The sequence below is a fragment of the Niabella sp. CPT15-335-S11 genome (genome assembly GCF_058792415.1).
Genome location: NZ_JBYTEI010000001.1, coordinates 485,295 through 542,965 on the forward strand (window position 1 = coordinate 485,295; position 57,671 = coordinate 542,965).

Below are 57,671 nucleotides of genomic sequence, written 5' to 3' on the forward strand. Positions count from 1 at the left end.
GCGCCCCTCCCGATTTTCAATCGGGATGCTCTAACCAACTGAGCTAAGGAGGAATATGTCTTCAATTTGTTATCGCTGTCTGAACCAGCGCCCCTCCCGATTTTCAATCGGGATGCTCTAACCAACTGAGCTAAGGAGGAATATGTCTTCAATTTGTTATCGCTGTCTGAACCAGCGCCCCTCCCGATTTTCAATCGGGATGCTCTAACCCTGCCTGCCGTAGGCAGGCAACTGAGCTAAGGAGGAATATGTCTTCAATTTGTTATCGCTGTCTGAACCAGCGCCCCTCCCGATTTTTAATCGGGATGCTCTAACCCTACCTTCGGTAGGTAAACCTGCCTGCCGTAGGCAGGCAACTGAGCTAAGGAGGAATATATTTCCTTTAATCGACCATCCCGTTTCCTCCGGGATTTACCCGCAGGATGGCCTCTCAAAGGGCTGCAAAAATAAGGATAAAATCATTCTCAAACCTGCCACCTTCAAAAAATTTTAATCCTACCGGTGCTCCTGGTAATAATTCACAGGCAGACTTCCTGAAACGAACTCCAATAGCTCCTCATCAACCCTTTCAAGCCCCGCTAATGCCGTCTCCAATTGATCCATCGTGCGGAACCCCACAACCGCAGAACTCACCGCAGGATGAGCCAATACAAACTGAAGTGCTACCCGCCGCCTATCCACAGCCGCAAACCGCTGCGCCAATATCGATTTTATTCCTGCAACCTCCGCTTCGCTAAACCCCAAATATGCCCGCGGAGGCTTATCCACCAGCAAACCCTGGGCCAACGCACCTCTCACCAATACACCATCACCTGCCTCAGACAACAGATCAAGCACAGCTTCCTCAGGACGACGATCCAGCAAGCTGTACTGCAACATAACGGAACCAATCCCCGACCTCTTCAAATACGCACGGATCACATCCGGGCGAATACTGCTGATGCCATAATGCAGAATCTTTCCCTGCTGCTTCAGCATCTCAAATGCTTCAATCGTCTCGTCCAGCGGATCCTGAATAGTACCTCCGTGCAATTGATAAAGGTCGATATAATCAGTCCCCAACCGCTTCAGACTTCCTTCAACCGCCCGGATTATATATTCCTTTCGCGGATTCCAATCCCAACCGCTGCCATCTTCACGCCACTGGTTACCCACCTTGGTCGCCAGGATCACCTTCGCGCGCATTGGCCTTAGCACACGACCTACCAGCTCTTCATTCGCACCACGATCATATAAATCCGCCGTGTCAAAATAATTAATACCGGCACCCACCGCGCTCAGCAGAAGCTCCTTTGCTTCCACGTTAGTAATCCGCCCCAACTGCATGCAGCCAAAGCCGATTTCGGACACCCGCATATCGGTTTTTCCTAGGGTCCTGTAGGTCATGTTTCTTCCCGATCCCGTCATTTTGTACCGTTTTACTTTTATATTTTACTATCAAACAGCAATACCACTTTGCCACAGAAGCCTATCTTTGCGACTCATGCCCCATTTGAATCAACAAGACACCATCAACATGATCTCTAAACTCAGCATCCGCAGGGTTTGGAATGCACTAAAGGTATATACCAGTTTCTATATCAGCAAGTGGACCAAAAGACCCATTCAATGGGGTATGCCCATTTCGATCTCTTTTGAACCCACCACCTCTTGCAACCTCCGATGCCCTGAATGTCCCAGCGGACTGCGCGCTTTTACACGACCCACCGGCATGCTGAAAAAAGATTTTTTCCGTGACACTATCGACCAACTTTACAAAGACCTCTTTTACCTGGTATTCTATTTCCAGGGAGAACCCTTCCTGAATCCAGACTTTCTGGAAATGGTTAAATATGCATCAGACAAAAAACTTTATACCGCCACATCTACAAATGCGCACTACCTGACCGACGAAAAAGCCCGTCAGACAGTGGAAAGCGGGCTATCCAGACTTATCATTTCCATCGACGGCACTACCCAGGAAGTCTACCAGCAATATCGTGTGGGAGGCAACCTGGACAAAGTTCTCGCAGGGGCAAAAAACATCGTGAAATGGAAAAAGACACTAAAAAGCAAAACACCTTTTATTATCTTCCAATTCCTGGTGGTAAAACCAAATGAACATCAGATTGAAGACGTAAAAAGACTGGGAAAAGAAATCGGTGTGGACGATGTCTGGTTTAAGACCGCACAAGTGTACGATTACGCTAACGATCCCAATAAGCTGATCCCCACACTCGACCAGTTCAGCAGATACAAAAAAACAAAACAGGGCACTGAATTCAAAGGAAAGATCACTAACCAATGCTGGCGCCTCTGGCATGATCCTGTGATCACCTGGAATGGCCTGATAGCGCCCTGTTGCTTTGATAAAGACGCTAAATACAGGATGGGCGATCTGAATGAAAAATCATTCAAAGAAATCTGGAAGGACCATAACTACAGGCAGTTCAGAGCACGACTGCTAAAAGGTAGAAAAAACATTGATATTTGTGCCAATTGCAGCGAGGGAACCAAAATTTGGGGCTAACTTTGTATCATCATTCCGTAAATACACATCGTTGGCCATGACTATCGAAGAGGAAATTAAACAAGCCAAATTTAAGAGCGCCTACCATAAACTTGCCATCAACATTATGTACTCCAGCCATTGGCTGGAAACCTATCTGAAAAAAATTTTCAAAAAAGAAGATATCACGCTGCAACAATATAATATTCTGCGTATTCTCAGGGGTAGTCGACCAAATCCCTTGTCCACCCTTCAAATCCGCGAGCGTATGATGGACAGAATGAGCGATACAAGCCGTATTGTAGACCGGATGATCGTGAAAGGAATCGTCAGCAAGACTATCCGGGAGGAAGATAACAGATTGGTAGACGTTCGAATTACCGAGAAAGGACTCAAACTGCTCTCCAAGCTTGACGGAATTGAGGATAATCTTTCCAACTTCCTGGATTCCGTTTCGGAAAACGAAGCCATAAAACTCAGTGACCTGCTGGATAAACTACATTCAGACAAACAATAATTATCTCTAACCGGTACCTGGTTTTCAACGGAAGTATTCCGGAAATTAATCCTTCTATCCATAATTAAGAATTTTTTTAAGTGCTCCTTTTGGGGCAATGGCTATATTTGTCACTATGGTCATTTTACGTCTTGTTGCACCACTATTCAGCATTCTTATTTTGAGCCATTCAGTTTGGGCGCAATCGCCCAAAGAATTCCGTGGCGTATGGATTGCCACAGTAGCCAATATCGATTGGCCACCAGTGAAATCCGGTTCAGACCAGCAGAAAGCCGATTTTATCCGGCAACTGGATTTGCACAAGCGTAACGGAATGAACGCGATCGTGATGCAGATCCGTCCCAGCGGCGACGCTTTCTATCCTTCACCCTATGAACCCTGGAGCCAATGGCTAACAGGCGTACAGGGAAAAGCACCGGTCCCGTTTTACGACCCGCTGGCTTTCATGATCGAGGAAACCCATAAACGCGGCATGGAATTTCATGCGTGGTTAAATCCCTATCGCGCAGAATTCAAAATCGGACAGTCTTCCATTGCTTCAGATAATATGCTGAAAAAACGTCCCGACTGGTTTCTGACCTATGGTTCATCCCGTTATTTCGATCCATCAAATAAAGAAGCTCAGCAATTCGTCATTAATGTCGTGAGGGATATCGTTCGCAGATACGATGTAGACGCCATCCACATGGATGACTATTTTTATCCTTACCCCATTGGCAAATCACCCTTCCCTGATGATAATGCCTGGAGGAAATCGGGCAGCCACCTGCCAAAAGACGACTGGCGGCGTGCCAATGTTGACTCAATGATCAGGAACATCAACATCGCTATAAAACAACTTAAACCCTGGGTGAAGTTTGGAATCAGCCCGTTCTCAGTCTGGCGAAACCTCAAAGATGATACGCAGGGCAGTGACACAAAGGCCGGCATCACCAATTTTGATGACCTCTACGCCGATATCCTGCTTTGGCTGCGCAAGGGCTGGATCGATTACGTAACCCCGCAATTATATCGCGAAATAAATGATCCCCTGATTGCCTATGAAAAAATGGTAGATTGGTGGTCGGCACACAGTTTCGGCAGACATGTTTATATCGGTCATGGCATCTACAGGGCTGCTGAATCAAGTGCGAATTGGAAGAATCCAAGGCAGCTACCTGATCAGATCAAAATTCTCAGAAACACGCCCGGGATCCAGGGGAGCATCTATTTCAGCAGTAAAAGTTTTGACCGGAATCCAAATGGCTGGAACGACTCACTTCGAAATAATTACTATCGCATCCCCGCCCAGGTCCCGGATATGCCCTGGCTTCCCAAAAGACCCGCCTGGAAATAATAACCATGTTTGGCGTTCCTAAACTTATCCCTGCGCTATAATCTGATCCATCAGTGGCAACATCGTGGAGCTCCCCAGATCTTCAATGAATAACCTGTCGTCTTCCTCTAGCGTAAAGATCCCAGTGGTGTTCAGCCTGGCTTGCGCAACCGAACGGATTCCGGGAATGACCGTAGACACCTGCGAGTAACTGAGAATATAACTAAGCGCCAACTCGGCTTTCGTGCAATTGTATTTCCGGCATAACTCCCAAACCTCACGGGTAGCTTCCCTGGCAGCATCTATAATACCTGGCGTGAGCCTTCTCCGCCTGTGATCGCTCAAGGCAAAGGCCGCCCCGCCATCAAACTTACCGGTCAAAAGCCCAAACTGCAGCGGCATCCTGACAATCACGCCGTAACCCTTGTTACTTGCCAGTTCCAAAAGTGGCAAAGCCCTTTGGTTGATAATATTCAATACCAATTGAAAACCGTTCCCTTTTTGATTTTCCAGTAAAAAACGCGCTTCTGGTGCTGGCTCAAAAGTTTGCAGCGAAATACCCCAATACCTGATCTTTCCCTGCTTTTGAAGATCCGTCATGGCCCGGATACAATCGCCCTGCTTCAGATGCTCCAGCCTGGCTGAGTGCAACTGATAATAATCGATCCGATCGCGCCGAAGCCTTGTCAGCGAACGATCACATGCTTCCATCATGTAGGAGTACTCGTAATCAATCGTAAACTTATCATCCCTGGCTACATTCCCAACCTTGGTAGCAATAACAACTTCAGGATCGCTACCAACGGTTTTTCCTATGAGCTCCTCCGAATGACCCAGCCCGTAAATGTCAGCCGTATCAAAAAAATTGATTTCCGCATCCCTGGCGGCACGGATACTTTTCACAGACTCCTCATCATTGGCCGGCCCCCAGCCAATAGCCGTTTCGCCAACCATGGCATCTCCGCCAATCGCCCAGGCGCCAAATCCGATTTCGCTAACCAGGAGATCTGTATTACCAAACTTTCTGTATCTCATATAACGAAGCGTTTAATTTGCCCAATACATGGATGACCTTAAAGTTACTTCATTTTTGACATATTTCAATGCAGACCCGGAAGATTATGATAGCCGTCAATTACGCAGGGCGACGCGTAATACCGAGTCCCGAAAAAGCAGACAGTCACTCAGGTTTTCTGAAGAGCTGGGGTTTGATGGCCAGCGTCCAGACCTATTTCCCCGCAGGCTTGTCGCTCATATAAAATACAAGCTTCCCGCCCTGCACGATCTCCTTATGCGTAATATATAACCTGTCCAGCTTCCTGCCATTCAGCTCCACCTTGGAAACATACACATTCTTCGGGCTGTTACGGACCGCCTCCACGACAAAGGTTTTGCCGCCTTCCAATTTAAGTACCGCTTTCTTTACTGCAGGGCTACCCAACTGGTAATTTTCACTACCTGGTGAAAAAGGATAGAATCCCAACGAGCTAAAGATATACCAGGCGCTCATCTGACCGCAGTCATCATTACCACCCAGACCATCCACAGTAGCCTTATACTGCATTGGCAGGATCATCCGCACGCGTTCCTGGGTCTTCCAGGGCTGCTTTGTAAAATTGTACAGGTAAGGTACATGATGTGAAGGTTCATTACCGTGTACATAGCCGCCTATAATTCCTTCGCGCGTTATGTCTTCGGTTTCGGCAAAAAAAGCATCGGGCAGATGCATGGTAAAGAGCGAATCAAGATGTGCAACGAAGCGGTCACTGCCTCCCATCATCGCGACAAGTGCAGTCGGATTCTGCGGCACATATAAACTGAAATTCCAAGCATTGCCTTCGATAAAGCCCTGCCCGTGCGTGGAAAGCACATCAAAATCTTTCCGGAACTGACCATCGCTCAACCGTGGCCGCATATAACCAATCGAAGGATCAAAAACATGGCGCCAATTTTCAGAACGCTTTGAAAACTCTCTGTAAATATCGCTCCGGCCTATTTTTTTTGCCGCCTGCGCTATCGTCCAATCATCATAAGCATATTCCAGCGTTGTGGAGACCGAATTACCCCTCCTGTCATCCGGCACATAGCCAAGCCGGATATAGTCATCCAAACCATCGTAATACCGCACCCTCGCCGTCTGCACACAAGCATCCAAAGCGCGACCAGCATCAATTCCCCGGATATTACCTTTTACTATGGCATCAGCAATGACCGAAACACTGTGGTACCCGCTCATACACCAGTTTTCATTGGCATAATGACTCCAAACGGGCAGCATGTGGTGAACGCTCTGTTGCTGATGAGCCAGCATACTCCGGATCATGTCCCGGTTACGGGCCGGTTGAATGATGTTAAACCAGGGATGCAGGGCCCTGTGAGTATCCCACAACGAAAAAGTGGTGTAATTCGTAAACCCTTTTGCCTGATGTATATTTTGATCCAGACCTTTATAACTTCCATCCGGATCCATATACACGGTGGGGCTCAAAAAAGTGTGATAAACTGACGTGTAAAAACTAATCTGATCCTCTTTATTCAGCATATCAACCTCCACCTTGTTCAGCTCCTCATTCCATTTCTGCTGTCCCTGTTTTTTTATCTGATTAAAATCCCATCCGGGCGTTTCAGCCCGCAAATTCTCTAGTGCATTCCGGGTGCTCACAGGAGAGAGGGCAAACTTAATCCTGATCTTCTCACCGGCACGGGCATCAAAATCAAAAGCCGCCCGGATCTGTTCACCTGCTATTTCGGGGAAATGATGGAGCTGGTCAAACCGCCGCCAAAACCCTTTGTAAACGCTGGTTTTATTATTCTGAAAATGATAATCTTTAACCGGCTTGGAAAACACCATCGCAAAATAGACCGTCCGCGTCCTGGCCCAACCGTTGGTTTGCCGGTAGCCGGTCACCGTACTATCATTCTCCACTCGCAAAAACGTCCACACATTTTTCTCATCGTAATTGTAAATCCCGTGCATCAGGTCCAGCAGAATATGGGCTTCTTTCGTCTCAGGAAAAGTGTATTGGTGCACACCAACACGGGTGGTCGTTGTCAGTTCAGCGAGAATATCGTAATCCTCAAGTTTCACTTTGTAATAGTTCGGCTCAGCAATTTCTGTCTTGTGGTCAAAACGGCTCCGGTAGCCGCTCCTGGGTACATCGGCCGTTCCGGGATTGAACTGAAGCGGGCCCACCATGGGCATGATCAGGAAATCGCCCAGGTCGCTGTGCCCTGTTCCGCTGAAATGCGTGTGACTGAATCCAACAATGGTGTGGTCATCGTAATTATAACCGGCACAATATTTATACACGTCCGGGTTGTATTTCCCGTTCATGGCGTAGGGAATCGTGTCGGTATCCGGACTCAGTTGCACTGATCCGAAAGGCACAGTAGCCCCTGGAAAGGTATGTCCCATTTTTTGGGTGCCGATGAGGGGATTTACGAAAGGTATCAGGTTCTTTTGCGCATTTGTGACAGTTAGAGATGCTGCAAAAAGAAGCGTGGGACAGATTTGCTTCATGCAAGTTTTTTTGAAAGTTGTGTGTCGCGAAATTAATACAAAATTTCCGGAGACTTCGTTACCGTAACTCAATCTACGCAATCGCCACAAGTAGTGATTTGCTCGCAAACCGTGAAACATTTTTCGTGAAATCCTCCGATCATAACCAGTTTTACTTAAATTGCCGCAAATATGCCTCTCCTAAGTCCGGCCATATCATCTCTTGCAAGAATACGCCAGTGGCGTATTGAAGGTTGGCGTAGCCATCCGGTGGATTCCCAGCGGGAAGTATTCCAGAACCTGATCACTGCAGGACAATACACGGAATTTGGCCGCAAAAACAATTTTAATAATATCTTTTCGATAAGAGATTTCAAGAACAACGTTCCGATACAGCAGTACGAAGACCTGAAACCCTATATCGAGCGGATTATGCAGGGAGAGCAGAACATTCTCTGGAACACCCCCATTTTTTGGTTTGCCAAGAGTAGCGGTACCACAAGTGATAAAAGTAAATTTATTCCCATCAGTGAGGAAAGCCTGGAAGACTGTCATTATAAAGCAGCCAAAGATATACTCACGATGTATTACCAGTTCAACCCGGACAGCACCCTGCTCACAGGGAAAGGGCTGGTACTGGGTGGCAGTCACAATATCAACCCCATGAATAAGACGGCACAATATGGTGATCTTAGCGCCGTTCTGTTGCAAAACAGCCCGTTTTGGGGACATTGGCTGCGAACGCCGGGACTTAGCATTGCCTTGATGGATGAATGGCAATCCAAGATGGAAAAGATGGCACAGCAAACGATCACTGAAAATGTAACTTCAATCAGTGGGGTGCCTACCTGGACGCTCATACTATTCAAACGTATCCTGGAGATCACCGGGAAAAAAACCATTGGCGAGATTTGGCCCTCACTTGAACTTTATATGCATGGCGGCGTGTCTTTCACGCCTTACCGTGAGCAATTCAGTCAGATAATTGGAAAGCCGATTCATTACCTGGAGACTTACAACGCCAGTGAAGGCTTCTTCGCAGCGCAGGAAGTACCAGGGGATGATGGCATGTTGCTTTTCACGGATCATGGAATTTTTATGGAATTCATGCCGTTGAGTGAAAAAGATAAAGAGAATCCGGAAACACTGAGCCTGCAGGAAGTTGACCTGAATACCCAATATGCGCTCGTAATCAGCACCAACGGCGGGTTATGGCGGTATCTGCTGGGAGATACGATCCGATTTGTTTCGAAAGATCCCTATAAAGTAGTCGTTACAGGCAGGATCAAACATTTCATTAATGCTTTTGGAGAAGAGGTCATCGTAGATAACAGCGATCGGGCCATCAGCCTCGCGTGCAAAAAGACCGGCGCTATAGTGAACGATTATACTGCCGCACCTATCTATTTCTCCGGAGAGCTTAACGGCACTCACGAGTGGTTGATCGAGTTTGAAAAAGAACCCGGGAACCTCGACCAATTTACCCTGGAAATGGATAGGGCATTACAATCTGTCAATAGCGATTATGAAGCGAAGCGTCACAGGGACCTTGCCCTGCGTATGCCTGTCGTGCATGCAATGCCTAAAGGTACTTTTACCAACTGGCTGCAATATAACGGTAAACTGGGCGGCCAGAATAAAGTCCCGCGTTTAAGCAATGAAAGGACTTACGTGAATGCGATCCTTGAAATGTATCAGCAAAAAGCTGCCCTGTGAAATTTCTGCCACCCATACATACTAAATGAATTTGGACTAATATTGCAGCAGGGACAATAACCCGCCATTTTTCTAAAACTTAAACGAATGAAACTGTTGGAGAATAAGGTTGCCATTGTTACGGGAGCCGCAAGAGGTATCGGCGAGGCTATCGCTATTAAGTTCGCAGAGCATGGTGCTCACGTGGCCTTTACTTACGTAAGCGACAGCAGCGGGGAAAAAGCTAAGGCACTTGAAGAAAAACTGAGAGCGCTTGGCGTCAAAGCCAGGGCTTTTAAAAGCAATGCGGGAGATTATGCCCAAAGCGAAATTTTCGTAAACGAAGTATTAAAGGAATTTGGAACGATAGACATCTGTGTCAATAACGCTGGCATTTCCCGGGATAATTTATTACTGCGACTTACGCCCGAACTGTTTGATGAGGTGATGCACACGAATATGAACAGCGTATTCAACCTGACCAAATTAGTTATCCGCCCGATGATGAAAGCTAAGAGCGGGAGTATCATCAACATGAGCTCTGTCATAGGCGTCATGGGCAACGCCGGCCAGTCGAGCTATGCCGCCAGTAAAGCCGCTATTATTGGATTCACAAAATCGATCGCCAAAGAACTCGGCAGCCGCAATATTCGCTGCAACGCCATAGCACCCGGATTTGTGGAGACCGATATGACCCATTACCTGAAGGAAGGCGATGCTTCTGCAAAATACCTGGCTGATATACCTCTTGGCCGCTTTGCCAAAGGAGAAGATATCGCCAATGTCGCCTTATTCCTTGCGTCGGATATGGGATCTTACCTGACTGGCCAGGTCATCAGTGCCTGCGGGGGTCTGAACATCTGACGCTCACATTCATTTAGACTTATTCTTGAGCCCTGCTTTGGGCTCTTGCAGATTGATCAATCCGTATTTCAGAAAAAGTACGGGATATTAATCTATTGCGCGACGGGAACCCCCTAAAAACACACAGGACCCAGATGAGAACATCCGGACCCTGTAGTATTGCTAAATCAACAAAACAAAAAGGCAAACAATTATTTACAAAAAATCAAAGGTTCATGCAGTTTCGGGTTGGAGACTCCATTTTTCAGGGGATCTCCAAATTGCCGACAGGAGCAGTTCACGCATGTAGAAAAACTCTTTAGGCAGTTTATCATACATGGTTTCAAACAATTCCTCGTGACCAAACAACTCCTTTTTCATCGGCTCTCTTTCCACAGTCATGATGCTGGCGAATTCACTCTCGCTGAATTCCAGCCCCTCCCAGTTCAGGTCTTTATACCTGGGCATCCATCCCATTGGGCTTTCAACAGCGCCAGCGCCACCATGCACACGATCAACAATCCACTGTAACACGCGAATATTTTGTCCGAATCCCGGCCAGATAAAGTTTCCGTCCTTATCTTTCCTGAACCAGTTTACACCGAAAATACGGGGTGCATTGGGCAGGTCGCGACCGAAATCTAACCAATGATTAACATAATCTCCCATATGATATCCCATGAAAGGCAGCATTGCAAACGGGTCGCGACGCACTTTTCCTATTTCCCCAAATGCGGCAGCAGTCATCTCACTACCCATTGTGCTGGCCAGGTATACGCCGAAATTCCAGTTGAAAGATTGATATACCAGGGGCACACCAGTACTGCGGCGGCCGCCAAAAATGAAGGCTTCAATATGTACACCTTCGGGATTTTCCCATTCAGGATCAATCGCAGGGTTTTGATAAGCCGGGGCCGTAAACCTGGAGTTAGGATGTGCGGCTGGTTTTCCACTTGCCGGGTCGTAAGCATTACCGTGCCAGTCGGTCAGTTTAGCCGGGACCTCCTTAGACAATCCTTCCCACCAAACATCGCCATCATCGGTGATTGCCACGTTAGTGAAAATAGTATTGGCACTGATTGAAGCCATCGCATTCGGGTTCGTCTTTTCGTTCGTCCCCGGTGCAACGCCAAAATATCCAGCTTCAGGATTTATGGCATATAAGGCGCCATCTTGTCCTTTATGTATCCATGCGATGTCATCCCCTACCGTCGTAACCTTCCAGCCTTTAAATTCTTTCGGAGGAATAAGCATAGCAAAATTCGTTTTTCCGCAGGCGCTCGGGAAGGCCGCGGCAACATAAGTCTTTTCTTTCTTCGGATTTTCAACCGCCATCAGCAGCATGTGCTCGGCCAGCCATCCTTCTTCACGTCCCATCACGGATGCAATACGAAGCGCAAAACATTTTTTACCCAGAAGTGCGTTTCCACCGTAACCGCTTCCATAAGAAATGATCAGCCTTTCCTCAGGAAAATGTGAAATATATTTTACCGTTGGATTACACGGCCATGTCACGTCTTCCTGGCCTTCGGCTAACGGTGCTCCCAACGTATGCAAACATTTTACATAACCCTTTTCATAAATATAAGGGAGAATGTTCGCGCCCATCCTTGTCATAATACGCATATTCACCACCACGTATTCAGAATCGGTGATCTCCACGCCATAACGTGACAGTGGAGAACCCACGGGGCCCATACAAAATGGGATCACATACATGGTACGACCCTTCATGGCCCCATCAAGTAATCCATTGAAGATTTTCTTCATATCATCAGGTGCCATCCAGTTGTTGGTAGGTCCGGCATCTTCCTTACGGCGGCTGCAAATGAAGGTCTTGTCTTCAACACGTGCCACATCGCTCGGATCGCTAAAACATGCGTAACTGTTGGGCCTCTTTTCGGGATTTAATTTGATAAATGTTCCTTTGTCAACCAGTAGCTGGCACAACGCATTGTATTCTTCTTCAGAACCGTCGCACCATTTCACTTCCTTGGGCTGCAAAAAACGTTCAATATCGCTAACCCAGGTTTCCAATTCAGTTTTTACATCAGTTGCCTCTTTGTACACTTTGTCTTGTCTTAGCATAAATTTTGTTTAAAGTCTGTGCTTAAAATTTGAATTTTGTTTTGTTGCGCCTTTTTTCTCTCGATTGAGAACACAAAGGTATTTAAATTTCCACAGGCTGCATTTGTTTTGCGTCATAGTCTGACATGAGTTTTATCATGCCATTTCGATGTGCAACCGATTGTTCTGGTCGGTTGGGCCCGGGAACAGCAATTGCTTACGGGCGCGGGCTTTCCCAGCGGTCATCAGGCTCAAAATATTTCCAAAGCATGGTCGAAATTTTCCGGGTAAGGGTCCATGCCTGGTTATCATGTATCCACCGCTTGTCTTTATTATTTTTGGTGAAAATGCTCAGTATATATGGATTGTGAGGTGCATTAACCAACAACACTTCGTTCCGGCTCGCATCAACCGCGCCGTTCTTGCTGAAAACACTGATATACGGGGGTATTCGCGACAACGCAGCATCTTCATCCCAAAAGTTCCTGCTCAATGCCCGCATCATCCGATCGCAATCATAAGGTGAAAAGATCTTTTCCCGATAAATGTCTTCAAAAATGGATGCTATTTCCCGAGGGGTGGTCTGTCCCCATCCAAACTGTGCCCGGTTGGCTTCCCGGCCAGGCGTCCTTGAATTGACCCGGGTGAAGCGGTATCCCAGGCTGTCCAGAATAGTATTGATCCGGGTGCCTGTTCCCGCCAGGGACTGCAGCCATAGGCTGGCGGTATTGTCGCTGGTGGTCAGCATTAGCATGATCAGCTTTTTTAGCCTGATTCGTCCACCGTCTTTAAACTCGCCCAGGATATCTTCCCCGGGGTACAACAAAGAATCGGCATACCGGTACGTGAACGTGGAGTCGTAAGTCATGACACCCTGCCGGACTTTGTCAGTAATTCCTAATAAAATCGGCACTTTTACGATACTGGCAGTCGGAAAAACAGAGTCTGCGTTTATTGCCGCAACTTTCCCGTTCTTCAGATTTTTCACAAAAATGCCTATCTCGCCATCGAAACCCTGAACCGTTTCCGCCAGTCTTTTTTCCAGCTTTTTGTCGATGGGCTGCGCAAACAGGCCCACAGAAAGCAGCAAACATAATATTACAGGGATTGGTTTATTCATCCGTATATTTTTTATTTTACCGCCTTTGGCGGTTAATGAGCTTGCCGGATGGAACTTCGCAGTCAGACTCCCCTCCGTGAGAGTAAGTTTCCGTGCTTCGTTTCATATCGAAAATAGTAAGTATTAAAAATACGGCATTTTTCGCCATATTCCGCTTCGCTATTTAAAAAATAATACGTCATTCCCGACCGGAAAGCAAAATGTAGATACCAGGCAAACGACATAAAAAATCAGAGAAATAATTTAAGTTCCCTGTGTCAGGGCCGTCTGAGTCAGAACCTGCCATTTCTCACCTTCGTGACGAAGGAGGGTTACCTGGTTTACTGTAAAAAGAGCTCCATATCGCTTAGACCCATACTCCTCCCAGGCAGCTCTGAACATCGAGGGTTTTAAATCCCGGTAGGCAATGGTAATATGGGGATGAAAAGCCAATTCGTATTCACTTGGTGACAAAGAAGGGAATGCTTCTTTGATTCGGAACAAAATATGCTTCTGAACAGCTATCAATGAGGGGTTCAAAACGGGTTGTACGAAGATCACCGGTTTCCTGACACGGGGAAAGAATCCGAAATCTCTCAGTTCCTGTTCGAACGCAGGCACGGGAAAATCCAATCGCAGAAACCAGTCCAGCAACTCGGGCTGTTTCCCTGAAGGCAGATGAAAGGGCGCTTTCAGCGTGATATGAGGCTGTATCCTCAGGGCGGAACGGCTGTTAAACCGATCCGCAAAATCATGTTTGAACCCGTCGAGTTCATCGGATACATCTCCCGGCGGGAGAATCGCAATAAAATACATGGACTGTTTTCCGGTCATCTTATTTTGTTGAACAAGATCAGGTTTTCAAATCTGATTACTTTACGCTGCAAAGTGACTGGTTTTTGGGGAATCTGGTCAATAAACCTGTACATTTGTATCCTGCTGACCGGCAGCATTTGCTTCGTCGCGACAGCCGATTGTCCAGTTAAATAATCCGGTATCAGACTGACTGATTCCTTTGCCCGATATCTGATCAAGCTGCCGATTCTTTTAGTAGTGGACAGGGGTTTTTTTTGAAACAGACGCAAACATTGAAATGTCCCATCAGCCCGGTCAAATGGTATCCGGCGAGTGATATTTTATTGAAACGATTCTCCAGATCATTAAAACTAAAAATAAAGTGTTAGATGGAAACAAATTTTAAATGGCCACACCCTGCAATCGGTATCCGGCCGGTAATTGATGGGAGACAACTGGGCGTCAGGGAATCCCTGGAGGACCAAACGATGAATATGGCAAAATCTCTTGCCAGCCTGTTGACAGAGAATCTGAAATATGCCGATGGGCAACCGGTGCGTTGTGTAATTGCCGACACCACTATAGGCCGGGTTGCGGAAGCTGCCGCCTGTGCTGAAAAATTTCAGAAGGAAGGCGTTGGTGTGGTGATCACGGTAACTCCTTGCTGGTGCTATGGCAGTGAGACGATTGATATGAATCCTTACATGCCCAAAGCAATTTGGGGTTTCAACGGAACCGAACGCCCGGGCGCTGTTTACCTGGCTGCTGCCCTGGCCGGCCACACGCAAAAGGGGCTGCCTGCTTTCGGCATCTATGGCAAAGACGTTATGGAATCTTCAGACACGTCCATTCCTGAGGATGTAAAAGAAAAACTTTTGCGATTTGCAAAAGCGGGTATTGCGGTAGCCACGCTGAAGGGCAAGTCCTACCTGTCTATTGGCTCCGTATCCATGGGAATCGCCGGATCCATCGTGAATGAGGCATTTTTCCAGGAGTACCTGGGCATGCGCAATGAATACGTGGACATGTCCGAGCTGATCAGAAGGATGCAGGAAGGAATTTATGACCAGGATGAATTTGAAAAAGCAATCACCTGGACACCCGTGAATTGCCACGAAGGTGAGGATTTTAATGAGCCTGACAGGCAGAAGACCAGAGAAGAAAAAGATCAGGACTGGGAAACGGTTGTTAAAATGACACTCATCATCAGGGACCTGATGACAGGAAACCAGGCACTGAAAGAAGCCGGATTCAAAGAAGAAGCGTTGGGCCACAACGCCATTGCCTCGGGGTTCCAGGGTCAACGCCAATGGACGGATTTTATGCCTAACGGCGATTTTTCGGAAGCCATTTTGAATTCATCTTTCGACTGGAACGGTATCCGCAAAGCATTCATCGTAGCTACCGAAAACGATTCACTGAACGCAGTTGCCATGCTTTTCGGTCACCTGCTTACCAACACGCCACAGGTTTTCGCAGATGTGAGGACCTACTGGAGCCCGGAAGCTGTAAAGCGGGTTACAGGAGTCGAAATGACTGGAAGAGCAGCGGGAGGATTTCTTCATTTATTGAACTCAGGCTCTGCCAGCCTGGATGGTACCGGCTACCAAAACAAGGACGGTAAGCCAGCTATGAAGCCCTACTGGGAAATTGATCAGCATGAAGTGGATGCCTGCCTGGCAGCAACGACATGGTATCCCGGAAACAGAGGCTATTTCCGCGGCAGCGGATACTCGTCCTGCTTCCTGTCTAAAGGAAATATGCCTGTGACTATTCTCCGGGTAAACCTGGTCAAAGGCCAGGGACCCGTTCTTCAAATTGCAGAAGGCTGGACGATTGATATACCGGCGGACGTACACAACACGCTGAATGAAAGAACAGACAAAACCTGGCCTACCACCTGGTTTGTACCACGCCTCACTGGTGAGGGAGCATTCAAAGATGTTTATTCCGTCATGAACAATTGGGGGGCCAACCACTGTTCTTTCAGCTACGGGCATATCGGTGCCGATCTCATAACCCTGGCCTCCATGTTGAGGATCCCGGTTTGCATGCACAATGTTGAAAGAGATGGCATTTTCAGACCCAGCGCCTGGAATTCTTTCGGTATGGATGCTGAAGGATCGGATTACAGGGCCTGCAACGTTTACGGACCTTTGTATAAATAATTCTTTCACCCGGACGCCCCGCGGAATGACCGGGGCGTCCTTTTTTTGATGCTGAATTTATGCGATATGTAGCTGCGGATTTTGGGGCGGGTAGCGGAAGAATAATGGCCGGCAACCTTCGGGATGGCATTCTTGAGCTGGAAGAGATCCATCGTTTTAACAACAGGCAGATCCGGGCGGGAAGAAGTCTTTATTGGGATTTTCTGGCGCTTCTGCAGGAACTTAAAACGGGCATTACAATCGCTGCTAAACAATATCAGGATATTGCCGGAATCGGCATTGACACCTGGGGAGTGGATTTTGGATTGATTGATAAAAAGGGAAACCTGGTGGGGAACCCTTATTGCTACCGGGATGAACGCACTCATGGCATACTTGAAAAAGCATACGGAAAAATTCCGAAAGACGAAATTTACCGTCAGTGCGGAATTCAGTCGATGGAAATCAATACTGCCTTCCAATTGCTGAGTATGCAGTTGAAAGATCATCCGCATTTGCAGATTGCTCACCGGCTACTCTTCATGCCCGATCTCTTCAACTATTTCCTGACAGGCAGCATGAAAAATGAATACACCATCGCTTCAACCTCTTCATTGCTGGATGCTTCAGGCAAAATGTGGTCGGACAAGGTTATTGGAGCTCTCGGATTGCCAGGCGAATTGTTTTGCGAAATTGTGCATCCCGGTGAAAAAGTAGGCACACTTAGCAAAGAAGTCTGCGAAGAGTTACAATGTTATCCGGTTGATGTGTTTGCCGTTGGTTCGCATGATACCGCGAGTGCCGCTGCAATCACATCCGGAGGAAAACATACTACGGCCTTTCTGAGCTCAGGGACCTGGTCGTTGTTCGGCGTGCACCTTGACAAGCCGGTCCTGGATGTAAACGCTATGTCTTCTAATATCACTAATGAGGGCGGCATTGGGAACAAGATCACCTTTCTGAAAAATATCACGGGGCTTTGGATGTTGCAATGTGCCCTCAGGGAATGGGGGACAGGAAACGAACCTGTGGAGTATAGCGATCTCCTGACTGAAGCTGCGGCAGCACCTCCGTTCTCGGTGCTCGTCAACCCTGACCACCGGGGTTTTGGCAATCCCCCCAACATGTGCAATGCGATTTCGGAATATTGCCGGCAAACGGGGCAGGAGCCACCTGAATCCAGGGGGCAGTTTGCAAGGGCGATCATGGAGTCTCTTGCGCTAAAATATCGCGAAGCGGTCAAACAAATCGAAGCAAGCACGGGCACCCCTATCGAACAGATCCACATTGTGGGAGGTGGTTCTCAAAACGAAATGCTGAACCAGTTTACCAGCGATGCAACCGGATTGCCTGTAATTGCGGGCCCTGTTGAAGCCACAGCGATCGGCAATATCGTGGTTCAGGCAATGGCTACGGGGGAAATCCCGGACATGGATACGGCGAGAGATATCGTTTGGCGTTCTTTCCACGTAAAGTCTTACCAGCCCGGCAATAGCGGGGAATGGGCTGATAAAATACTACCCGACTGATTAAACCGTCAACCAAACGGTAAAACGGCGTGCGCTCAGACAATTCGGGATTTTTTCAGGGTTTCTTTGTACTTTGCGACGATTTTTTAAGCCAACTTAGCTCAGCTGGTAGAGCATTTCATTCGTAATGAAAGGGTCGTCGGTTCGAATCCGATAGTTGGCTCAAAACCGCCTTTTTGGGCGGTTTTTTTAATACCATGAAACCGTTGTCCTACCCGTGGTTCGAGTAAAGCTTATCTTTTCATTTCCTTTGATTTATATTGGCGGTTTAATGTGGCCAAGGCTCGATATATCATTCCACGCAACCGCGCGGCACCTGTTCCGCAAATCTGTTTCGGGCGGGATGGGTTGAAGTTGGTAGGGATCGATAAAACTAAAAAGTGGCAAAAAAGGCTATTAAAGGTCAATTAATGCTACTTTTGAAACAACATCTTTAAAAATCGTTTGTTCTAATATCATGGGTAACTTACTAATGGAGGGACATTTTCCACAACATGGCGTGGGAGTAAAACTTTCACTTTTTACATTCATCGATGAAAATCTAAATGTAGTTTATTCCCCGGCGCTCGATCTATATGGCTACGGAAATGACGAATTAGAAGCCCGGCACAGCTTTGAAATTACTTTAGCAGAATATGTAAAATATACAAGCAACAAAAAAACGCTGGAAAAAGATTTAAAAAGGTATGGATGGGAAGTGGACAGACGACATAAAAAATTAAGCAGCCCCGACTTTTCAACCCTTTTGCAAACAAACGACACCTTTCGGGAAATGGTTGACAATCGCCCCTTCAAAAAATATGATTTGAATGTACAAATTCCTGCATTCGGTTAATGAGTACCCGAAAACTAAGTAATATATCGCTTGCGGAATACCGGCAATTTTTATCTAATGCAGGATGCAAATATATCCGTACCAATTCAGGACACGAGATTTGGACAAAAACGGAACTGACACGCCCTATCACATTTCAAACACATATTGACCCGGTCCCCGAATTTATTATTAAAAACGCATTACGCGCGTTGCAAATTTCAAAAACTGATTTTTGGAAAATACTGTTACATGACGGCAAAAAGTAGCACTGCTAACTTTTTTATTTTCCCTTTAGTTCTGCCGGGTAAACAAAAAAGCTGACCATACTATATTGAGAAATTTTTATCACCGGTCGGGCAACCTTATTACAATTTAACGTATCTTTATAGATTAGTATTGCAACATCGGCATAACAGAACGGCTATGAAATTCAGACAACGGCTATTATGGGTGGGTGTAATTACCGGATTTGTTGCCCTCCTCACGCTTATTCCTATTCACCAGGCTATCGGGAGTGTAGGCAACAGGCACAGAGTATCCAGTCGCTATCCTCCTTATAAATCACATATACATACCGCAAGGGGATATGGTATTCGTCCCATCAAAAACACCGCAGCACTTAAAGGTTATGTCAAAAGCAAGAAATTAAGAACCGCGACCTGCACCAAGGGCTGCACCATCAAAAAACTTTCTTATAGTCGGCCATACCTGGTGCCCAAAGCCAATAAGGTACTGCATGAAGTATCATCGGCGTTTTATAAAAAGACAGGAAGCAGGTTTACCGTTACGTCGATGACGCGCACACTCAGCGATCAGCAGAGGCTTTCCAGGGTTAATCACAACGCGCGACGTAGCATCAGTTCACACAATTACGGGTGCTCATTTGATATTTCTTACGTACGGTTCAACGGCAGAAAAGGCAGTAACCCCAGGCTTGAGCGGGAATTACAAAACATTTTGGCCAGCTACCAGCGCAGGGGCGAACTGTATTATATCCGGGAGCGTCACCAAAGCTGCTTTCATGTGACCGTCAGAAGTTAACAAGCTCACCAGATAGTGATCTTTTCAGTTTGGCGAGAACACCGGAATTGATCCCGCTTGAGTTTCGGCCTCGACGTTTTCCTTTACTCAATCCGTCATCAGCGCAGCCGCCCCCAGGATAGCGATATTATCAATTGTGCCGGGAACAATTTTCACTTTTTTCAGGATCTCCGGATAATAAAAACTCTCCAGTTCCTTTTTCATAGTCGCCTCAAAAAATGCATAGGCTTTTGTGAGGGAGCCACCCAGGATGATGATCGGCGGGTCATAAGCATACAATACCGCCTTCAGCAGGTTACCGAGATGAGTGCCGAAAGTCTCCCACAAGCCGATGGCGCGGGGATCCCCTTTCTGCGCCAGTTCATGCTGCAGCACTGCTGTTGTCTGATGCCCGGTAGAGAAAAATAATGAGCTTGTATAATGTTCGTAATCGCTGTCGAGATACGGCATACACCCAATTTCACCTGCGCCGCAATTAACACCAGCGAAAAGCCGGTTATTCACAATGATCCCCGATCCCGTACCAGTGCCCATTGCGATGGCCACCAATGAAGAATAGCCTTTCCCGCTTCCGTATTTATGTTCGCCCATTGCGAAACAGTTTACATCGTTATTCACACGGACCGGGAGCTTGAATGTTTTCTCAAGGATGGATTTCAGTTCCACTTTCTTCCAGGACGGTATATGCACCACATTATATACGATGCCTTTTTCGATATCCACCACCGAGGGCACCCCGATCCCAATACCTTTTACGCCTGGCTGAACCAGTGGGGATATGATGGATGTTAATTGTGCAAGCGTCTTTTCCAGGGAATCCTTATCATTCAGTCCAACCTGATTGATCATCTGAACAGCTCCGTGCTGCACCAGTCCCGCGCGAATATTTGTTGCTCCTAAATCTACACCAATCGTCATAGTCAGTTTTATTTTTAACCAGTAATTAAATCATCTTTTGCAAGCTGCTTCTCTGGTTGCTCTCATCGATATTACTCTGTTGCTGTATCATATATTAACCGTCCTTCCCGTAGAGCGACCGCAACAAATCTACGCCTTTTATAACAGGCAGGTAAACTTTCGCCATCTCCTATTCCGTCAAACTCGTTTCCATCATTTCTTGTGATCGTATTGACAGCGCAGTTTGATTTTCAGCATGGAGAATCCTGGCGCGTGAAACCTGTCATATCAACTGATTTAAGTACCTGCAACAATACCGGGCCACAGACGCAGGATTGATTCAACAAAAACGCCACCCCGCTAAAGGTGACGCTTTCTTTTACAGTAATACTATCTTATCAGGTCCTCGTAGAGGACGCTATTAATCAGCCATAGCCACAACTTCTCTCACCTCAGGGATCATTCTTTTCATCATCCCCTCAATACCCGCTTTCAGCGTGATCATGGAAGACGGGCAGCCGCTACAACTTCCCTGCATCGTCAGGTTTACCACGCCGCTGCTATAGCTGCGAAACTGAATGGCACCGCCATCCATTTCCACGGCGGGTTTCACATAATTTTCCAGCAGTTCCTTGATTCGCTTCACCACATCGTCGTCATCGGCCAGGATTTCATTACCCGGTTCTTTCTCTACAACAACTACTTCCTCTTCATTTACAACTGGCTTGCCTTCCTCTAGATAATCTTTCAAAAACTGACGGATTGAAGGCGTTACATCCAACCACTCTGCCTCAACAGTCTTGGTAAGCGTGACAAAATTGCTGGCAATAAATACTGCCTTTATAAAGGGGAACCCGAACAGTTCAGTAGCCAGCGGCGACGGCTTAGCGCTATCGGCATCAGGGAAATCGATGCTCTTACCGGGATACAGAAGTTTATTCGCAACAAACTTCATCGTCTCGGGATTTGGAGTCATCTCGGTATAGATACTAACAACTGGATTTCCGGTTTTAATCATATTTTTACGGTTTTATCTTCGAACACAAATTTAACAACAATTAGCCACAAAGGTTGGTTTAAATATCCGGATTTCAAACCTCCGCAGATCAGCATGAAAAAGGTGTATTATTTGAAAACCTGCGATACCTGTCGCAGGATTATGCGGGAAAATAATTTGGATGCTGAACATGGCTTTGAGTCTCAGGATATTAAGACTGAAAAGATCAGTCCCAAACAACTTGACACGCTTAAGAAAATTACAGGCAGTTTTGAGGCGATTTTCAGCAAAAAATCAAAAAAATATAGTGAGCTTGGCCTGAAAGACCGGAATTTATCAGAAAATGACTACCGGGACCTGATCCTGGAAGAATACACTTTTTTAAAACGCCCGGTCATTTTATTGGGCGATCAGGTTTTTTCCGGCAGCGACAAAAAAACGATGGATGCCTTAAAATCAGCTATTACCAAGCAGAACAACATAAAATAGCTCAAATTTCTCTCAGAATCACCGACTGCTCAGTTTAGCGAACTCGCTTATTGTATCTGCACGATATCAGTCATCTTGAAAGTACCGGATCCCTCCTCAGTGCTAAAAAAGAGATAAATGTACTTATAAACATTAGGATAGCCCCTAACAGGAAAGGTGCCCCGGGGAAATGCACCGGCGCATCCGGATGCGTGGAAACAGCGAAAAGTTTCGTCATAACTAAGGGACCAATGATTGCTGTAAGACTCATCAGGCTGGTGAGCCCACCCTGGAGCTGACCCTGTTCGTTTTGAGCAACATGACTGGTAATGATAGACTGTAACGCCGGGCCTGCAATGCCGCCGAGACAATAGGGTACCAGGAAAGCATACATCATCCATCCACTGGTCGCGAAGGCGAACAGTACAAGTCCGATCGTATATAACAGCAGTCCCAGGTATGCACTTTTTTCGTTGCCCAGCCTGCGGTTCACGACTCTGGTCAAGCCACCCTGAACACTACCTACTAATAATCCCATCAGCGCCAGCGAGAGTCCGACCTGTTTTTCAGTCCAGCTAAACTTGGACATCGTGTAATAGTTCCAGATTGAATATACGGATTGGGAGGCCAGGTAAATAAAGAAAAAGGACACGATAAGACCGGTAATTGCCGGATATTTTTTAAAATGCATGAGTGCACCTATCGGATTAGCTTTCTTCCACTCAAAAGCCCGTCGATTCTCGGGTTTCAGCGATTCAGGAAGCACAAAATAACCATACAGAAAATTCAGCAGGCAAAAACCCGCTGCCGCCCAAAAGGGCGCCCGGATACCCCAGACCGAAAGGAGCCCTCCCAGAGCCGGACCAACGATAAATCCCAGCCCAAAAGCCGCCCCAATCAATCCAAAATTCCTGGCCCTGTTCTCGCGGGTGCTGATGTCTGAGATATAAGCTGTGGATGCGGTGAAACTGGCACCGGTAACGCCGGCTAATAACCGCCCGATCAGCAGCCAGGAGTAATTGGGTGCAATAGCCAGGATGGTGTAGTCAATCGCAAAACCTACGAGTGAAGTCAAGATAACCTTCTTTCTCCCAAACCTGTCGCTCAGGTTGCCAATCAATGGCGAAAAAAGAAATTGCATAGCCGCATAGGCAAACATCAGATAACCTCCCCATTCACTGGCTTCTTCAATAGAGATGTGTTTGACCTCGGAGATCAGGGCGGGCATTACCGGTATGATTAAACCGAGCCCGATCACGTCAATGGTCATGGTGACGAAAATAAAACCTATCGCGGCGTTTTTAGAGTTCTTCATAGTAGTGGGGCCTGCAAAAATAGGGCTATTGTTTCAGAGTCTCGAAAACGCCGGTCTCCCGGTTCTTACGTACATTATCCGAGTTGAAGCAGCGTCCGTTCATGACCACATAAACACCAACAGGCAGGGACTGTACAAAAGCCAGAGCGCTCCCCAGGTTGAACAAACCATCTGAGCTACCGAATTTAATTGGTATCATGGCCCCTGTAAGCACGATTACCTTACCTGGCACCCTTTCAGCGAGCAATCTGGCCGTCTCGGCCATGGTGTCTGTACCGTGGGTGATAACAATATGGTCTTCGTCGGCCTGGTTGCATTGATGGGCAATCAACGCCCGGTCCTCGTCCGTCATCTCCAGGCTATCTACCATCATCAGCGTTCTCATTTCCACGGGTACGGTATTCCGCCCCATTTCCAGCAACTGAGTCAGATGCGTGTCTTTGAAATACAGTTCGCCATTCAGCATATTATATTCCTTGTCAAATGTGCCACCCGTGATGAATATTCTGATTGTCATAAGTACAAATCTATTTGTTATTTTCACGCTGTTGCAAGCCCGGGCCCTTTAATTTTCAACAAAAAAACGCCGGGACTCATTTGTTATCTTTTTTTGCTTCTGAGCCTGGCTTCTTCCAGGTCCAGTTCTTTTTGCTTCTCCCGGATCAATCCTTCTTCAAATTCATGCGTTTGCAAATATTGCTTGAGCAAAGCTCTCTTCACCCTTATAATTTCCAGTAACATGTGCCGATAGTGGGTTATAGAGGCTCGTACGAGTTTGAGATTATCCTTCCTTGGTATTGAAATCTTTTGTTCCGCCCGTTGGATTACCCGGTCATACCGGTCTCTAACCTGCCTGAAAGACACGTTTTTTTCAAGGTCGTCTTTATAGTTTTCATCCAGAAAGGAAAGTGCAGCCTTCGCCAGTTTCACTTTGATCTCCTGCTCCTGCCATCTTTGTTTCTCAGAAACGGGATCTTCTATTTTAAGTAATTTGATAAGGGGTGAGATAGTGAGGCCCTGAAATACCAGGGTGACTAAAATAACCATAAATGTGATAAAAAGAATCAGGTACCGGTAGGGGAACTCTACACCTTCGCGAAGGAAGAACGGAATTGAAAGCGCAGCAGCAAGTGAAACCACACCCCTCATACCACACCATGCTACCAGGAACGTTTCTTTCAATCCCATCACTAAATGTTCTGAACGTGTAATTTTAGTGTAAGCGTTTCGGATCCGGTTTACGGCAAACACCCAGAGGATGCGAATAAGAATCACAGCCAGGCTGATTATTAGCCCGTAATAAAGCGCTTCTTTAACGGTGTTCTGCGTAAAATTGCTGACAATATACGGCATTTGCAGCCCGATCAAAATAAAGATAAATCCATTTAAAAGAAAGGTTAGGGTTTCCCAAAGGGCGGAAATGTTCAGCCTGGATTCATAAGTTAAAAAATCATGCTTGTGGTAGCTTAGAAACAGGCCCCCTGCAACCACAGATAACACGCCTGAAAAATGAAAACTTTCTGCCGCGAGATACATGAGAAAAGGGGCCGTAAGCGTAATGGCCGCATCTATGGCGGTGTTGGTGGCAAAATATTTTTGGATGATATAAATAATGAAAGCGATCATCAATCCAATCAGGATACCCATCCCTGCCACAAGCACAAAAGCTTTTGATGCCTGCCAAAAACTAAATGTTCCCGTTACAACCGCTATCATTGCAAACCTGAAAACAATAAGGCTGGCTGCGTCATTGACCAGACTTTCGCCTTCCAGCAGATCCAGCACCCTCCTGGGAATTTTAAGCTCTTTTAATATGGAAGTTGCAGCCACTGCATCCGGGGGAGAGATAATCCCACCGAGCACAAAACCCAGGGCAAAGGTAAAGCCCGGTATAAGGTATTGTGATAGCCAGGCTATAAGGGTAGAAGTGAAGAAAACCAATCCAAAACCCAGGAGGGTTACACTCCTTTTCAATCTCCATAGTTCGTCCCAGGGGATTTGCCACGCAGCCGCAAACAGTATTGGGGGAAGAAAAATGAGAAATACGAAGTCCGGATTAATTCTCATATTGGGGACTCCTGGCACCAGGCTGATCAACAATCCCGCCATCACCAGAAATATGGGATAAGAGATCTTAAGCCTGTAGCTCATCATGGTTAAAAGGGAGATGACCAGTATAAGGGAGACGACCAACAAAAGATTCCGTTCAATCATAATCTAATTTAGGAAAAGATTCCCGGAAATGCATGGCACAAGCAATACCCCACACGTTAACCAGACTGGATTATAGCTTGGCGGAATATTAGATTAGCTTAAATTAAACAGCTTCCTTCTTTTCAGATACGGAAGAAAGATTTGCGAAAGTCTCTTCTTCCGGCCGGATGATCATCCGGAAAGACTGATCTTTACTGAAGTAAGCGCCTACCCAGTTGTAGAGTGTCCGCATCCGGTTACGGTAATTGAGCAGTGACATGACATGGATAAACAACCAGATTAACCAGGCAAAAAATCCATGGAAATGTGTCTCGGGTTTGGGGAGATCAGCAACGGCCTTGTTCCTGCCAATAATCGCCATAGTACCTTTGTCGTGATAGAAGAACGGCTGAGGATTTTCCAGCGTGAGGTTTTTCGCCAGATTCTTTCCCTGCTGGATAGCAACCTGCGCTAACTGCGGATGCCCGTTTGGATAAGCGGGATCGTGTGTCTGCAGACAGGTATCGCCTACCGCGTAAATATTATCAGTTCCCTGTACTTTATTAAATTCATCCACGATCAGTCTTTTTCCTCTGCCATAACTCGATTGGGGAATGCCATCAATGATGGATGCCGAAACGCCCGCGGCCCAGATCAGGTTATAGGTTTCAATGAAACTACCATCGGAAAGCCAGACTTTATGATCGTCATAATCGCGGACTGTTACATTCATCTTCAGTTTTACGCCCATTTTGGCAAGTGACTCGCCCGTATAGTTGGAGGCCACGGAAGACATCGCTGCGAGGGGCTCTTTCGCTCCATCCACGAGGTATATTTCACCCAGGCCCTGGCCGGTAAGTTCAGGATAGTCCTTTCGGATGATATTCTTCCTCATTTCAGCGAACATTCCTGACAGTTCCACGCCCGTTGGACCAGCGCCCGTGACTACAATACTGAGAAGCTTTCTTTTTTCTTCAATGTCCGTAACTCGAGAAGACTGTTCCAGCCTTTTCAATAAAATATTACGCATAGCCAACGCATCGCTAAGCGTCTTCATAGGAATAGCCGCATCCTTGACATTCTTCATCCCAAAGTAATTGGTCTCTGCCCCTATGGCAAGGATGAGTATGTCGTAGGGAAGGGTCCCGTTGGATAATCTCACTTTCTTTTCTGCCGGATCAATTCCTTCCAGCTCTGCCATACGGAACCTGATATTGGATTTATCTCTCAAAAATCTCCTGAAGGGGTAACTGATAGCAGATGGTTCCAAAAATCCTGTGCCTACCTGGTATAAAAGGGGGGGGAAGAAATTATAATTGTTCCTGTCAACAAGGGTTACATCCATCCCTGGCTTGTGTTTTAACCCCATTGCCAGATTTATGCCGGCGAATCCGCCGCCGATAATTATTATTTTCTTAGGAGCGGTCATCCTAAACGATAACAATGTAGTTCTGCAAATTGTTCAGGAGGATCTCTATATTATTTTAAAGGCACTTAGTAATCTACTACCTGCTCCTGAATTGCCTCTGGGATTGTCCTCCAATCATATTCCTGGTTACGCAACTGAGGTTCAAACCCTGCTTCGCGTATCGCCTCCTGGATAGAACGATAAGTAAAGCGGTGCGGAGCCCCGGCAGCGCTAACTACGTTTTCCTCGATCATGATGCTTCCAAAATCATTGGCACCGCTGTGCAGACAAAGTTGTGCCGTTGGCTTGCCAACAGTGAGCCATGACGCCTGTATGTTTTTAATATTTGGCAGCATGATCCGGCTAAGCGCGATCATCCGGATATAATCAGCAGGTGTCGTTAAATTATGTACTCCCCTGATTCTCGCAAGCAGCGTATCCACATCCTGGAAAGTCCAGGGGATAAACGCCAGAAATCCTTTTGCACCTTCGGGTTTCCTGCTTTGAACTTCCCGGATCCTTGCCAGGTGTTCGAATCTTTCCTCAATAGTTTCCACATGCCCGAACATCATCGTTGCTGATGTTGTAATCCCGAGCTCATGAGCCTCGTGCATAATGTCGAGCCATTCCTGGGCCCCGCATTTCCCCTTGCTGATTAGCCTCCGTACCCTATCGATCAAAATTTCGGCGCCCGCGCCCGGCAGTGAATCCATACCTGCAGCTTTCAATGCCTGCAGCACTTCCCGGTGGGTGCTTTTTTCCAGTTTTGTGATATGGGCTACTTCAGGTGGCCCCAGGGCATGCAGCCGGATATCCGGAAACTCCGCCTTGATCTGGCGGAACGTATCAACGTAAAACTGGAGACCCAGCTCAGGATGGTGCCCTCCCTGTAATAATAGCTGATCGCCTCCATATCTGATAGTCTCCTCAATTTTTCTCCGATAGGTGGGCATATCTGTAATATATGCTTCGGAGTGACCGGGTATCCTGTAGAAATTGCAGAATTTACAGTTGGCTATACAAACATTGGTGGTATTTACATTCCGGTCGATCTGCCAGGTGACTTTCCCATGAGGTACCTGTATTTTCCGAAGTTCATCTGCAACCATCATCAACTCCCCTAACGGAGCGTGATGGTAGAGGTAAACCCCCTCTTCTATACTAAGGAACTCAAAACCCGACGCCTTTTTATAAAGTTCAGATAAGTTCATATTCGTTTTGCTGAAGAGACAAAGGTAAGTAAAAGAATTCCCTCGCCGGGAAAAGGCGGTTTTAGAATTTACCAGGAAAACTTTGTAACTTGTGTATGATCCGGATGAACCAGTCTCTGACAGGCGCTGGTTGCCCGGAATGGGTTGCTTTTGAGGATGAGGCGAGAGTTACCACCGGGTATTTTGCAATTTGAGTAGATAATATGCACCTTAGGCTAACTATATTGGTACTCATACAATTAATGTTGATAAAGCCGCTTGCGGGCCAGGAAGAATTTATTGAACCCCCAAGCCGGTTTATCACCAGCGCTGGCTTTACCCAATTGACCGGGGGAGTGATTTTGCTGCGGGCTATTTTCGATAATTATCCCGACTCTCTCAACTTCATCCTAGACACGGGCAGCGGTGGCATTTCCCTCGATTCTTCCACCGCGGCTGAACTGGGCCTGCATGTTCCTGCACCAGAAAGGATCATCAGGGGTATCGGAGGGATCAGGAAAGTTGGATTCCTGAAAAATCACAAACTAACCATCGGTTCTCTCGTGGCAGACAGCCTGAACTTCCATGTCATTGACTATGACATGCTTTCTTCACTATATGGTGATAAAATAGATGGGATCATTGGTTACTCCCTGTTTAGCCGTTACATAATCAGGATAAATTACGACACCAATGAGCTCTCATTTTGGACAAACGGCAGTTTGAAATATCCAAAAGGCGGCCATCTGATACTTCCCCGCATCGGCATGCTTCCCGTTCATAACGCCGAGATCTCTGATTCGCGACCGGTGAACTTCAATTATCTCTTTGATATTGGCGCCGGGCTTACGGTTTTATTCTCAGATGATTTTGTGGAAGACAGCGCATTCATAAAAACCAAGCGGAAAAAATATCTCAAACAGGGGGAGGGACTGGGCGGAAGAGTAGATATGTTAACGACGGTTTGTAAGGAGTTAAAGATCGGACCTTACAAATTCAGAAATGTTCCGATCAATATATTCAGGGACGACTTCAACATAACCTCCTACCCGTTGATGGGCGGGTTGATCGGGAATGATATTTTCAGAAGGTTTAACTGCATCATCAATTATAACAAAAGGCAAATCCACCTCATCCCCAACACGCACTTCAGGGAACCCTTTGATTATGCGTACTCGGGCATTGAGCTGTACCTGATCGATGGAAAGATTAAGATCGGATCCATCCCCAAGGGATCCCCCGCGGAAAAAGCAGGATTTATGGAAGGTGATGAAGTGCTCGCCGTGAACAATCGTTTCGGATTAAATTTAAAGGACCTTAAACAGGAATTACAATCCGCCACCGGAAGAGTCAGAGTAATTATCAGGCGCAACGACCAACTGCAGATGAAATCGATGAAAGTGATTAATATTCTCAGATAGCGATGGAGAAGGGGTTACGCGCTAGCTACGACAGGCCTGCCCGCCGAAGGAGGGTAAACCTTCCGGCAGCCAGGGATACTGGATATTAGATATATATTCAATTACAAGTTAAGAATTACGAGAGCGGTATTTTCCTCCTCTTAGCCTAAGCCAATATTGACTTTCCTGTGTTTTCAACACAACGTGGATAACAATCTGACCTCATTCTAAACAGGCTTACTATTTTGCAATACAATTTGGTTGATAATCCATCACAGAATGGATGTCATTAAAAGGGAATCCCGTGAAAGTCGGGAACTATCCCCGTAGCTGTAAGCTCCTAAAAAGTTGTTTAATCTTCATGCCACTGTTTTCATTAATGGGAAGGCCCTAAACAACGGAGTAAGTCAGAAGACCTGCCAAAGAAATCTTTAGTAACTACGCTTTCGGAGGAAAAGCAGGTACTGATAGTTTCGGCATATTGCACGGCTTATTCTTTCAGCACTGTACCTTTTTGTCCGCAGGTAAAATTTTAAAATTATTTTACTATGCAATATGACAATGAAATTTTATTAAAAGAAAACAAAGACAGGTTTGTTATCCTGCCTATCAATTATCCTAAAGTTTGGGAACACTACAAACGCCATGAAGCCAGTTTTTGGACGGCAGAAGAAATTGATCTTAGCAGCGACCTGAAAGATTGGGCGTCTCTAAATGACGGTGAACGTCATTTTATTTCTCATGTACTTGCATTTTTCGCCGCTAGTGATGGAATAGTCAATGAAAATCTCGCTGTAAATTTCATGAGCGAAGTGCAATTACCTGAAGCAAGATGTTTCTATGGTTTTCAAATCATGATGGAAAACATTCACAGCGAGACCTATGCCTTGCTGATCGATACCTATGTGAAAGATGCTGCCGAAAAACACAAGTTCTTTCATGCCATTGATACAGTTCCCGCCGTAAAGAAAAAAGCCGAGTGGGCTTTGCGTTGGATTGAGAACGGAAATTTTGCTCAAAGACTTATTGCATTTGCGGCTGTTGAGGGTATATTCTTCAGCGGTAGTTTCTGTTCCATTTTTTGGCTAAAAAAAAGAGGCTTAATGCCCGGACTTACTTTTAGCAATGAACTGATAAGCCGTGATGAAGGTTTGCATTGTGAGTTTGCCTGTTTGTTGTATAGCATGTTGAACAATAAACTTTCGGAAGAAGAAGTAAAAGCTATTATCGGCGATGCTGTTGTCATAGAAAAAGAATTTATTACCGAAGCACTGCCTGTTGATTTAATTGGTATGAATGCGAAGCTGATGCAGCAATACATTGAATTTGTCGCAGACAGATGGCTAACCGAGTTAGGCTGCTCAAAAATGTTCAACAGCACAAATCCCTTTGATTTTATGGAGATGATTTCGTTACAAGGAAAAACTAACTTCTTTGAAAAAAGAGTCGGTGATTATCAAAAGGCAGGTGTAATGGCAAACAAAGGCGCGCAGGTATTTTCAACTGACGATGATTTTTAAAATCCAATTACTAACCATAAAATTCTTCAATCATGTACGTAATAAAAAGAAGCGGAAAACAAGAGTCCATAAAGTTTGATAAAGTAACGGCGAGAATTGAGAAACTAAGCTATGGCTTAAGCCCTTTAGTAAATGTTATTGATGTGGCAAAGAAGACCATAGAGGGTATTTATGCAGGTGTCCCAACAACAGAGTTAGACAACCTTGCAGCCGAAACCGCGGCTTCTTTAACTACGATTCACCCCGACTATGCAATTTTGGCTTCACGCGTAGCAGTAAGTAATCTACATAAAAACACGGTGAAAAGCTTTTCAGAAACCATGCGTAAGCTGCACGAGTACACCGATAAAAAAATAGGAAGAAAAATGCCTTTGGTCGCAGATGATGTAATGCAGATAATACAAAAGCATGCAGATATTCTGGACAGCACGATCATCTATGACAGGGATTACGGCTTTGATTATTTTGGGTTTAAGACTTTAGAAAAATCTTACCTGCTGAAGATTAATGAAAAGATAGCAGAACGTCCGCAACACATGTATATGAGAGTGGCAGTAGGCATTCACAAAAATGATATTGACGAAGTCATAAAAACGTATCATTTGTTAAGTGAAAAGTGGATGACACATGCCACACCCACACTGTTCAACGCAGGTACACCTAAGCCGCAAATGAGTAGCTGTTTTCTCTTAACGATGAAAGACGACAGTATTGACGGCATTTATGATACACTGAAGCAAACCGCAAGAATTTCTCAAAGCGCCGGTGGTATTGGTTTGGCTATTCATAATATTCGCGCAACTGGAAGTTATATCGGCGGCACAAATGGCACGAGCAACGGCATTATTCCTATGCTTCGTGTGTTCAACGATACCGCGAGGTATGTTGACCAGGGCGGTGGTAAACGTAAAGGCGCTTTTGCTATTTATTTAGAGACTTGGCATGCCGACGTGTTTGAGTTTTTGGATTTAAGAAAAAATCACGGTAAAGAAGAATTACGTGCAAGAGACTTGTTTTATGCTTTGTGGATTAGCGATTTGTTTATGAAACGCGTTGAAGCAAATGGTAATTGGAGCTTGTTTTGCCCCAATGAAGCGCCGGGATTAAGTGACTGTTGGGGTTCAGCATTTGAAAAACTATATGAACAATACGAGGCAGAAGGCAGGGCAATAAAAACAGTTAAAGCACAGGAGCTATGGTTTGCAATCTTGGAGTCACAAATTGAAACGGGTACGCCCTATATGTTATATAAAGATGCTGCCAACAGAAAAAGCAATCAACAGAATTTGGGAACAATCAAAAGCAGCAACCTCTGTACGGAAATACTAGAATATACAAGTCCTGATGAAGTAGCTGTTTGCAACCTTGCCTCCATTGCGTTACCAAGATTTGTAAAAGACGGAAAATTTGACCATGAGAAATTGTTCGAAGTAGCTTATCAGGCCACTAAAAATCTCAACAAAATAATTGACAATAATTATTATCCCGTTGACGAAGCAAGATACTCCAATTTAAAACACCGCCCTATTGGTCTGGGGGTACAAGGACTTGCTGATGTGTTTATTTTATTGCGCTTACCCTTTGAAAGCGATTTGGCGAAAATGCTGAACAAAAACATTTTTGAAACCATCTACTTTGCCGCCATGACCGCCAGTAAAGATCTGGCAAAAAAACAGGGTGCTTATGAAACCTTTGCAGACTCACCTGTTTCAAAGGGCATATTTCAGTTTGATATGTGGAATGTAACCCCAAGCGAGCGTTGGGATTGGGCAACGCTGAAAGAAGAAGTAAAAAAATACGGCGTAAGAAATTCGTTGCTGGTTGCACCCATGCCTACGGCTTCCACTTCGCAAATCTTTGGTAACAACGAATGTTTTGAACCCTACACTTCCAACATTTACACAAGAAGGGTTTTAAGCGGTGAGTTCATCGTGGTAAATAAACATTTGCTGAAAACCCTCGTTGAGCTGGGATTATGGAACAATAATATGAAAAACAAAATCATTGCAGCCAATGGCTCTGTTCAAAACATTGATGAAATCCCTGCCGATATAAAAGAGTTGTACAAAACCGTATGGGAAATAAAGCAACGCAACATTATAGATATGGCGGCCGACAGAGGCGCATATATTTGTCAATCGCAATCACTGAATTTGTTTGTTGATAATCCCACAACATCCAAACTTACATCTATGCACTTTTACGCGTGGAAAAAAGGGTTGAAAACAGGTATGTATTATTTGCGTACACAAGCGGCGTCGCAGGCAGTACAGTTTACCGTACAAAAGCAAGCCGTCAATACAGTTGAACCGGTAATTCCAACACTCAACAACAAACAACAGTCGCCCACAGATGTAGAGCCGACGCAAACCAACGGCACTACTTGCAGTATGCAGGATGGATGCATTAGTTGTGGTTCGTAACGATAACCTCACAGAAACCGGGTATATTCAAATGAAAGCGGCTGGTGCAGACTCACGACGGCCGCTGCGTGAAGCCGCCTAAATGGAAATGAGTAAACATGAAACCAAATATTGCCCACGTTGCGGAACATTGTTTGAATGTAAAGTGGGTGATGTAGTCAATTGTCAATGTAACGTAAATATTTCAGATGAAACGAAGAACTTTTTACAAAGCACATCCTATAGCGATTGCTTGTGTTGCAAATGCATGAGGGAAATTAACCTTATGGTACAATTTAAGCTGCAACATAATTTTCCCAAACAAAGAGAATTAATGATAGAAGGGCTGCATTATTACTTTGACAACGGATATTTTGTTTTTACAGAGTTATATCATTTGCAAAGGGGATATTGTTGTAAAGATAATTGCAGGCATTGTGCCTATGGAAATAAAAACAAGGATAGTAATTAATAGAAAAAAATTTCAGAACGAATGGGAAAATCAACGACAAACATTTTTAAGGCGGTATTCCCCGACAGTACCTCAAACAAAAGCCATGGCATAAAAACAGCAAAGTGTAGATTCTGATTCATGTTGGCTCTCCCCCTTGACGATACATTCGTAATTCGTCATTGATCATTCGTCATTGAATGACGTAATTCATCCCAACCCTTAGCGCTTCTAATCGTATCTTCGCGCCATGATTCAGTTTGATAAATTTGCGCTGGACAACGGACTCAGGGTTATCGTACACCGCGATCCATCCACCCCCATGGCTGTAGTTAATATTATGTACAATGTCGGAGCAAGGGATGAGAACCCGGAACAAACCGGCTTCGCCCATCTCTTTGAGCACCTGATGTTTGGCGGCTCGGTAAACATCCCCGAATATGATGAGCCCCTTCAACGAGCGGGTGGCGAGAACAACGCCTACACCACAAACGACCTCACGAACTATTATGTTCAGATCCCCGCGCAAAACCTGGAAACTGCATTCTGGCTGGAGAGCGACCGGATGCTATCACTGGCCTTCGACGAAAAAAGCCTTGAAGTACAACGAAAGGTAGTCAGCGAGGAGTTTAAAGAGCATTACATCGATAAGCCCTACGGTGATGTCTGGTTCAAACTGAGAGAGCTTAGCTACACGACCCACCCTTATCGCTGGATGACGATTGGCCGGGAGCTTTCCCATATCGAAGGTGCCCGCCTGCAGGACGTAAGAGATTTCTTTTTCAGATTTTATCGCCCCAACAATGCCATCATGGTCGTGGCCGGCAATGTTGAAACCGCACAGGTTAGGGACCTGGCAAATAAATGGTTTGGCGATATCCCCGCGGGCAAACCATATCAGCGCGACCTCCCGGCAGAACCACCCCAAACTGAACCCCGCAGCCTCACTGTAACGGCCGATGTTCCCCTGGACGCATTATACAAATGCTGGCACATGGGCAGCCGCACAAGCAGCGAATACTACGCATGCGATCTGCTGACGGATATCCTGGGCGGCGGAGAATCCTCACGATTATACCAAAAGCTGGTCAAAGAATTACAGCTGTTCGTCTACGTTCAGTGCTATCACCTTGGAACCATTGACCCCGGCCTAATCTGTATTGAAGGAAAACTGGTCAAAGGAGTTAACATGCAGGAAGCCGAAAAGGAGATTGAAACTATACTCCGCTACCTCCGGGAAGAACCCATCCTGGACAGCGAATTGCAAAAGGTTAAAAACAAAACCGAAAGCATCATAACCTTTGAAGATATGAGCGTGCTGAACCGTGCGAATAGTCTGGCCTATTACGAATTACTGGGAGATGCCGGTCTGATGAACACAGAAATGGCCAGGTATGAAGCCGTAACCCTCGCGGATATAAAAGAAACCGCGAACAAGATTTTCAGGGATGAGAATTGCTCTACACTGTATTATTACGCCAAGAACTGATAATTGCTCCCCACCGGCAACTCCACCTCACGAATAAATACCCATTGTCGGGAAAAGCGGGTCACTTTTGATTTAGCGACAATATAACTGCGGTGAATGCGTATAAATTTATCGGGTGGGAGTATGGCTTCCATATCATTCAAGGTTTGTCGCGTCGTGATTCTCCCCGATTCAACAAACACATTCAGGTAATTACCAGCGGCTTCAATATACAATATGTCATCCAGCATCACTTTAACCTGCTCATATCCATCCTTCAGAAATAGGTGGCTCCCTGCCTCAACGCCACCCTTTTTTAGCAGAAAAAGCTCCTGCGCCCGGCTGCAGGCCTTGAAAAATCTTGCGAGCGAAAATGGTTTCAGCAAATAATCTACCGCATCCACTTCAAAACCTTCAACGGCATGCTCACTATAAGCGGTTGTAAAAATGATCATTACCTCCCGGGGCAATGACTTGGAGATTTCTATCCCCGTAACATCAGGCATCTTAATATCCAGGAACACGAGGTCTGTTGCGTGCTTATGCAGATAATCGATCCCCTCAAAAGCGTTGGTAAAACAAGCCGCTAGTTCCAGGAACGGAACTTTTGCAGCATGGCTTTTGATGACTTCCAACGCCATGGGTTCGTCGTCTATGGCAATAGCTGTCATACCGATCTTTCAATTTGCTACAAAGTAAGCGTTAAATGCACAAAATATTCATTTGCGTTTGCCCGAATCACGAGTTCGTGTTTTCCGGGGTACAACATTGCCAGTCTTTGTTTTACATTTTCCAGTCCGATGCCCCCTTCCTGTCTTTCCTGCTCGGGATCCCTTCGGTTATGCACACTGTTGTTGACGCTGAAGAATACACGGCTTTCAAGGACCTGCAGGGAGATTTTGACAAACGATGGTTCACTTAAACTAATGCCATGTTTGAACGCGTTCTCCACAAAAGGTATCAAAAGCATCGGCGCTATCTGAAGATTATTCAACGACTCTTCAATTTGCGTTTCAATGATAATCTGCGAAGAATGGGCTATACGAAGTTTCTGAAGGTCTATATAATTATTCAGGTAATTTACTTCCCTGGCCAACGATATCTTATCCAGATTATTTTCATAAAGCATAAACCGCATCATATCGCCCAGTTTTTGTATCCCCTCGCCGGTTCGTTCTGCATTCTCCTGCAGCGCCGTGCCGTAAAGACTGTTCAGCGTATTAAACAAAAAATGAGGATTGATTTGCGAACGAAGTAAAGTCAGGTTTGCCTGTGAAGAACCTAATTGGGTCAACAGAAAAACTTTGTCATAGTGATTTTTATAAATATACCAAGATAACGGAACGGCAAAGAAAAATGAATATACCAGAAGTAAAATGTACAGGGGGAAGAATTGTGACCATCCCGGCCATATCAGTGACGTAAAAAGAGCGGCGATAAATGTCAACAGAAGCAGACCCGGGACAAGGTTTGCAAAATATCTTTTTGACCAGAATTTCTGTCTCGGCAGAAAAGGGATCAGGTAGTAAAAATGAAGTAGCACTATCAAAACGGTAAAAGGTACTACAACGACCCAGACCATTAAAGCAAAAACATCAAAGTCGTTTGCTACCATCAGTACCAGAATACCCAGCCAACCTATGATCGCAAATGTCCAACCATTTTTTTGCAAGTTCAAACCGAGATTTTTATTCATAACCTTGTTTTTATGTAAAATTATTCCACCCTTGTATCCTCTGTTATAAAATGTGACGGACCTGCCATAATATGTTACAAAATCCAATTCTTAGCTGTCTGACAGGTATTGAATATATTTGCCCAAAACATTCTTTCTACTATGGTTAACCGCAAAATAGCGCCTTCCATTCTGGACGCCGTAAAATTTGATTTGAAGTTGCAACCCTTTGAAAAATACCTGCTGAAAAATGGTACAGAATTGTATACTATCCGGGCGGGCACCGAAGAAGTTATCATGGTAGAGTGGGTATTTAGCGCCGGAAACTGGTTTGAATCCAAAAACCTGCAGGCAGCGGTGACTAATCATCTGCTCAAGAACGGTACCTCAAGCAAGTCAGCCTACGACATCAACGAACACTTTGAATATTACGGATCCTATTTTACTGTGACCTGCCACGCGGAGACAGCCAGCCTGACCCTGCATTGCCTGAGCCGGCATATCAGCGAATTGTTACCTGTGGTGCACGAGATTATCACTGATTCAGTTTTCCCGCAGGGAGAAATAGATATCGCCATACAGAACCTCAAGCAAAAACTGGAAGTCAATCTGAAAAAAAGCAGCTTTGTTGCCGGCAGACTGATAGATTCTTATCTCTTTGGTTCCGAGCATCCTTATGGTCGCTACAGTCGCCTGGAGGATTTTGACGCGCTTTCGCGCGAGGACCTCGTCGGGTTTTATCAGCAATATTATCTACAAGGGCACACAACCATCTTTATAGCAGGAAATTTTCCCCCGGGAATCCAGGTCTTGATGGATCAGTATTTTGGAGATCTCACTAACGGCGCAATAGTCCCCGGCATTATGTCGATCCACCCATCGGCCGAGCGAAAATATCGCATCATCAATGATGAAAACGGAAGCCAGGGCTCTATCCGGCTGGCACGACCTTTCGGCAACAGGCATCACCCTGATTTTAAAAAAGTACAGGTGCTGAACGTATTGTTCGGCGGATTTTTTGGCAGCAGGTTGATGGCAAATATCCGGGAAGATAAAGGATACACTTATGGCATCCACAGTTATCTGATGCCAAATATCCGGGATAATGGCTGGGTCATTACAACCGAGGCGGGGCGTGACGTATGCGAAGCTACTCTCGAAGAAGTTTATCGGGAAATGAAAATCCTTAGGGAGGAGCCTGTGGAAAAAGACGAACTGGAACTGGTGCAGAATTTTATGATGGGATCGATCCTCAGTGATCTGGACGGTCCGTTCCATATTATCAGCAGATGGAAGACCAGTGTCCTAAATAATCTGCCTGACGACCATTTTGATCAAACAATCAGGAGCATAAAAGAAATCACTTCGACAGATATTCAAGAAATGGCTAATAAATACCTGGTTCCGGAAGATTTTTATGAATTGATTGTCATTTAATTTACAGGTTTTCTTCGCCGGTCTCCTTTTTATAAGCCTTGATAAACAATGCGCCCAGGTTCTTATAAGGAGGAACATAGTCCTCCAGCCCGGAAATATTTGCTGCTGCGCGGAATTCTTTCCAGAACGGGATCCAGTCGATGTCTTTATGATTACGCAGCTTTTCAGTCAGAAGGGTAAAAAACGGCCGGTTGATATCACGCTTTCCAATCTGCTTGGAAGTGATTATATGCGCATCCGGCGACTTTTTCAGAATCGAATCGATCAGGTTAAATCCACCACAGGAACCCATGAATACAATTTTCGAGGTTGGCGACATGTAACCGATACTAGTATTCGCATGATAGCTGTGTCCGCGGTGAAAGGTTATGGTGGGTAAAATATTTTTCTCGATCATGTAATTTTCAAGCGCAGTCTGGGCTTTGTAGTCCTCATCAGCTTCATTGGGTAACGGGCGATTCGCGTAAATATACACCGGCGTCCCTTTTATAGATTTGGCAACCACCCACAACTTATTGCTTTGGTCCACTGTCCAGTTTCCCCCGCTAAACATCCGTACAAAAATGTCAAAATCGGTACGTCCGTCCTCGTCCCCGTAAAAGAACATCTGGCTGATGATCTCACCTTTTTCGTTGGCCAGGGAATTGAAAGGCACATTATAAACAGGCGGAATACCCAGTTCTTTGGTCAGGTTAATATTTCTGGATGAATCTGCCGACTGAAATAATTTATACAGAATATTATATATTGCCAGACCCCGCTGGTTCTGGGAACGCTTGTTCCGCTCCAGGTTTGTTTTAACATTGGCCAGCATCTCCCGGGCGAGCCCGGGTTCGGTCTCATAGATACTTGCATAGGAGTCAGCCACATCCACACCATCTTCCAGACCGATCGATTTTTCAAGTCCGGTTACAAATGTGGTCATCAGGCTCCGGGAATCTTCCTGACTTTTGAAGGTTGCAAAAAAATCTTTCAGTTTATTATAGGCCGCTGCCTGACTGATGAACTTTCGGTAATGGTCAAAGGAAAGACTCAGCAACAACGAATCACCTCTGTTATTTGCTTTACGCATCATCAACGGAAAGACCCCGTTGGTATAACTGCTGGTATAAATCAGCCCATCCGTTAATACCGCCAGATAATACAGCTCCTGCGCGGTAAGTGGTTGCAGACACGCGAAGCGGACGGCGTCGGGAGATTCGTGGAGGGCATTGATCTCGTTGACGAATTCATCTTTTGCCTTCTTTTCCAACCTTGCCGTCAGCTCCCGGAACCCGATCGCCGTATCGCCGTTGACGGCCCTTTGCGCGTATTCCATCTGGGTTTGCACCAACAGCCGATAATACTTCAAGCGATCATCTTTCGCAGCATCAAGCTGGGCGATCGTGATTTTTCCTTTCACCAGGTTGTCCAGGAATGGGAAATAAATCTGTCCGCTTTTCATTTCGGAAAGGTTCACGACCGTTTTGATAAAATCATCATCCTTAATACTCCTGATCTTGTTTCCGAGTTTTGTAGGCGACTGGGCATAGGTATAGAGTTGCTCTGGAAACCTCCGGCCCGCCACTTTTATCAGGCTGTCGGTTTGCGGACGGTCCGTGTAATTAGTCAGGAATGCAAAAGTCTTGTCGGGGTACTGACGGCTGTATTTCACCAGAAGAAAATCCCCCACCTGCGAATAACTCGGGTTTTCTTCGAAGATCCTGGGAATCGTGGCCGTTGCCACAATGTCGTAAGAGAAATGCTGCAGATAAGGCAATAGCGATTCATTAGCTGTATTTGCTTCTATCAGTTTTTGATAAAGGGCAATGATCTGGGGGAAGTGCATAGGGTTGATGGTCTTTTTACGCCACCCGGTGCGCATCTGCCTCAAAATCGCCGTCATGCCGGTGAGGTAGCCCGTCTTGATTCTGGGCTCAATCTTGTTATTCGTTTCGATCAGGTATTGAATCCAGTCCACTTTGTGCGTAATCGCGTCTGTGGCGATCAGGCTGGCGCTTTCCTCCCCATCGATACTGAAGGTGGAATCTGATTTTCCGTCACTCCCCAAAAGTAGTTTCTGTTCCTTATCAATATTATCATGAAACAGTTGCCGGTTGAGAGGAACTGTATAAACAGGGATTTTTGTGCCGGACGAAAGTTGGGCATAAGAGCCGCTATTCATTACCAATAAGATCCAACCAAAATATAATGCCTTTCTGAACATATCTCCGTATAGTTAAAATTGCAATTTAATCGCTTTATCCGGAAAAGGCCGGTCTCGCGGGTTTTCTTAACAATAACTAAGGAAAAGACGATCCGGATTACATATTGGTTTCCCCTGTTTCTTTTTTATAGGCTTTGATGAAAATAGCTCCAAGGTTTTTATAAGGTGGAATATAATCTTCAAACCCATTGACGTTGGCTTTTTGGCGAAATTCCTTCCAGAATGGGATCCAGTCAATATCCTGTCCCGTTCTCAATTTTTCCGTCAGCAGCAGGAAAAATGGTTTATTAATGGATGTTTTTCCGATCTGCTTTGAAGCGATAATGTGAGCGTCATCCGATTTCCGAAGGATGGAGTCAATCAGGTTGAACCCTCCGCAAGAGCCCATAAACACAAGCTTTGAGCTGGGCGCCATGAAATGAATGGTCGCGGGCGCATAATAACTATGACCGCGGTGAATGGTGACCGTCGGGTTTAAATTATTTTCTTCAAGGTATTCGCCCAGCGCTTCCTGAGCTTTCTCGTCGAGCCCTTTATTTTCATCGAGTGGGCGGTTCGCATAAATAGAAACGGGTTTCCCCTTTGCCGACCGGATCACTACCCATTGTTTGTTACTGCCATCGATTTTCCAGTTATTCCCCCCGAACATATTCAGGAACCCGTTGAAGATATTCCTGCCATCCTGATCGCCATAAAAAAATACCTGGGAAATCACTTCCCCCTTCTCGTTTGTGAGTGATGAAAAAGGTAGATCATAAACCGGCGGAATACCCAGTTCTTTTGTCAGGTCGATATGACTGCCCGAATCCGCCGATTGAAATAATTTATCCAGAATATGATAGATCGCAATGCCTTTTTTATTGCGGGCAGACCTGTTCCGCTCCAGGTTCCGTTTTACATTCTCCCGCATATCTGCCGCCAGTTGTGGGAGGGTTTCATAGATACTTGCGTAGGAATCAGCCACATCCACTCCGTCCTCAAGCCCGGAAGACTTTTCAAGGTTGCTCACGAAAGACCGCATCAGATCATTCGTTTCAGATTGGTTTGAAAAAGAGCCCAGAAAATTTCGGAGGGTGTTGTAGGAAGCTGCCTGACTAATAAATTTTCGGTAATGATCAAATCCTACACTTTTCAGTAACTCATCCCCTTTGTTTCCCGCTTTTTTCATCATTAGCGGGTAAACGCCGTTGGTATAGCTGCTGGTATATATTAATCCATCTGTAAGTACTGCAACATAGTATAGTTCTTCGGCCTTGAGTGGCTGAATGCTTCTGAACCGGATTGCATCGGGCTGTTCATGTAAACCATTGATCTGTGCCACGAAATCATCCTTAGCTTTTCTCTCCAGCCTTTGAGTCAGGTCATTAAACCCAATGGCCGTATCCCGGTTCAGCGCCCTGTTTGTATATTCGATTTTTGTCTGCACTAAAAGCCGGAAATATTTTACGGGGTCATTTTTGGCCGCATCCACTTCCTTGAATGTGATCCTGCCTTTGACGATTTGATCCAGAAAAGGAAAATAATACTGTCCGCTTTTCTGGTCGTTACGCGCCATGGCCACTATATTTTCTACCAGTGGGTCCCCGCTGATCCGCTGAATCCGGTAACTCAGCTTGTTATTTGCCTGTGCATAGTTGTAAACGGTCTGAGGCGCCTTCCTGGCGACGATCTTTATGATGCTATCCGCCTGCGGTATATCCGGCGTTTCTTTGAGGAGTGCGAGGGCTTTTTCAGGATGCAGGGAAGCGGCTTTCAATATAAGCTGGGCTCTTGCATCCGGATACCCGGGATTGTCTTTGAAAATCACAGGTACCATGACTGCCTGAACCACATCAAAAGGCTGATTTCTGAGTATCGGGGCAAGAGGTTGCTTCTGTTTGTCAGCAGCCATCATGTTTTTATAGGTCAAAATGATCCTTGGAATATCAGGTGCATCCACTTCGTGCCGTCGCAAACCGGTTCTGACAAACTTCAAAATATCCAGCAGGCCGGTAAGGTAATGGGCCTTGAGGCGATTATCTAATTTCGGATCTGTTTCAATTTCATACCGAAGCCAGTCTACCCGCTTTGTAACCGCATCAGTGACCGTTTCGTTAACGACGCGGTCATCGGAAACGACCATTTGTCTGTCGGCCTTGCCATCGCTCGCCAGCAAGGCGAGCTGTTCTTTATTGATGTTTTCGTGTAAAGCTTTCCGGTTGATCCCCACGGTGTAATCAGGGATTACGTCCACAACCTGGACAGGCACCACATGTTTTCTTCGTTTTGATCTTCTTTGGGCTGACAAATCCTGAACCAGGAACAAGAAGAGTAATAGAAAAATTCCCCATTTCATAGTTAAAAACGCAAATCTAATTTACCGGAATTCTGATATTTAAGCTAAACGGGCCGGGAGGCCCCTCCTCCGACAGCAATAATCAGGCCGAACCCCGCAAAAAAAGCAGGTTCATAAAAGGTCTGCTACGAAAATATTTTTCATATTTCGTATCATGGATCGAAAACGCCTCGGAAAACGCCCTATTCGGCGCGGAATACTATTAAATTATTATTAACTCTGTACGAATTATTGATGTAAAACCTTAATAGTTTTGCAATTACCATTAGGTTTGCTTTAAATTTTCATTACATGCAGCAAAAAGGAATCAAAATATTAATTGCTGATGATGAACCGGATATTCTTGAAATTTTATCCTATAACCTGACCCGTGAAGGCTATGAGGTCATAACCGCGGAGGACGGAAATGAGGCAATTGAAAAAGCGAACCTCTGGAAACCCCAGTTGATTATTCTGGATATGATGATGCCAGGTAAAACGGGGGTGCAAGTGTGCCAGATTCTGAGGGGCCAGGATAGTTTCCGAGATACGTTGATCATGTTTTTGACAGCTCTGAATGATGATACCACACAAATCAGGGGACTGGAAACTGGCGCAGATGATTACGTGAGCAAACCGGTAAGTCCCAAAGTATTTCTAAGCAGGGTAAATGCGCTGCTCAGAAGAATTCAAAAAGATAATCAGAAGGTACTGCAAATCGGGAATGTAGTCATTGATCCCGAAAAATTCCTGGTTATTATAGATGACAGAGAGGTGGTCCTTGCTAAAAAGGAATTTGAGTTGCTGTATCTCCTGGCCCTGAAACCAGGCAGAGTCTTCCTGAGAAACGAGATATTAAATGCGATCTGGGGCAGCGATGTCATTGTAGGCGACCGGACCATCGATGTGCACATCCGGAAAATCAGGCAAAAGCTGGATCTTGACTGTATTACTACGGTTAAAGGCGTAGGCTACAAATTTGAGCTCTGATACTTCTGGAGCCTGTGTTTCCGTATCTATTTTTGGCTTAAATTAGCCCGTTAACTTCTTGTGTAGTTCACATTAATTCCCATTTGGATGTTTGATCCCAAAAATCTGTCACCGGGGCGTTTGTCATTTTACACCGCCCTCTCCCTGGCTATTCCGGTCGGTCTGCTGGTGTACCTGGTGGAGCCCAGGTGGCGCCCGGCTATATTTTCCTTTTTGATTGTGCTGGGAGGAGGATACTTTCTGATATCCTTTGTACTAGAACGATTTATTTACAGGAAGATCAAACTGATCTATAAGCTGATTTTCCACACCAAAGCCAGCGCAAGGGAAGAAACCTATTACAAATATATACTACCCAGAAAAAGTATTGATGAAGTGGCGGAAGATGTGGAGGCCTGGGCTATCGAAAATCAAAAACAGGTGGATGCCCTCAAAGCGAATGAAGCATTCCGGCGCGAGTTTCTGCAAAACCTGGCTCACGAGTTTAAGACCCCCATTTTTGCTATCCAAAACTATATTGATACCCTTCTGCAGGGAGTTGACGACCAGGAAGTCCAACAAAAATTTCTCCGAAAATCATCCAAAAATATCGCGCGGCTTACCAACCTCGTTACCGACCTGGATGAAATTTCGAGACTCGAACGGGGAGAAATGATCCTGATTAAGACAAATTTTGTCATTCAGGACCTCATCAGGGATAGTTTCGATACCGTTTCTATTATGGCAGAGCCCAGAAACATCTCAATGGGGATCAAGAAGGGGTGTGAAGCTCCGATCATCGTGCATGCCGATAAAGAAAAAATTAGGCAGGTTCTGCTTAATTGCATTGAAAACGCGATCCGGTATGGTAGACAACATGGGCATATCAAGGCAAGCATTTACAAGACCGATGACAAACGGATCCTGATCGAAATCAGCGATGACGGCATCGGAATAGAAGCAGACAGCCTGCCGCGTATCTTTGAAAGATTCTATCGTACTGAGGCCGGACGCAAAATAGATACTACCGGTAGCGGGCTCGGCCTGGCTATATGTAAACATATTATTGAAGCACATCATCAGACCATTCACGTCCGAAGTACGGAAAACGTTGGCACTACCGTAGGGTTTACACTCGACTCACGATAGAGCGCCTCAGCCGCGCAGGTCGGTTTCCCCGGATATCCCCAGCACCTTCCCAGATTGCCATCTACCGGGCAGAAAACGTCAAATTTAATAAAACGCTAATACATAGTTAACTTGTTGTTCATACTGTCTATGGAAATTTGATAAACAATTCGCATGACAGTCCGCAGGGTTGATGTAGTAGTGGTATCGGATATCCACCTTGGCACCTATGCCAGCCGCGCCAGGGAGTTCACTGCCTATCTGAAAAGTGTTGACCCCCGATTGCTGATTTTGAACGGGGATATCGTGGATGCCTGGCAGTTTAGCAAGCGGTATTTCCCTTCCGATCACCTCTCTGCAATACGCGAAATCTTCTCTAAACTATCAAACGGGACCCGGGTCATCTATGTAACCGGCAACCATGACGATATCATGAGGCGTTATTCAGACCTGGAAATCGGCAAGTTTCTGCTTACCGATAAAATTGCTTTTGAAATAAACGGTAACAGAACCTGGATATTCCATGGCGATGTATTCGACCGGACAACAACGGGGCAAGCAAAGTTCTGGGGGAAGTTGGGCAGCAATGGCTATGCCGTTCTTCTCGCTTTTAATCGCCTTGCAAACCTGATCCTTCATTTCTTCGGTCAGGAAAAACTATCACTTTCAAAATCTGTGATGAGACAGTTTAACAAGCGTATCATTAAAGTTGATTCGTATGAAAAGAAGATCGCCGAACTCGCCATCGAAAAAAATTTTGACACTGTGATCTGCGGCCACATACATCAGCCTCAGAAAAAAATATTTACAAACGAGAAAGGATCAACCTGTTACCTCAATGCCGGCGACTGGATGGAACATATGACTGCGCTTGAGTTTTACGGGAACGAGTGGCACTTGTACACTTATGATGCAAAGGAATTAAAGGTTGTAAAACCTGAACGCGAAAAGCGGGAGCCCGTCATTACCACCACCGAAATCGCCTTTTACCTCAACTCCCTAACCACCTGATCATGAAAATATTCTATGCCATTCAGGCCACCGGCAATGGCCATATCAGCAGGGCCATGGAACTGCTTCCCGTTTTAAAAGAATACGGACAAGTGGACATCTTCCTAAGTGGCAATAACAGCAACCTCAAGCTCGACGCGCCGGTGAAATACCGGAGCAGCGGGCTGAGCCTGTATTATACATGCAGCGGCGGACTGGATTATCTCAGGATAGCTACGACCATAAATCCGATCAGGATCCGCAAAGAAATTAGGGAACTGCCGGTGGAGAAGTACGACCTGGTGATTAATGATTATGACTACATCACAGCTAAAGCCTGCGCGGCCAAAAAAATCAGGTCGGTAAATTTCGGTCACCAGGCCAGTTTTCAGTCGGCAAAAGTACCCAGACCCAAAAGCCAAAGCAGGACAGGCGAATGGCTGCTGCGATCTTATGCCAGGGCAAACAATTATATTGGCCTGCATTTCAAAGAATACGACGACTTTATTATCACCCCGGTTATCAAGCAGGAAATTCTCGCTGCCGGGCCCGAGGACCATGGACACATCACCGTGTACCTCCCTTCTTATTGCGAACAGCAACTCATTGAGATCCTTTCCCCACTTGGAGACCACCGGTTCGAAGTTTTCAGCCACGAAAGCCAGTCGGTAAACCGATCAGGAAATATTACTTTTATCCCTGTTGACAAAAGCCTCTTCAATAAGAGCCTGATCCATTGCCACGCCATTATTACAGGTGGCGGATTTGAAACACCCTCCGAAGCTATTCACCTGGGCAAAAAATTGATGGCCATTCCCATTAAAGGTCAATATGAACAAGCCTGTAACGCTGCCGCGCTCAGCGATCTGGGCATCATGACGCTAACACACATCAACGGGAATTTCAAGGACATTTTTGAGAGCTGGATAAACGATTATCTGCCTGTCAGGATGGATTATAGTAAAAGTATAGAGATAGCAATGGAACGTTTGTTTCAAAATCAGTCTGCGCAGTAATCGTTTTCTCATTTGTAAAACCTTAAACCCTCCCGTGGTACAGGGTGTTAACCCTTTCGTTGTACTCCCAACAGCGTTTAGTCCGGAATAGATAAAATACTCAATTTACGTTTGCCAAAGCTGCGTTTAGAAATTAGCTGCTGAATAAAATCAACACTCCCCGGTTATCACGGGCGGATTATCTCCCCAATATAAAACAAAATTGTTGAAAGTTCAAACCAGATATCCTAAATTTGGTTAACGGCCAGATTGTGCAGCCGATTGCATTTCGATTCTTGATCAACAAAATATAGTTCAATTCACTAAACAAACCTTTCACCTGAAGACAGAACGTCTTCTCACATATGAATAATCCTTTCGATCACATTTTACTAAACCAACGATTTACTTATCACAAAACCATCCAATTCTATGTACCAACTGAAGAAAAAGTTGCAGATGCTGCTACGCAGATCAATTGCAAGAGATTTAAAAGATCCAACTCTCAAGTCCATCCCTTTGTTCCTGGTGGTGCTGCTCTTAGCCATCGGCTTCATTCCCGCTCTTCCGGCCTCTGCCGGCACACCTAGCGGAATTCTGGCCAGAACGATCACCGGGAAGGTCACTGACCAAACCGGCGCACCCCTGCCAGGAGTTTCAGTCATGGTAAAGGGCGCCACCGCTGGAACTGCTACCGATGCAAATGGTAATTTTTCCATCAATGTACCCGGCAACAACACCGTACTGGTGTTTTCTTCTGTCGGCTTTATAACCAAAGAAGTGGCTGTGGGAAGCCAGACAGAAATATCGGTTTCCCTGGAGTCCGATGGAAGCGGTCAGCAATTATCAGACGTAGTGGTGGTCGGTTATGGCACACAAAAAAAAGTTACCGTAACAGGTTCCGTTGCCCAGGTAAAGGGACAGGAACTGACAAAGGCACCAACAGTCAATCTTTCTAACACCCTGGGAGGTCGTCTGGCCGGTGTAGTTGCTATAAATTATAGTGGTGAACCGGGGTATGATGGCTCAGCCATCCGGATCAGGGGCATCAACTCCATCGGAAACAATGATGCTCTTATAGTTATCGACGGTGTCCCTGCACGCGGTGGCGGACTGGACCGGTTGAATGCAGCCGATGTTGAAACTATTTCTGTACTGAAAGATGCTTCGGCAGCCATTTATGGATCCCGTGCGGCCAACGGGGTTATCCTCATCACCACCAAACGGGGAAGATCGGGCAGGCCGCAGCTTTCCTATACGTTTAACCAGGGATGGTCCAGGCCAACTACCACACCCAAGATGAGCAATGTGCTGGAATACGGACAGATGCGCAATGAGCTGAAAGTATATGAGAATGTGCCCGTGGCCGAATGGAGCGATGCTTATAAAGCATTAACGACCACCGGATCCTATACCAAAAAAGCTGGGGGAACAGTTAAATCCCCCCAGGGGTTTTTTCCGCAGGATATGACCAAGTATGCTGATGGTTCAGATCCCTGGCTGCACCCAAATACAGATTGGTTCAAAGCTGTGTTCAAACCCTGGTCCCCGCAGGTTCGTCACAACCTGCAGGTGAATGGTGGTTCAGAAAATATCAGGTACCTGGCCTCACTGGGCTATCAGAACCAGGACGCTTTCTACAGAAATTCAGCTACCTTTTATAAGCAATATGACATCAGATTGAATGTAGACGCAAAAATCAATGAGTATATCAACGTTGAGTTAGGGATCCTTGGCCGGCAGGAAGACCGGAATTTCCCGACGCGAAGCGCAGGCGATATCTTCTGGATGATACTACGCGGTAAACCCAATGAACCGGCCCGCTGGCCAAACGGATTGCCGGGGAGAGATATCGAGTATGGCAATAACCCCGCTGTGATTACCACCAATGAAACGGGGTACGACAGAGATAAGCGCGATTACGTTCAGACAAACGGAAAATTAGAAATCAAGATCCCGGGTATTGAAGGACTAAAACTTATCGGAACTGCTGCGGTCGATCGTTACTTTTCTAACCAGAAAAGATGGCAGACACCCTGGTACCTTTACCAATGGGATGGCGTAAACTTTGAAGCAGACGGAACAACGCCGGTTCTGGTGAAAACACTCAGGTCTAATTTTACCGACCCCAGGTTAAATCAGTGGTCATCTAACAGCCTTACCACAAATCTTACGGGTCAGATTAACTATGACCGAAAGATTAAACAGCACACCTTTAACTTCCTCGCCGGCGTGCAACGGGAAAAATTATATTCTGAGAATCTCTGGGGCTTCCGGCGTTTCTTCATTTCAAGCGCAATTGACCAGATTTTTGCGGGGGGTGATTTAGAGAAAGACGTCAGCGGCAGCGCCTTTGAGCGAGCCAGACTTAGTTACTACGGCCGGGTTAATTACAACTATGCCGAAAAGTATATGCTTGAGTTTCTCTGGCGTTATGATGGTTCCTACATCTTTCCGGAAGCTTCACGTTTTGGATTTTTCCCCGGTGTGACAGCCGGTTGGCGCATCTCTGAAGAAAAATTCTTCCAAAGTATCAAAAATGTAGTGAACGATTTGAAACTCCGGGGGTCCTGGGGAACCATGGGAGCAGAACCTTATTTTGCATTCGGCGGTCTGGCCGAGTACCAGTTCCTATCAACCTATTCATTCCAGCGAATGATTGTGAACGACCAGGTAGTAAGGGCTTTGCGGGAGTCTCGCATTCCCAATCCGGACTTCACCTGGGAAATTGGCATCAATAGAAACCTGGGTCTGGACGCGGCCTTTTTAAACCATCGGCTCAACCTGGAACTTGATGTGTTTTCCAACAAACGTAATAATGCGCTGATCCAGCCGGATGCAGCCGTACCCCAGACACTGGGCCAGTCCCTTCCGGTTGTGAACGCGGGAGAGCTGGAAAATAAAGGATTTGATTTTAAACTCACGTATTCAGGTAACGCAGGAGATTTCAAATATAGTTTCGGACTCACCGGCGGATACAATAAGAATAAGATCATCAAATGGGCAGACAACCCCGCATGGCCTGAATGGCAGCGCTACACCGGGAAACGACTGGGAACCAGCGGAGTGGCATACATGTATTACCTGACCGATGGCGTGTTTAAAGACCAGGCAGAAATTGATGCAAATAAAATCGACTACAGTGCCGTTACAGGAAGCTTAAGGCCAGGGGATCTGAAAATCGTCGATTATAACGGAGATGGAAAGATCACCGCAGATGACCAGGTACGGTCTAACCAAACCCGCGACCCATTCCTTACCGGCGGCCTGACAGGAAACCTTCAGTATAAAGGCTTTGATCTGTCGTTTCTGTTCCAGGGCGCTCATGGCGGTTTGTTCAGATGGGGTACCGGATCCTCAGGTGACATCGGCAACTATATTCAATACGTGTACGACAATCACTGGTCCGTTGATAAACCCAGCAGCGAACATCCCAGGATTGCCAGCCGGAACAATACCTGGTACACCGGAGGAGGAGCGGCCAATAATGCCTACTGGTACAGAAGCAATGACTATATCAGGCTGAAAAATCTGGAATTGGGTTATACCGTGACCTTACCCAAACAATTACAGAAAGCCATCAGTAATCTGCGCGTATTCACAAACGCCTTCAACCTGCTTACGTTCAACAAATTCAAACTCTGGGATCCGGAATCGGCTGCAGGAGAAGGTGTTTATTATCCTCAGCAAAAAATCGTAAACGTAGGCGCTTCTGTAACATTTTAAATCTTATTAATATGAAAATAATATATAAATTGAGTCTGTCATTGATCCTGTGCAGCACGCTGGCAGTCTCCTGTAATAAAGATTTCCTGAACACCAAGCCGCTTGACCAGGTATCAGCCAGCGTTTTATGGACTGATGGCCCACTAGCCTCTGCATTTGTAAACGACCTCTATAATGGACTTGGATTTGTCGGAAACGGGGGAGGATTGGGAGTAGGAGGTTTTAACGAACAGATGATCGCATCCCTGACCGATGAGGCAACATTTACCCATACAGGAAGAAATATCAATACCATCAATGAAGGCAGCGCAAGTGGCAGTAATACAGGCTGGCTGAGTAATGAATACAACTGGTTCCAGATGTGGCGGTGGATAAGGGCAACCAATATCGCTATAACGCAATTGAAAACGGCCACTTTCACCGATGCCGATCTGAAGAAAAGGCTAAATGGTGAAGCACAGTTCCTGAGAGCTTTTTACTATAACCAGTTGCTCATGTTCTACGGAGGCGTACCTATCATCACAAAAGCGTACGGGCTGAATGAAGATTATGAAATTGCGCGAAGCACCTACGCCCAGTGCGTTGACTTCATCGTGGCGAACTGTGACTCGGCCATTACCGCATTGTCCGGAAGAACGATGGAAAAGGGCAGGGCGACCGCCCTGGCAGCAAAAGCACTGAAAGCAAAAGTCCTGTTGCACGCGGCCAGCGACCTTCATGATGTACCTACCGCAAAATCCAAATCTTCAGTACTGTCTGCCTATTCCAATCCGGAACTGTTTGGATATGTTTCGGGAGACAGGGTCTCACGCTGGCAGAAAGCTAAAGATGCCGCTAAAGCCGTATTAGATGAAGGAAAAGGTTACAAACTGAACCTCACCGCGCCTGTTAGCCCGGCAGAAGGAAAGAATAATTATATTTCAATTGCCATGGCAGGTTACAGTAAGGCCCCGGGTGTTGATGCAGCAGCAGGAGTGGATCTAATCTTTGGTAAATATTTTAACCGGGATGCAGACTCCTGGCACGGACTACGAGTGGGGTTGTTCAACGGTCCAAACGGATACCACAACTGGGCCGGGAATACACCATTGGGACTGCTGGTGGATGACTATGAAATGCTGGACGGCAGTCCTTTTAGCTGGTCAGACCCTCAAATGGCAGCTAGTCCCTACAAGCTCCGGGATCCCCGGTTCTATGCCACTATTTTATTTGATGGGGCCGATTGGAAACCGAGAAATACCGTGTCCGGGAATGTTGATCCGGCTAACCAGATCCAGACGGGTAAATATGACCTGATGGTGGGAGGTTCAAAAATTGTGTTTAACGGCCTCGACACCCGAAGCAGCAGCATTGAGGACTGGAACGGCAGCCGCACGGGCTACTATTTCCGGAAATTCACCGATCCTGATCCGTCCATCGTGGAATCCAACGACAAACAAATCATTCCCTGGCCTTATTTCCGATACACCGAAGCGGTCTTCAATTATGCAGAAGCCTGTATTGAACTGGGACAATATGATGAGGCGAAACTGTGGCTGGACCGCATCAGGTTCAGAGCCGGAATGCCCGCAGTGACTGAAACAGGCGCTGCATTAAGAGACAGATTACGGAAAGAAAAACGCGTTGAGATGAGTTTTGAAGAACAGCGGTATTATGATACCAGGAGATGGATGATCGCACCGGCCACATTGGGGAGAAAGTCAACCTTTATCAATATAACAGGTACTTTCAAAGCGGGGCAGTCTATGTCAAGTCCGTACAAACACGACGAAGCCGTGTACAACTATGTCTATGCGCCTTATGTGGACAATGCGCATGAAAACCGCACCTGGGTTGACAAAATGTATTTCACGCCGCTCACGATCGAAGAGCTGAAAAAGAATTCCAAACTCATTCAAAACCCGGGATACCAATAAAATTATACCCATTGTAACGGAAAAACCGCCTCATTCACTGTGGCGGTTTTTTTTATTGCATAACCATTCCTCTCCCGGCTTTGTGGTATCTAAAATAATCCGGGATCCAATTCCGCATTCCAAACGTCAGTATGTACCTCACAGGCTGCAATACGACATGATCGTACATGATTTTTATCACCAAAGCGAGATTTAATATTAAATAATTATTAAATTTTGTATCTTTAGAAAGACCCAGGAATGAAAAGGCTGTTCGTGATATGGATTATGATGACAGGCTCGCTTCAGGGCTTGTACGGTCAGCAAATTAGAGAAATTGTAGCTTTCAATTTTTACGGCGATACAATCAGCTTTAATTTACAGTCTCGCTCCGCTGTTGATTTTGATGAAAACACACTATCCGACAAGTCCGTGCAGAACTTTTATCATTCGATTTCAACAAAGGATTTTGGACCGGTATTTAATGCACTAAATCAATACAGGGAAAAAAGGCATCCCGATGACTGGCTTTATTATCAACTGGTCCGCAAGACAGCTCAACAGATCAGTCCAAAACAGGAAAATTATCTGCGTTATACGTTGTATAAGTGGTATTTTATGATCCGGTCCGGCTACTCACCGCTGCTAAGCCTTCATCAGAACCAGTTATTGTTTTATATTCAATGCGATGAAAACATCTATAATATCCCCGCACGAATAAAACAGGGCAGGCAGTACGTCTGCCTCAATTATCATGATTATGGCAGCAATATTGACTTCAGCAAAACAACGTTTACGGAAATAAAATTGGATATTCCTACCGGAAACAGAAGCTTCTCCTACAAGATACATAAATTGCCCGACTTTGCCAAAAGTGATTATGTAAGTAAAGACCTTCAATTTACGATGAATGAAAACGAGTACCATTTCAGAATAAAGGTCAACCCCCAGGTAAATTCCATATTTGCCAACTATCCTACTGTGGATTACGCAGATTATTTTGATATCCCCCTGAGCGCTGGTACTTATGCGTCCCTGATCCCGATGTTAAAAAAACAATTGAAGGGTTTGAAAACCAAAGGCGGCGTCGATTATCTGATGCGGTTTACACGCTATGCTTTTGTGTACGAACCCGATGTAAAACAATTTGGCGCTGAGAAACGACTCACACCCGAACAAACTTTATTGTACAACGGGAGTGACTGTGAAGACCGCGTATTTCTTTTCTATTATTTGGTAAAAGAGATATATAACCTGCCCATGATCGCGCTCGTATATCCCCAGCACGTAACAATCGCAGTGGAATTCGACAAACCGGTAGGCAGACCTATTTACTACCAGGGCAGAGCCTATTCCGTTTGTGAACCAACGCCGCAAAGCGTAGATCTGAACCTTGGTGAAAAGCTACCTCAGTTGAAAAACCAAACCTATGAAGTCGTTTATGTATATAACCCTGTGCAACCCTGAGCCAGGCGGGGCACCAGGTCCGATCCAAAAAAACAGTTATCTGAAAAACCTCTCCAAGGGTCATTCCGTCATGAGACCTGACCCGGAATCTGGCGCATCGAAAAGAAAAGTAAGCCCGTAAAAAAAGCGCCCTTACGAGCGCTCTTTTTTATTTCCCATTCTTATGAATATTATTTACCCCATACTGCCCATCCTGCTGTCCAATCATTGGTGCCATCAAATGCACCGATGTAGTTCGTTTTAACAAAGAACCCATCAGACAATGTTGACTTATCAAATTTGCCAGCAGTTGTCAGTGCCTTTGAACCAGACTTAGGCTGAAGGTTTGGTTTGGCATTATTAAACGGATCAGTCAGTCCTGCATCATTTGCAGACGCCAGCACCTGGGCATTGTAGGTTGCCTTCACCATGGTTTCTAACGTTGCATCGGTCAGTAGGGTAGCCGTTTTAGCCCAGAAAGGCCGGGTAAAGGAATGAAGCAAACTGTTATAAAACATGCCGTTGCCATCAATGAATCCTTGCTGGGTTTCAGAATCTTCAACCACCAGTCCGGCTTTTTGTCCACCCAATACGATAGAGTTAGCCAATACCACCTGGCTGCCCCTTCTGAAGCGCATGCCATAACCATAGTCAGAGGAGGTACCCGCCGCGTTGTTAGGTCCGATAGCCGTAAAGTTTGACAGTATCGGATGAGTAATTGGCGTAGTAGAGAAAGGAATCTTACCATTGGTATTATCTATTTCAAAATTGTTTGACACGTCGCCTGTAGTACCTTTGTCATCCGTAAACGCGGGATCTTTTACAGAAACAGCGAACTGGATCTTTCCGCGATAACCGTCGTCCATATCAAAATCATCATCGGCCGTGTTATAAGCGATCAGGTACTTGGCATTAACGGTACCGCCAAAAAATTCATAGGCGTCATCTAATCCTCTGATAACCTGTATGTGATCGAGCTGGGTACCGCTACCCACTGCATAAAGGGAAAGACCGTTGATCTCATCTCCGGGATTAACCGCTTTACCCGCATACTCAATTCTTACGTAGGACATCACACCGCTATTGTCCGCGTCGTTAGTCCCGCCGAAGGGTTTGTGAGCTGCGTCAACGCCGCCTTCAATCTCTTTGTGGTTATTGTTTCCGGTTGCATTACCAACCAGAACTACGCCACCCAGATCGCCGGGTTTAGGTTGATTTTCGGCAGAAGTAAATACGATCGGCTCACTGGAGGTACCCTGTGCCATGAGCTTGGCATTTTTGTACACTACTAGAACGCCGGCTGAATCTTTGTTTGAAACTATCTGTGTCCCAGGCTGAATGGTCAGCGTTGCGCCGCTTTCAACATAAACGTATCCTCTCAGTCTGTACTTCTTGTCTTTTGACCATGTTTGGCTGGTCGTGATACTTCCTCTGATATCTACCGTTCCACCCTGACCGGGTGTCACAGGAGGACTATCAACAGTTTTACGGCCACACGATCCGAACAGCAGGGCTGCTACGGCGATGACAGTAATTGATTTTAATTGTTCCATGATTTGATTTTTTGTTTTAAAAATTGTATTTCAGTGAAAGAGTGCCTGTTGTTCCAAGTTTGTAACTTCTGGTTACTTTGTCCGATGTCTGGTTGAATTCCATATTCTTGTTCGATTTATCGAACCGGTAGTACATCACATACGGGTCCGCAAGGATATCGCCCGCGGTTAATTTTATTTCCAATTTCCTTTTCAGGAAATGTTTAGATAATTGCGCGTCAAGTACGTTTCTTGGTTTCTCATAAATATCCATACCTGCATCACCCTGACCCCTGAAGGAAAGCCTGGGCCCGATTCTGTTGTAAAGGATATTGAAGGAGAAATTACTATCGCTGTAGTACAGCCCGCCGTTAATGAGATAGGGAGAAAGACCTTGCATAAGCCCGTTTGAGATTCCGGATCCCGCGAGCTGGATATTTCCATTGATATAAGACAGGTTGGTATAGAAAGTCGTGTTATTGAAGAAGTCGCCTTTTATAAAATCAAGTTTCTTTCTTAATTCCAGCTCTGCCCCATAAACTTTTGCGTCAATAGCATTCTGATAGGAAAGGATGGAATTACCCTGATTGATCTGCTCAATTGGGTTATTGAAATATTTGTAAAAGACAGACGCAGAAATAATTTCCCCCGGAGCGTGATAGTGCTCAAATCTTAAATCCGCATTCGTATTCTTACTCCTTATCAAATCGGGATTACCCCGGTATATATAATCCGTGGAGTAATCATACAGACTGTAAGAAGCGATCTCTCTGAACTCAGGGCGGTTCACTGACTGGAAGCCGGCCACCCTGATATTAGTTTTGGGTGTGATTTCAAAAGTAAGGTTACCGGAGGGCAGGAAATCAAGATTTTCCCTGGTAACTGCATTAATTCCTTTCACTGGTATCAGCTCTTGGTTGTAGTTCTCCATACGTACTCCCCAGTCGAACTTTACTTTATCCGCCAACCGGTTATTGAGCATCAGGTAACCTGCATTCAGCATTCCTTTGCCTTGGTAGTCGGCGGTGTTATTGCCAATATTGGCAATGGTGATGCCATACCTGTCAATATTTTCGGGTGTGAATATATTAAACATATTACCCGAAGTGGAGGCAGGGATCTCCTGCCCGAGAGTCGTTAAAGATGCGTAGCCCAATGCATTTACTTCCACATTCTTCAGCCTGTAGTATCCAGAGTAACCAATTTTCAGTTTCTGATCTTTATCAAACAAAGTAAACGGGACCAGGTAATTCGCGTTTGCACCAAAAATATTTTCATAAATCAATGAGTAAATGCGCCCCGCATTTTGTATAGACGGTGAGTTCTCGTTGGAAAGTTTCCTGTAAAAATTTGTATTGTCTGTAGAAGTGAATGTCAGGATCCGCTGATCGGGTTCGCTCCTGTAAGTCAGCGAGTACGAAACATTCCAGTCAAGCGTATTCTTATTTAGTTTATGTTTCCCTTCCAACACGGAATTGAACAACCCATCCTGTTTTGCTTCATTCAATACACTGCGATAATATAAGATGTTATTCAGCCCGTTGGAAATATTCTGACCGTTTCTGAGCCCGGTTGTCTTGGCAAAATCATTATTAAACAAATTCTTCCAGGAAAGGGTATTGTTGTTGTTCAGAGAATAGGCCAGGTTCAACAGAGCGTTTAGGTTTCTTTTCTGGATGTAATAATCGGTGTTGTAATGATATTGTTCGGCCTTATTAATATCATATTCATACAGGTCGGAAGGCTTGAATTGCCTGCCCATTCCGTATCCGATCGTATAAATATATCCGAGTTTTT

42 protein-coding genes, 1 tRNA gene and 1 riboswitch (1 of these 44 only partly in view) are annotated in these 57,671 nt (G+C 45.7%); of the genes, 24 read left to right on the forward strand and 19 right to left on the reverse strand.

All coding sequences use genetic code 11. The features are described from left to right. Positions 1–495: 495 nt before the first annotated feature. Positions 496–1,407: an aldo/keto reductase gene (locus AC3WS5_RS01990; RefSeq protein WP_492465518.1), complete on the reverse strand. Its 912-nt coding sequence runs from the start codon at positions 1,405–1,407 to the stop codon at positions 496–498. A gap of 76 nt (positions 1,408–1,483) precedes the next feature. Here AC3WS5_RS01990 and AC3WS5_RS01995 point away from each other — a divergent pair, with 76 nt between their 5' ends. From AC3WS5_RS01995 to AC3WS5_RS02005, 3 genes are all read left to right on the forward strand, one after another. Continuing rightward, on the forward strand, positions 1,484–2,509 hold the full coding sequence (locus AC3WS5_RS01995; RefSeq protein ID WP_492465519.1) for a radical SAM/SPASM domain-containing protein: 1,026 nt from the start codon (positions 1,484–1,486) through the stop codon (positions 2,507–2,509). Between the two features lie 37 nt (positions 2,510–2,546). Continuing rightward, positions 2,547–3,005 (forward strand): MarR family winged helix-turn-helix transcriptional regulator, encoded by a 459-nt coding sequence (locus AC3WS5_RS02000; RefSeq protein ID WP_492465520.1) that lies wholly within the window; start codon positions 2,547–2,549, stop codon positions 3,003–3,005. A gap of 115 nt (positions 3,006–3,120) precedes the next feature. Further along, complete coding sequence (locus AC3WS5_RS02005) at positions 3,121–4,341, forward strand: glycoside hydrolase family 10-like protein (RefSeq protein ID WP_492465521.1); 1,221 nt, start codon at positions 3,121–3,123, stop codon at positions 4,339–4,341. A 24-nt stretch (positions 4,342–4,365) separates the two neighbouring features. On the opposite strand, the gene AC3WS5_RS02010 is transcribed toward AC3WS5_RS02005, so the two are convergent. Both AC3WS5_RS02010 and AC3WS5_RS02015 read right to left on the reverse strand, forming a co-directional pair. Continuing rightward, positions 4,366–5,355: an aldo/keto reductase gene (locus tag AC3WS5_RS02010; RefSeq protein WP_492465522.1), complete on the reverse strand. Its 990-nt coding sequence runs from the start codon at positions 5,353–5,355 to the stop codon at positions 4,366–4,368. 193 nt (positions 5,356–5,548) lie between these two features. After that, positions 5,549–7,840 (reverse strand): GH92 family glycosyl hydrolase, encoded by a 2,292-nt coding sequence (locus AC3WS5_RS02015; RefSeq protein WP_492465523.1) that lies wholly within the window; start codon positions 7,838–7,840, stop codon positions 5,549–5,551. A 171-nt stretch (positions 7,841–8,011) separates the two neighbouring features. Between AC3WS5_RS02015 and AC3WS5_RS02020 the strand changes: the two genes are divergently transcribed. Together AC3WS5_RS02020 and fabG are read left to right on the forward strand one after the other, a co-directional pair. Further along, a complete protein-coding gene (locus tag AC3WS5_RS02020) occupies positions 8,012–9,535 on the forward strand; it encodes a GH3 auxin-responsive promoter family protein (RefSeq protein WP_492465524.1) in 1,524 nt (507 codons plus the stop codon). 87 nt (positions 9,536–9,622) lie between these two features. After that, positions 9,623–10,378 carry a 3-oxoacyl-[acyl-carrier-protein] reductase gene (gene fabG, locus AC3WS5_RS02025; RefSeq protein WP_492465525.1) on the forward strand — a complete coding sequence of 252 codons (756 nt, stop codon included), beginning with the start codon at positions 9,623–9,625 and terminating at the stop codon, positions 10,376–10,378. Positions 10,379–10,591: 213 nt separating this feature from the next. Here the strand turns inward: fabG and AC3WS5_RS02030 are convergent, their stop codons facing one another. From AC3WS5_RS02030 to AC3WS5_RS02040, 3 genes are all read right to left on the reverse strand, one after another. Further along, positions 10,592–12,445: a phosphoenolpyruvate carboxykinase (GTP) gene (locus AC3WS5_RS02030; RefSeq protein WP_492465526.1), complete on the reverse strand. Its 1,854-nt coding sequence runs from the start codon at positions 12,443–12,445 to the stop codon at positions 10,592–10,594. Positions 12,446–12,641: 196 nt separating this feature from the next. Beyond that, positions 12,642–13,544 (reverse strand): serine hydrolase, encoded by a 903-nt coding sequence (locus AC3WS5_RS02035; protein ID WP_492465527.1) that lies wholly within the window; start codon positions 13,542–13,544, stop codon positions 12,642–12,644. Between the two features lie 243 nt (positions 13,545–13,787). Continuing rightward, entirely contained in the window at positions 13,788–14,357 is a 570-nt protein-coding gene (locus AC3WS5_RS02040) for a 2'-5' RNA ligase family protein (RefSeq protein ID WP_492465528.1), read from the reverse strand. 350 nt (positions 14,358–14,707) lie between these two features. Here AC3WS5_RS02040 and AC3WS5_RS02045 point away from each other — a divergent pair, with 350 nt between their 5' ends. The 5 genes from AC3WS5_RS02045 to AC3WS5_RS02065 all read left to right on the forward strand — a co-directional run bounded on the left by AC3WS5_RS02045 (position 14,708) and on the right by AC3WS5_RS02065 (position 19,852). Then, entirely contained in the window at positions 14,708–16,486 is a 1,779-nt protein-coding gene (locus AC3WS5_RS02045; RefSeq protein WP_492465529.1) for an L-fucose isomerase, read from the forward strand. A gap of 59 nt (positions 16,487–16,545) precedes the next feature. Then, positions 16,546–17,994, forward strand: coding sequence for a rhamnulokinase (locus AC3WS5_RS02050; RefSeq protein ID WP_492465530.1), 1,449 nt, complete (start codon positions 16,546–16,548; stop codon positions 17,992–17,994). A gap of 90 nt (positions 17,995–18,084) precedes the next feature. Then, positions 18,085–18,157: transfer RNA gene (locus tag AC3WS5_RS02055), tRNA-Thr, on the forward strand. A gap of 294 nt (positions 18,158–18,451) precedes the next feature. Next, a complete protein-coding gene (locus AC3WS5_RS02060; RefSeq protein ID WP_492465531.1) occupies positions 18,452–18,829 on the forward strand; it encodes a hypothetical protein in 378 nt (125 codons plus the stop codon). 405 nt (positions 18,830–19,234) lie between these two features. Next, positions 19,235–19,852: a DUF5715 family protein gene (locus AC3WS5_RS02065; RefSeq protein ID WP_492465532.1), complete on the forward strand. Its 618-nt coding sequence runs from the start codon at positions 19,235–19,237 to the stop codon at positions 19,850–19,852. Positions 19,853–19,939: 87 nt separating this feature from the next. Here AC3WS5_RS02065 and AC3WS5_RS02070 read toward each other — a convergent pair whose 3' ends face one another. Then, a complete protein-coding gene (locus AC3WS5_RS02070) occupies positions 19,940–20,770 on the reverse strand; it encodes an ROK family protein (RefSeq protein WP_492465533.1) in 831 nt (276 codons plus the stop codon). 400 nt (positions 20,771–21,170) lie between these two features. After that, positions 21,171–21,767 (reverse strand): NifU family protein, encoded by a 597-nt coding sequence (locus tag AC3WS5_RS02075; protein WP_492465534.1) that lies wholly within the window; start codon positions 21,765–21,767, stop codon positions 21,171–21,173. A 93-nt stretch (positions 21,768–21,860) separates the two neighbouring features. Between AC3WS5_RS02075 and AC3WS5_RS02080 the strand changes: the two genes are divergently transcribed. Beyond that, a complete protein-coding gene (locus AC3WS5_RS02080) occupies positions 21,861–22,235 on the forward strand; it encodes an arsenate reductase family protein (protein WP_492465535.1) in 375 nt (124 codons plus the stop codon). A gap of 70 nt (positions 22,236–22,305) precedes the next feature. On the opposite strand, the gene AC3WS5_RS02085 is transcribed toward AC3WS5_RS02080, so the two are convergent. The 5 genes from AC3WS5_RS02085 to mqnC all read right to left on the reverse strand — a co-directional run bounded on the left by AC3WS5_RS02085 (position 22,306) and on the right by mqnC (position 28,341). Beyond that, the gene (locus AC3WS5_RS02085) at positions 22,306–23,529 is read right to left on the reverse strand and encodes a TCR/Tet family MFS transporter (RefSeq protein WP_492465536.1); all 1,224 of its coding nucleotides are present in this window, start codon (positions 23,527–23,529) and stop codon (positions 22,306–22,308) included. Positions 23,530–23,554: 25 nt separating this feature from the next. Next, positions 23,555–24,046 carry an asparaginase domain-containing protein gene (locus AC3WS5_RS02090; RefSeq protein ID WP_492465537.1) on the reverse strand — a complete coding sequence of 164 codons (492 nt, stop codon included), beginning with the start codon at positions 24,044–24,046 and terminating at the stop codon, positions 23,555–23,557. 83 nt (positions 24,047–24,129) lie between these two features. Further along, entirely contained in the window at positions 24,130–25,743 is a 1,614-nt protein-coding gene (locus AC3WS5_RS02095; RefSeq protein ID WP_492465538.1) for a Na+/H+ antiporter, read from the reverse strand. 103 nt (positions 25,744–25,846) lie between these two features. Beyond that, positions 25,847–27,151, reverse strand: coding sequence for an NAD(P)/FAD-dependent oxidoreductase (locus AC3WS5_RS02100; RefSeq protein WP_492465539.1), 1,305 nt, complete (start codon positions 27,149–27,151; stop codon positions 25,847–25,849). A 65-nt stretch (positions 27,152–27,216) separates the two neighbouring features. Then, positions 27,217–28,341, reverse strand: a complete 1,125-nt coding sequence (gene mqnC, locus AC3WS5_RS02105; protein ID WP_492465540.1) for a cyclic dehypoxanthinyl futalosine synthase — start codon at positions 28,339–28,341, stop codon at positions 27,217–27,219. 242 nt (positions 28,342–28,583) lie between these two features. Between mqnC and AC3WS5_RS02110 the strand changes: the two genes are divergently transcribed. From AC3WS5_RS02110 to AC3WS5_RS02130, 5 genes are all read left to right on the forward strand, one after another. Continuing rightward, positions 28,584–29,741 (forward strand): aspartyl protease family protein, encoded by a 1,158-nt coding sequence (locus AC3WS5_RS02110; RefSeq protein WP_492465541.1) that lies wholly within the window; start codon positions 28,584–28,586, stop codon positions 29,739–29,741. Positions 29,742–29,961: 220 nt separating this feature from the next. Then, positions 29,962–30,158: riboswitch (cobalamin riboswitch) on the forward strand. A 110-nt stretch (positions 30,159–30,268) separates the two neighbouring features. Next, positions 30,269–31,240, forward strand: coding sequence for a ribonucleoside-diphosphate reductase small subunit (locus AC3WS5_RS02115; protein ID WP_492465542.1), 972 nt, complete (start codon positions 30,269–30,271; stop codon positions 31,238–31,240). Between the two features lie 32 nt (positions 31,241–31,272). Then, entirely contained in the window at positions 31,273–33,663 is a 2,391-nt protein-coding gene (locus tag AC3WS5_RS02120) for a ribonucleoside-diphosphate reductase subunit alpha (RefSeq protein ID WP_492465543.1), read from the forward strand. 88 nt (positions 33,664–33,751) lie between these two features. Further along, on the forward strand, positions 33,752–34,114 hold the full coding sequence (locus AC3WS5_RS02125) for a cysteine-rich CWC family protein (RefSeq protein ID WP_492466463.1): 363 nt from the start codon (positions 33,752–33,754) through the stop codon (positions 34,112–34,114). A gap of 229 nt (positions 34,115–34,343) precedes the next feature. Beyond that, positions 34,344–35,582: a M16 family metallopeptidase gene (locus tag AC3WS5_RS02130; protein WP_492465544.1), complete on the forward strand. Its 1,239-nt coding sequence runs from the start codon at positions 34,344–34,346 to the stop codon at positions 35,580–35,582. Here the strand turns inward: AC3WS5_RS02130 and AC3WS5_RS02135 are convergent. Continuing rightward, positions 35,567–36,232, reverse strand: a complete 666-nt coding sequence (locus tag AC3WS5_RS02135; RefSeq protein ID WP_492465545.1) for a LytR/AlgR family response regulator transcription factor — start codon at positions 36,230–36,232, stop codon at positions 35,567–35,569. The genes AC3WS5_RS02130 and AC3WS5_RS02135 overlap by 16 nt on opposite strands. Before the next feature lie 17 nt (positions 36,233–36,249). Then, a complete protein-coding gene (locus AC3WS5_RS02140) occupies positions 36,250–37,257 on the reverse strand; it encodes a sensor histidine kinase (RefSeq protein WP_492465546.1) in 1,008 nt (335 codons plus the stop codon). 141 nt (positions 37,258–37,398) lie between these two features. Here AC3WS5_RS02140 and AC3WS5_RS02145 point away from each other — a divergent pair, with 141 nt between their 5' ends. Beyond that, complete coding sequence (locus tag AC3WS5_RS02145) at positions 37,399–38,673, forward strand: M16 family metallopeptidase (RefSeq protein WP_492465547.1); 1,275 nt, start codon at positions 37,399–37,401, stop codon at positions 38,671–38,673. Position 38,674: 1 nt separating this feature from the next. Here the strand turns inward: AC3WS5_RS02145 and AC3WS5_RS02150 are convergent, their stop codons facing one another. Both AC3WS5_RS02150 and AC3WS5_RS02155 read right to left on the reverse strand, forming a co-directional pair. Further along, positions 38,675–40,879: a hypothetical protein gene (locus AC3WS5_RS02150; protein WP_492465548.1), complete on the reverse strand. Its 2,205-nt coding sequence runs from the start codon at positions 40,877–40,879 to the stop codon at positions 38,675–38,677. A gap of 97 nt (positions 40,880–40,976) precedes the next feature. After that, positions 40,977–43,214 carry a hypothetical protein gene (locus tag AC3WS5_RS02155; RefSeq protein ID WP_492465549.1) on the reverse strand — a complete coding sequence of 746 codons (2,238 nt, stop codon included), beginning with the start codon at positions 43,212–43,214 and terminating at the stop codon, positions 40,977–40,979. 291 nt (positions 43,215–43,505) lie between these two features. Here AC3WS5_RS02155 and AC3WS5_RS02160 point away from each other — a divergent pair, with 291 nt between their 5' ends. From AC3WS5_RS02160 to AC3WS5_RS02190, 7 genes are all read left to right on the forward strand, one after another. After that, the gene (locus AC3WS5_RS02160) at positions 43,506–44,183 is read left to right on the forward strand and encodes a response regulator (protein ID WP_492465550.1); all 678 of its coding nucleotides are present in this window, start codon (positions 43,506–43,508) and stop codon (positions 44,181–44,183) included. An 87-nt stretch (positions 44,184–44,270) separates the two neighbouring features. Next, on the forward strand, positions 44,271–45,311 hold the full coding sequence (locus AC3WS5_RS02165; RefSeq protein WP_492465551.1) for a sensor histidine kinase: 1,041 nt from the start codon (positions 44,271–44,273) through the stop codon (positions 45,309–45,311). Positions 45,312–45,464: 153 nt separating this feature from the next. Continuing rightward, on the forward strand, positions 45,465–46,301 hold the full coding sequence (locus AC3WS5_RS02170) for a UDP-2,3-diacylglucosamine diphosphatase (RefSeq protein ID WP_492465552.1): 837 nt from the start codon (positions 45,465–45,467) through the stop codon (positions 46,299–46,301). Between the two features lie 2 nt (positions 46,302–46,303). After that, positions 46,304–47,296 (forward strand): glycosyltransferase family protein, encoded by a 993-nt coding sequence (locus AC3WS5_RS02175; protein ID WP_492465553.1) that lies wholly within the window; start codon positions 46,304–46,306, stop codon positions 47,294–47,296. Between the two features lie 411 nt (positions 47,297–47,707). Beyond that, complete coding sequence (locus tag AC3WS5_RS02180; protein WP_492465554.1) at positions 47,708–51,001, forward strand: SusC/RagA family TonB-linked outer membrane protein; 3,294 nt, start codon at positions 47,708–47,710, stop codon at positions 50,999–51,001. Positions 51,002–51,012: 11 nt separating this feature from the next. Beyond that, positions 51,013–52,917, forward strand: a complete 1,905-nt coding sequence (locus tag AC3WS5_RS02185; protein WP_492465555.1) for a RagB/SusD family nutrient uptake outer membrane protein — start codon at positions 51,013–51,015, stop codon at positions 52,915–52,917. Positions 52,918–53,157: 240 nt separating this feature from the next. Beyond that, positions 53,158–54,363 (forward strand): hypothetical protein, encoded by a 1,206-nt coding sequence (locus AC3WS5_RS02190; RefSeq protein ID WP_492465556.1) that lies wholly within the window; start codon positions 53,158–53,160, stop codon positions 54,361–54,363. Between the two features lie 170 nt (positions 54,364–54,533). Here the strand turns inward: AC3WS5_RS02190 and AC3WS5_RS02195 are convergent, their stop codons facing one another. Together AC3WS5_RS02195 and AC3WS5_RS02200 are read right to left on the reverse strand one after the other, a co-directional pair. Then, positions 54,534–55,895, reverse strand: coding sequence for a beta-helix domain-containing protein (locus AC3WS5_RS02195; RefSeq protein WP_492465557.1), 1,362 nt, complete (start codon positions 55,893–55,895; stop codon positions 54,534–54,536). Between the two features lie 16 nt (positions 55,896–55,911). After that, positions 55,912–57,671, reverse strand: partial view of a TonB-dependent receptor gene (locus AC3WS5_RS02200; protein ID WP_492465558.1) — the 3' portion only. Its footprint extends 1,015 nt past the window's final position; only the last 1,760 of its 2,775 coding nucleotides appear in the window; the start codon falls outside the window, past its right edge — the gene reads right to left on this strand; it ends in the stop codon at positions 55,912–55,914.

Bases quoted from the DNA above. Each gene is read 5' to 3' on its own strand.
- AC3WS5_RS02100 (WP_492465539.1), bottom strand. From the start codon at position 27,151: ATGACCGCTCCTAAGAAAATAATAATTATCGGCGGCGGATTCGCCGGC.
- AC3WS5_RS02050 (WP_492465530.1), top strand. From the start codon at position 16,546: ATGCGATATGTAGCTGCGGATTTTGGGGCGGGTAGCGGAAGAATAATG.
- AC3WS5_RS02130 (WP_492465544.1), top strand. From the start codon at position 34,344: ATGATTCAGTTTGATAAATTTGCGCTGGACAACGGACTCAGGGTTATC.
- AC3WS5_RS02010 (WP_492465522.1), bottom strand. From the start codon at position 5,355: ATGAGATACAGAAAGTTTGGTAATACAGATCTCCTGGTTAGCGAAATC.
- AC3WS5_RS02040 (WP_492465528.1), bottom strand. From the start codon at position 14,357: ATGACCGGAAAACAGTCCATGTATTTTATTGCGATTCTCCCGCCGGGA.
- mqnC (WP_492465540.1), bottom strand. From the start codon at position 28,341: ATGAACTTATCTGAACTTTATAAAAAGGCGTCGGGTTTTGAGTTCCTT.
- AC3WS5_RS02110 (WP_492465541.1), top strand. From the start codon at position 28,584: ATGTTGATAAAGCCGCTTGCGGGCCAGGAAGAATTTATTGAACCCCCA.
- AC3WS5_RS02155 (WP_492465549.1), bottom strand. From the start codon at position 43,214: ATGAAATGGGGAATTTTTCTATTACTCTTCTTGTTCCTGGTTCAGGAT.
- AC3WS5_RS02115 (WP_492465542.1), top strand. From the start codon at position 30,269: ATGCAATATGACAATGAAATTTTATTAAAAGAAAACAAAGACAGGTTT.
- fabG (WP_492465525.1), top strand. From the start codon at position 9,623: ATGAAACTGTTGGAGAATAAGGTTGCCATTGTTACGGGAGCCGCAAGA.
- AC3WS5_RS02080 (WP_492465535.1), top strand. From the start codon at position 21,861: ATGAAAAAGGTGTATTATTTGAAAACCTGCGATACCTGTCGCAGGATT.
- AC3WS5_RS02030 (WP_492465526.1), bottom strand. From the start codon at position 12,445: ATGCTAAGACAAGACAAAGTGTACAAAGAGGCAACTGATGTAAAAACT.
- AC3WS5_RS02015 (WP_492465523.1), bottom strand. From the start codon at position 7,840: ATGAAGCAAATCTGTCCCACGCTTCTTTTTGCAGCATCTCTAACTGTC.
- AC3WS5_RS02035 (WP_492465527.1), bottom strand. From the start codon at position 13,544: ATGAATAAACCAATCCCTGTAATATTATGTTTGCTGCTTTCTGTGGGC.
- AC3WS5_RS02145 (WP_492465547.1), top strand. From the start codon at position 37,399: ATGGTTAACCGCAAAATAGCGCCTTCCATTCTGGACGCCGTAAAATTT.
- AC3WS5_RS02045 (WP_492465529.1), top strand. From the start codon at position 14,708: ATGGAAACAAATTTTAAATGGCCACACCCTGCAATCGGTATCCGGCCG.
- AC3WS5_RS02020 (WP_492465524.1), top strand. From the start codon at position 8,012: ATGCCTCTCCTAAGTCCGGCCATATCATCTCTTGCAAGAATACGCCAG.
- AC3WS5_RS01990 (WP_492465518.1), bottom strand. From the start codon at position 1,407: ATGACGGGATCGGGAAGAAACATGACCTACAGGACCCTAGGAAAAACC.
- AC3WS5_RS02075 (WP_492465534.1), bottom strand. From the start codon at position 21,767: ATGATTAAAACCGGAAATCCAGTTGTTAGTATCTATACCGAGATGACT.
- AC3WS5_RS02000 (WP_492465520.1), top strand. From the start codon at position 2,547: ATGACTATCGAAGAGGAAATTAAACAAGCCAAATTTAAGAGCGCCTAC.
- AC3WS5_RS02085 (WP_492465536.1), bottom strand. From the start codon at position 23,529: ATGAAGAACTCTAAAAACGCCGCGATAGGTTTTATTTTCGTCACCATG.
- AC3WS5_RS02190 (WP_492465556.1), top strand. From the start codon at position 53,158: ATGAAAAGGCTGTTCGTGATATGGATTATGATGACAGGCTCGCTTCAG.
- AC3WS5_RS02165 (WP_492465551.1), top strand. From the start codon at position 44,271: ATGTTTGATCCCAAAAATCTGTCACCGGGGCGTTTGTCATTTTACACC.
- AC3WS5_RS02195 (WP_492465557.1), bottom strand. From the start codon at position 55,895: ATGGAACAATTAAAATCAATTACTGTCATCGCCGTAGCAGCCCTGCTG.
- AC3WS5_RS02120 (WP_492465543.1), top strand. From the start codon at position 31,273: ATGTACGTAATAAAAAGAAGCGGAAAACAAGAGTCCATAAAGTTTGAT.
- AC3WS5_RS02095 (WP_492465538.1), bottom strand. From the start codon at position 25,743: ATGATTGAACGGAATCTTTTGTTGGTCGTCTCCCTTATACTGGTCATC.
- AC3WS5_RS02185 (WP_492465555.1), top strand. From the start codon at position 51,013: ATGAAAATAATATATAAATTGAGTCTGTCATTGATCCTGTGCAGCACG.
- AC3WS5_RS02135 (WP_492465545.1), bottom strand. From the start codon at position 36,232: ATGACAGCTATTGCCATAGACGACGAACCCATGGCGTTGGAAGTCATC.
- AC3WS5_RS02070 (WP_492465533.1), bottom strand. From the start codon at position 20,770: ATGACGATTGGTGTAGATTTAGGAGCAACAAATATTCGCGCGGGACTG.
- AC3WS5_RS02060 (WP_492465531.1), top strand. From the start codon at position 18,452: ATGGGTAACTTACTAATGGAGGGACATTTTCCACAACATGGCGTGGGA.
- AC3WS5_RS02175 (WP_492465553.1), top strand. From the start codon at position 46,304: ATGAAAATATTCTATGCCATTCAGGCCACCGGCAATGGCCATATCAGC.
- AC3WS5_RS02090 (WP_492465537.1), bottom strand. From the start codon at position 24,046: ATGACAATCAGAATATTCATCACGGGTGGCACATTTGACAAGGAATAT.
- AC3WS5_RS02170 (WP_492465552.1), top strand. From the start codon at position 45,465: ATGACAGTCCGCAGGGTTGATGTAGTAGTGGTATCGGATATCCACCTT.
- AC3WS5_RS02065 (WP_492465532.1), top strand. From the start codon at position 19,235: ATGAAATTCAGACAACGGCTATTATGGGTGGGTGTAATTACCGGATTT.
- AC3WS5_RS02160 (WP_492465550.1), top strand. From the start codon at position 43,506: ATGCAGCAAAAAGGAATCAAAATATTAATTGCTGATGATGAACCGGAT.
- AC3WS5_RS01995 (WP_492465519.1), top strand. From the start codon at position 1,484: ATGCCCCATTTGAATCAACAAGACACCATCAACATGATCTCTAAACTC.
- AC3WS5_RS02180 (WP_492465554.1), top strand. From the start codon at position 47,708: ATGTACCAACTGAAGAAAAAGTTGCAGATGCTGCTACGCAGATCAATT.
- AC3WS5_RS02005 (WP_492465521.1), top strand. From the start codon at position 3,121: ATGGTCATTTTACGTCTTGTTGCACCACTATTCAGCATTCTTATTTTG.
- AC3WS5_RS02150 (WP_492465548.1), bottom strand. From the start codon at position 40,879: ATGTTCAGAAAGGCATTATATTTTGGTTGGATCTTATTGGTAATGAAT.
- AC3WS5_RS02140 (WP_492465546.1), bottom strand. From the start codon at position 37,257: ATGAATAAAAATCTCGGTTTGAACTTGCAAAAAAATGGTTGGACATTT.
- AC3WS5_RS02125 (WP_492466463.1), top strand. From the start codon at position 33,752: ATGAGTAAACATGAAACCAAATATTGCCCACGTTGCGGAACATTGTTT.